Annotated in this window: 46 protein-coding genes and 1 pseudogene (1 of these 47 running past the window's edge); 19 read left to right on the forward strand and 28 right to left on the reverse strand. The window is 52.8% G+C overall.

The features are described from left to right. From ACN0VL_RS06130 to ACN0VL_RS06220, 19 genes are all read right to left on the reverse strand, one after another. On the reverse strand, positions 1-715 hold a 715-nt coding region (locus ACN0VL_RS06130; RefSeq protein ID WP_417615698.1), incomplete at its 3' end, for an ISAs1 family transposase. A gap of 629 nt (positions 716-1,344) precedes the next feature. Continuing rightward, positions 1,345-2,997: a glucose-6-phosphate isomerase gene (gene pgi, locus ACN0VL_RS06135; protein WP_417615545.1), complete on the reverse strand. Its 1,653-nt coding sequence runs from the start codon at positions 2,995-2,997 to the stop codon at positions 1,345-1,347. A 105-nt stretch (positions 2,998-3,102) separates the two neighbouring features. Further along, the gene (galE, locus tag ACN0VL_RS06140) at positions 3,103-4,119 is read right to left on the reverse strand and encodes a UDP-glucose 4-epimerase GalE (protein ID WP_417615547.1); all 1,017 of its coding nucleotides are present in this window, start codon (positions 4,117-4,119) and stop codon (positions 3,103-3,105) included. Between the two features lie 422 nt (positions 4,120-4,541). Next, positions 4,542-4,898 (reverse strand): hypothetical protein, encoded by a 357-nt coding sequence (locus ACN0VL_RS06145; RefSeq protein WP_417615549.1) that lies wholly within the window; start codon positions 4,896-4,898, stop codon positions 4,542-4,544. A gap of 118 nt (positions 4,899-5,016) precedes the next feature. Then, complete coding sequence (locus ACN0VL_RS06150; protein ID WP_417615551.1) at positions 5,017-6,399, reverse strand: undecaprenyl-phosphate glucose phosphotransferase; 1,383 nt, start codon at positions 6,397-6,399, stop codon at positions 5,017-5,019. A gap of 70 nt (positions 6,400-6,469) precedes the next feature. Then, positions 6,470-7,210 (reverse strand): WecB/TagA/CpsF family glycosyltransferase, encoded by a 741-nt coding sequence (locus tag ACN0VL_RS06155; RefSeq protein ID WP_417615553.1) that lies wholly within the window; start codon positions 7,208-7,210, stop codon positions 6,470-6,472. Next, a complete protein-coding gene (locus ACN0VL_RS06160; protein ID WP_417615555.1) occupies positions 7,197-8,378 on the reverse strand; it encodes a hypothetical protein in 1,182 nt (393 codons plus the stop codon). Before ACN0VL_RS06160 ends, ACN0VL_RS06155 begins: the two co-directional genes overlap by 14 nt. A gap of 39 nt (positions 8,379-8,417) precedes the next feature. Continuing rightward, positions 8,418-10,595 carry a bi-domain-containing oxidoreductase gene (locus ACN0VL_RS06165; protein WP_417615557.1) on the reverse strand — a complete coding sequence of 726 codons (2,178 nt, stop codon included), beginning with the start codon at positions 10,593-10,595 and terminating at the stop codon, positions 8,418-8,420. Beyond that, positions 10,592-11,914 (reverse strand): hypothetical protein, encoded by a 1,323-nt coding sequence (locus ACN0VL_RS06170; RefSeq protein ID WP_417615558.1) that lies wholly within the window; start codon positions 11,912-11,914, stop codon positions 10,592-10,594. The genes ACN0VL_RS06165 and ACN0VL_RS06170 overlap by 4 nt, the downstream gene beginning before the upstream one ends. A 26-nt stretch (positions 11,915-11,940) precedes the next feature. After that, on the reverse strand, positions 11,941-13,065 hold the full coding sequence (locus ACN0VL_RS06175) for a glycosyltransferase family 4 protein (RefSeq protein ID WP_417615560.1): 1,125 nt from the start codon (positions 13,063-13,065) through the stop codon (positions 11,941-11,943). A gap of 11 nt (positions 13,066-13,076) precedes the next feature. Beyond that, positions 13,077-14,195, reverse strand: coding sequence for a hypothetical protein (locus ACN0VL_RS06180; RefSeq protein WP_417615562.1), 1,119 nt, complete (start codon positions 14,193-14,195; stop codon positions 13,077-13,079). Positions 14,196-14,259: 64 nt separating this feature from the next. Beyond that, positions 14,260-15,234 carry a glycosyltransferase family 2 protein gene (locus ACN0VL_RS06185; protein ID WP_417615563.1) on the reverse strand — a complete coding sequence of 325 codons (975 nt, stop codon included), beginning with the start codon at positions 15,232-15,234 and terminating at the stop codon, positions 14,260-14,262. Beyond that, positions 15,224-16,351: a polysaccharide pyruvyl transferase family protein gene (locus ACN0VL_RS06190; protein ID WP_417615565.1), complete on the reverse strand. Its 1,128-nt coding sequence runs from the start codon at positions 16,349-16,351 to the stop codon at positions 15,224-15,226. Before ACN0VL_RS06190 ends, ACN0VL_RS06185 begins: the two co-directional genes overlap by 11 nt. Positions 16,352-16,384: 33 nt before the next feature. Continuing rightward, the gene (locus ACN0VL_RS06195; RefSeq protein ID WP_417615567.1) at positions 16,385-17,923 is read right to left on the reverse strand and encodes an MATE family efflux transporter; all 1,539 of its coding nucleotides are present in this window, start codon (positions 17,921-17,923) and stop codon (positions 16,385-16,387) included. Further along, a complete protein-coding gene (gene wecC, locus ACN0VL_RS06200; RefSeq protein WP_417615569.1) occupies positions 17,920-19,200 on the reverse strand; it encodes a UDP-N-acetyl-D-mannosamine dehydrogenase in 1,281 nt (426 codons plus the stop codon). Before wecC ends, ACN0VL_RS06195 begins: the two co-directional genes overlap by 4 nt. A 57-nt stretch (positions 19,201-19,257) precedes the next feature. Beyond that, entirely contained in the window at positions 19,258-20,376 is a 1,119-nt protein-coding gene (gene wecB, locus ACN0VL_RS06205) for a non-hydrolyzing UDP-N-acetylglucosamine 2-epimerase (protein WP_417615570.1), read from the reverse strand. A 211-nt stretch (positions 20,377-20,587) separates the two neighbouring features. Next, a complete protein-coding gene (locus ACN0VL_RS06210) occupies positions 20,588-22,798 on the reverse strand; it encodes a polysaccharide biosynthesis tyrosine autokinase (RefSeq protein ID WP_417615572.1) in 2,211 nt (736 codons plus the stop codon). Positions 22,799-22,922: 124 nt separating this feature from the next. After that, entirely contained in the window at positions 22,923-23,357 is a 435-nt protein-coding gene (locus ACN0VL_RS06215) for a low molecular weight protein-tyrosine-phosphatase (RefSeq protein ID WP_417615574.1), read from the reverse strand. 242 nt (positions 23,358-23,599) lie between these two features. Further along, a complete protein-coding gene (locus ACN0VL_RS06220; protein WP_417615576.1) occupies positions 23,600-24,718 on the reverse strand; it encodes a polysaccharide export protein in 1,119 nt (372 codons plus the stop codon). Between the two features lie 703 nt (positions 24,719-25,421). On the opposite strand from ACN0VL_RS06220, the gene ACN0VL_RS06225 reads away from it, so the two are divergent. The 7 genes from ACN0VL_RS06225 to ung all read left to right on the forward strand — a co-directional run bounded on the left by ACN0VL_RS06225 (position 25,422) and on the right by ung (position 33,905). Continuing rightward, entirely contained in the window at positions 25,422-25,619 is a 198-nt protein-coding gene (locus tag ACN0VL_RS06225) for a hypothetical protein (protein ID WP_417615578.1), read from the forward strand. Positions 25,620-25,831: 212 nt separating this feature from the next. Beyond that, on the forward strand, positions 25,832-26,497 hold the full coding sequence (locus ACN0VL_RS06230; protein WP_417615579.1) for a YjbF family lipoprotein: 666 nt from the start codon (positions 25,832-25,834) through the stop codon (positions 26,495-26,497). Next, positions 26,494-27,243, forward strand: coding sequence for a capsule biosynthesis GfcC family protein (locus ACN0VL_RS06235; protein WP_417615581.1), 750 nt, complete (start codon positions 26,494-26,496; stop codon positions 27,241-27,243). The genes ACN0VL_RS06230 and ACN0VL_RS06235 overlap by 4 nt, the downstream gene beginning before the upstream one ends. After that, on the forward strand, positions 27,240-29,408 hold the full coding sequence (locus tag ACN0VL_RS06240) for a YjbH domain-containing protein (RefSeq protein ID WP_417615583.1): 2,169 nt from the start codon (positions 27,240-27,242) through the stop codon (positions 29,406-29,408). Before ACN0VL_RS06235 ends, ACN0VL_RS06240 begins: the two co-directional genes overlap by 4 nt. Positions 29,409-29,969: 561 nt before the next feature. Beyond that, a complete protein-coding gene (locus ACN0VL_RS06245) occupies positions 29,970-30,419 on the forward strand; it encodes an REP-associated tyrosine transposase (RefSeq protein ID WP_417615585.1) in 450 nt (149 codons plus the stop codon). Positions 30,420-31,998: 1,579 nt separating this feature from the next. Next, positions 31,999-32,859: an acyl-CoA thioesterase II gene (tesB, locus tag ACN0VL_RS06250; RefSeq protein WP_417615587.1), complete on the forward strand. Its 861-nt coding sequence runs from the start codon at positions 31,999-32,001 to the stop codon at positions 32,857-32,859. Positions 32,860-33,236: 377 nt separating this feature from the next. Then, the gene (ung, locus tag ACN0VL_RS06255; protein ID WP_417615589.1) at positions 33,237-33,905 is read left to right on the forward strand and encodes a uracil-DNA glycosylase; all 669 of its coding nucleotides are present in this window, start codon (positions 33,237-33,239) and stop codon (positions 33,903-33,905) included. A gap of 382 nt (positions 33,906-34,287) precedes the next feature. Here ung and thrC read toward each other — a convergent pair whose 3' ends face one another. The 4 genes from thrC to ACN0VL_RS06275 form a co-directional block, all read right to left on the reverse strand. Further along, the gene (thrC, locus tag ACN0VL_RS06260) at positions 34,288-35,568 is read right to left on the reverse strand and encodes a threonine synthase (protein ID WP_417615591.1); all 1,281 of its coding nucleotides are present in this window, start codon (positions 35,566-35,568) and stop codon (positions 34,288-34,290) included. Beyond that, on the reverse strand, positions 35,565-36,521 hold the full coding sequence (gene thrB / locus ACN0VL_RS06265) for a homoserine kinase (protein WP_417615592.1): 957 nt from the start codon (positions 36,519-36,521) through the stop codon (positions 35,565-35,567). Before thrB ends, thrC begins: the two co-directional genes overlap by 4 nt. Beyond that, positions 36,522-38,981 carry a bifunctional aspartate kinase/homoserine dehydrogenase I gene (gene thrA / locus ACN0VL_RS06270; RefSeq protein ID WP_417615594.1) on the reverse strand — a complete coding sequence of 820 codons (2,460 nt, stop codon included), beginning with the start codon at positions 38,979-38,981 and terminating at the stop codon, positions 36,522-36,524. 242 nt (positions 38,982-39,223) lie between these two features. Further along, entirely contained in the window at positions 39,224-39,922 is a 699-nt protein-coding gene (locus ACN0VL_RS06275) for a tRNA/rRNA methyltransferase (protein WP_417615596.1), read from the reverse strand. A gap of 564 nt (positions 39,923-40,486) precedes the next feature. On the opposite strand from ACN0VL_RS06275, the gene aceK reads away from it, so the two are divergent. Further along, positions 40,487-42,208, forward strand: a complete 1,722-nt coding sequence (gene aceK, locus ACN0VL_RS06280; protein ID WP_417615598.1) for a bifunctional isocitrate dehydrogenase kinase/phosphatase — start codon at positions 40,487-40,489, stop codon at positions 42,206-42,208. Between the two features lie 143 nt (positions 42,209-42,351). Here the strand turns inward: aceK and ACN0VL_RS06285 are convergent, their stop codons facing one another. After that, the gene (locus ACN0VL_RS06285; RefSeq protein WP_417615600.1) at positions 42,352-42,843 is read right to left on the reverse strand and encodes a putative 4-hydroxy-4-methyl-2-oxoglutarate aldolase; all 492 of its coding nucleotides are present in this window, start codon (positions 42,841-42,843) and stop codon (positions 42,352-42,354) included. A 571-nt stretch (positions 42,844-43,414) separates the two neighbouring features. Between ACN0VL_RS06285 and arcA the strand changes: the two genes are divergently transcribed. Continuing rightward, on the forward strand, positions 43,415-44,131 hold the full coding sequence (gene arcA / locus ACN0VL_RS06290) for a two-component system response regulator ArcA (protein ID WP_417615601.1): 717 nt from the start codon (positions 43,415-43,417) through the stop codon (positions 44,129-44,131). A 331-nt stretch (positions 44,132-44,462) separates the two neighbouring features. Here the strand turns inward: arcA and icd are convergent, their stop codons facing one another. Beyond that, positions 44,463-45,713, reverse strand: coding sequence for an NADP-dependent isocitrate dehydrogenase (gene icd / locus ACN0VL_RS06295; protein WP_417615603.1), 1,251 nt, complete (start codon positions 45,711-45,713; stop codon positions 44,463-44,465). 224 nt (positions 45,714-45,937) lie between these two features. Here icd and ACN0VL_RS06300 point away from each other — a divergent pair. From ACN0VL_RS06300 to mgtE, 3 genes and pseudogenes are all read left to right on the forward strand, one after another. Next, positions 45,938-46,540: pseudogene (locus ACN0VL_RS06300) on the forward strand (pseudouridine synthase); the annotation flags it as partial. Between the two features lie 2 nt (positions 46,541-46,542). Continuing rightward, the gene (locus ACN0VL_RS06305; RefSeq protein ID WP_417615605.1) at positions 46,543-46,998 is read left to right on the forward strand and encodes an NUDIX hydrolase; all 456 of its coding nucleotides are present in this window, start codon (positions 46,543-46,545) and stop codon (positions 46,996-46,998) included. Between the two features lie 394 nt (positions 46,999-47,392). Then, complete coding sequence (mgtE, locus tag ACN0VL_RS06310) at positions 47,393-48,733, forward strand: magnesium transporter (protein ID WP_417615607.1); 1,341 nt, start codon at positions 47,393-47,395, stop codon at positions 48,731-48,733. Between the two features lie 54 nt (positions 48,734-48,787). Here mgtE and ACN0VL_RS06315 read toward each other — a convergent pair whose 3' ends face one another. Further along, the gene (locus tag ACN0VL_RS06315; protein WP_417615609.1) at positions 48,788-49,252 is read right to left on the reverse strand and encodes a GNAT family N-acetyltransferase; all 465 of its coding nucleotides are present in this window, start codon (positions 49,250-49,252) and stop codon (positions 48,788-48,790) included. A gap of 292 nt (positions 49,253-49,544) precedes the next feature. Between ACN0VL_RS06315 and ACN0VL_RS06320 the strand changes: the two genes are divergently transcribed. The 7 genes from ACN0VL_RS06320 (at position 49,545) to ACN0VL_RS06350 (ending at position 56,950) form a co-directional block, all read left to right on the forward strand. Then, positions 49,545-50,948 carry an NfeD family protein gene (locus ACN0VL_RS06320; protein WP_417615611.1) on the forward strand — a complete coding sequence of 468 codons (1,404 nt, stop codon included), beginning with the start codon at positions 49,545-49,547 and terminating at the stop codon, positions 50,946-50,948. Further along, on the forward strand, positions 50,945-51,745 hold the full coding sequence (locus ACN0VL_RS06325) for a slipin family protein (RefSeq protein WP_417615613.1): 801 nt from the start codon (positions 50,945-50,947) through the stop codon (positions 51,743-51,745). Before ACN0VL_RS06320 ends, ACN0VL_RS06325 begins: the two co-directional genes overlap by 4 nt. Before the next feature lie 20 nt (positions 51,746-51,765). Further along, positions 51,766-52,170, forward strand: a complete 405-nt coding sequence (locus ACN0VL_RS06330) for a group II truncated hemoglobin (RefSeq protein WP_417615615.1) — start codon at positions 51,766-51,768, stop codon at positions 52,168-52,170. A 92-nt stretch (positions 52,171-52,262) separates the two neighbouring features. After that, positions 52,263-53,369, forward strand: coding sequence for a tRNA 2-thiouridine(34) synthase MnmA (gene mnmA / locus ACN0VL_RS06335; RefSeq protein ID WP_417615617.1), 1,107 nt, complete (start codon positions 52,263-52,265; stop codon positions 53,367-53,369). Beyond that, complete coding sequence (hflD, locus tag ACN0VL_RS06340; RefSeq protein WP_417615619.1) at positions 53,366-53,989, forward strand: high frequency lysogenization protein HflD; 624 nt, start codon at positions 53,366-53,368, stop codon at positions 53,987-53,989. Before mnmA ends, hflD begins: the two co-directional genes overlap by 4 nt. A 55-nt stretch (positions 53,990-54,044) precedes the next feature. Next, a complete protein-coding gene (purB, locus tag ACN0VL_RS06345) occupies positions 54,045-55,412 on the forward strand; it encodes an adenylosuccinate lyase (RefSeq protein ID WP_417615621.1) in 1,368 nt (455 codons plus the stop codon). A gap of 395 nt (positions 55,413-55,807) precedes the next feature. Next, the gene (locus tag ACN0VL_RS06350) at positions 55,808-56,950 is read left to right on the forward strand and encodes a JmjC domain-containing protein (protein ID WP_417615623.1); all 1,143 of its coding nucleotides are present in this window, start codon (positions 55,808-55,810) and stop codon (positions 56,948-56,950) included. Positions 56,951-57,148: 198 nt separating this feature from the next. Here ACN0VL_RS06350 and ACN0VL_RS06355 read toward each other — a convergent pair whose 3' ends face one another. Together ACN0VL_RS06355 and pdxH are read right to left on the reverse strand one after the other, a co-directional pair. After that, on the reverse strand, positions 57,149-57,637 hold the full coding sequence (locus ACN0VL_RS06355; protein ID WP_417615625.1) for a GNAT family N-acetyltransferase: 489 nt from the start codon (positions 57,635-57,637) through the stop codon (positions 57,149-57,151). 8 nt (positions 57,638-57,645) lie between these two features. Then, positions 57,646-57,671, reverse strand: the final stretch of a protein-coding gene (gene pdxH / locus ACN0VL_RS06360) for a pyridoxamine 5'-phosphate oxidase (protein ID WP_417615627.1). The gene runs 610 nt beyond the window's last position; the window shows 26 of its 636 coding nt (coding positions 611-636); its start codon lies beyond the right edge, outside the window — the gene reads right to left on this strand; it ends in the stop codon at positions 57,646-57,648.

Consider the following 57,671-nt stretch of genomic DNA (forward strand, 5'->3'; position numbering starts at 1 on the left):
GACATAACCTGGTTTCCCGACGTCCATGCCCTTTCTCTTGCATGCTGTAGGTATCGCCTTCGTCGCTTTGTAGCATGTCCAGCCGGAAGTAATTATCGAATGCGGCCTCCAAGCTTGGCTGGTTGCTTTTAACTGACAGCAGGTAGTCTGCGCCTTTATCTATCACCTTTTTGGCAATTGCTCGCTGACAGCCCATGGCATCAATGGTGACCAGACAACCTCTGATGCTTAGCAGCTCCAACAACTCAGGGATAGCGGTGATCTCGTTGCTTTTCTCCGCCGTTTTCACCTGTCCCAACACCACCTGATTGGCGGCACTAAAGGCACTCACCATATGAATAGCACCTTGTCGGCGGCCCTTGTCGTAAGTGCCTCGTAAAGTTTTACCGTCGATGGCAATCACTTCACCATCAGTCGCTTCATAGCAGTCTCTCATCCAGGCTGAGAAGCTTTTTTGCAGCTGCTTACCCGAAATCATTCCCATCACACGCGCAATGGTATCGTGTACCGGTACTCCATTTTCAAAATCACCGTACTGGCGCAGCCAGTCGAGGTGATCGAACCCGAAATCTTCTATTTCTTCCCAACCTTCGGCGCCGCCAATGACGGCCACGATAGTCAGAAACAGGATATCGGAGAGCTTGTGCTCTACTTTCCACTGTTGGCGTGGGTCACTAATGATGGAGAGATGATCCAAGAGGCTGAGTCCGTTCATGGCGATAATCTGGCATTGAAAAGACAGTATATGATCACAGTCAGAATTGATCGTCAAAGCGATCCTTTAATCAAACGGTTTTTCTTTAAAAAAGACACAGCTTGAGGTACAAAGTGGCTGTTATTTTCAAAATCAAACCTCGCTGGAAGCCTTGCCACATAAGGGTTTTTCATGATCTTGCCCTGTCGCTGGAAGCCTTGCTACATAAGGGTTTTTCATGATCTTGCCCTGTAACAATAGCTTTTATCATGAGGATGTTTGCCGCGGACACGCTACCGCCCGTGGGGTTCCATTGGCCATTCCCCCAAGGCCGAAGCTTGATGTTCGCTTTAGCTAAAAATTGTTTGTCCGATCACAGGCAGTGTTTAGCTAAAGGTGCGTAAGTTTACGGGATTTAGGTAGGGGATGAAAGAGAGGAGGGACACCTGGCACTCGGAGTGTGTGTAGTGGGAAGTGTTCGACCGCTTTAAAGTCGTGCCGCCGGCATTTCTACAAAATACATCAACATCCAACGTGTTTCTGTAGCCCGCCCGTCTCTTTGGTAAAGAGGACTTCGGCGGCCAGCGTAGCTGGAGCAATTTCACACCGCGCGAACAAGTATGCGCCAACAAAAACACACTGCCCTTTGTTTATCTGGCCGCTTTGCTCCAGGCTTTTATCTGCCCAATCAAGCCATTGGTTGCGCTGTCGTGTGCCGTGCTTTCTGCTGAGTCGGCCAGGTCGTCTATCAAACGGGCGGCGAGCTTTTTGCCCAGCTCCACACCCCATTGGTCGAAGCTGTTAATGTTCCACAACACGCCTTGTACAAAGGTTTTGTGTTCATACATGGCAATCAGTGCACCCAGGTTATACGGCGTTAGCTCGTCACACAAGATGGTGGTACTGGGCCGGTTACCGTCCATTACCTTATAGGGTGCCAGTTTGGCGACTTCTGCATCCGTTAACCCGGCCGCGGACAGCTCACTGGCTACCTGATCATAATCTTTACCAAACGCCATGGCTTCGGCCTGGGCCAGCATATTCCCCAGCAACTTGCGATGATGCTCGGGGTAGTCATAACAAGAGCGGGCGAAGCCGATAAACTCTGCCGGTACGACCTGGCTGCCCTGGTGCAACAACTGAAAAAACGCATGCTGGCCGTTGGTGCCCACCTCGCCCCACACTATGGGGCCGGTGTTGTGCGCAATTTTCTCACCCTGGTTATTGACCCCTTTACCGTTCGACTCCATGTTCAACTGCTGCAAATAAGCAGGAAAACGCTTCAAGTCATGGCAATAGGGGAACACCCCTTCGCTGTTCAGCCCCAGCACATTAATGTTCCAGATGCTGAGCAAGGCCATGAGCACCGGAATGTTCTGCTCAAAGGGGGTGTCACGCAGGTGTTCGTCCATGGCATGGGCACCGGCCAATAACTGCTCAAACCGCTCATAGCCTAGCGTTAACGCAATAGGCAAACCAATGGCCGACCACAGCGAAAAGCGCCCGCCTACCCAGTCCCAAAACTCGAACATTTGCTCGGCACCAATGCCAAAGGCTTGCACCGCCCTGGCATTGGTCGACACCGCCACAAAATGCTTATCGATCTGAGAGGCATCACCGCACGCGGCCGCAAACCACTCGCGTGCTGCCCGCGCATTAGTCATGGTTTCGTCGGTAGAAAAGCTTTTAGACGACACAATAAACAAGGTGCGCGCCGCATCCACTTGTTGCAACACCTGGGCCAGCTGGGCACCATCCATGTTCGACACAAAATGCGCACGAATACCCTGGTCCTGATAACAGGCCAGCGCCTCGGTGACCACAGCGGGGCCCAGATCCGATCCACCAATGCCAATGTTAACCACATCGGTAATGCTCTGCCCGTTAAAGCCCAACCAGTCACCAGAGTGCACCCGCTGGCAAAACGCCTTGATGCGCGCTAATTCGCAATGCACCACAGGCACCATGTTTTCACCCTGCAACTCCACGCAACCATCCGCCGGCATGCGCAACGCCGTATGCAGCGCCGCCCGCCCTTCGGTGTGGTTAAACAGATTATCGCCAAACAGTGCCTTAATGGCTCCGCCCAGTTTCATGTCTTTTGCCAGCACACACAGCTGCGCTTTAACCTCAACCGACCAATGCTGGCGAGAAAAGTCCACTTGCATATGCTCGCCAAAGGGCACACAAAACGCCGAAAAACGCTGCGGCTCCTGCGCAAATCGCTGACTCAAACTCAGCGCCTGCTCTTGTGCCTTACGCTCTTGCAGCGCCCAAAACGTCGGTTGTTCTAACAAATTCATCCGCAATGCTCTTTGTTTTTATTAAGTAAGTGAAGGGTGAGGAGGAACACCAAATGAGGCTCTTACCTGTTTCACTTCACCCTTTACAATAAGGCTCTCGGCGACTTATTCCCCAAACCCGCTCGGATTTTCCGACTGCCAGCGCCAGGCGTCTACCATCATCTGCTCTAACCCTCGCTCAGCTTGCCAACCTAATTCGATTAACGCCTTAGCCGGATCAGCCCAGCACTCGGCAATATCGCCGGGGCGCCGCGGTGCAATGTTAAACGGCACCGCCTGGCCACTCGCCAGCTCAAATGCCTTAACCATCTGCAGCACCGAATATCCCTGCCCGGTGCCCAGGTTATAAATGCTTACCCCGTTGTGCTCGGCAATACGGGTGAGTGCTTTTAAATGGCCGACGGCCAGGTCCACGACGTGAATATAATCCCGTACGCCGGTGCCATCTATGGTGGCGTAGTCGTCACCAAATACCGATAACGCCTTTAAGCGCCCTACTGCCACTTGCGAGATGTAAGGCAACAAGTTATTGGGTATGCCGTTAGGGTCTTCCCCGATCAAGCCCGACTCATGGGCACCCACCGGATTAAAGTAACGCAACAAGGCGATAGACCAACGCTCATCCGACTTGGCCAAATCTTGCAGTACTTGCTCAACCATCAGCTTGGAAGTGCCATAAGGGTTCGTGGTGCCCCCCACGGTAAAGTCTTCGGTAATCGGCATTTGTTGTGGCTCGCCATACACAGTGGCCGACGAGCTGAATACCAGCTTGAACACGCCCGCCTTTTGCATGGCATTTACCAGCACCAGTGTACCGTTTACGTTGTTATCGTAATAACGCAGCGGCTGCGCCACGCTCTCACCCACCGCCTTCAAGCCCGCAAAGTGCACCACGGCATCAATGCTGTGCTCGCTGAATAACTTATCCAACAAAGCGGCGTCGCGAATATCGCCTTCAATAAACTCAGGCTGCTTGCCGGTGATCTTCGCCACACGACGCAGCGACTCAGCCGAGGCATTACACAAGTTATCCAGCACCAACACCTGCTGGCCACTGTTCAACAGCTCGACCAGCGTATGAGAGCCAATATAGCCAGCACCGCCGGTTACCAAAATAGTCATACCTATCCCGTTTTTTATTATTTAATAACGAATGAAGACTAAACAAAAATCCCGACGCTCACCTGTAGCCCGCCCATTTATTTGGCGGCCAGCGTAGCTGGAGCAACAAACAACACAGCACCAAATCGCGCGAACAAGTATGCGCCTACAAACACACCCTCATCAACATTCAACGTGCTTTTTGTAGCCCGCCCGTCTCTTTAGTAAAGAGGACTTCGGCGGCCAGCGTAGCTGGTGTAATATCACACCGCGCGAACAAGTATGCGCCTACACAACACACTATCATCAACATTCAACGTGCTTTTTGTAGCCCGCCCATTTATTTGGCGGCCAGCGTAGCTGGTGTAATATCACACCGCGCGAACAAGTATGCGCCTACAAACCACACCATCATCAACATTCAACGTGCTTTTACAAAATACTTATTCGGCCCATCTTCCGCGCTTAACCAAGACCCAACAAGTCAGTGCCAGCAGCACGCCGCAGACATTGGCCAGGGCATCAAACCCGCTGAAAGTACGATGAGGCTGAAGATAATGCTGCAAATACTCCAGCAAGGGGGCCGAAGCCAGCAAGGCGCCCCATACCCATGCACAGCGTTGCTGCCGCACAAAGGCAAAACGAGCGCTAACGCTTAGGCAGAAAAACGCCACCAGATGCAGGTATTTATCCGAATTGCCAAACAGGTCGGGTGGCGGCGTTGGCCGAAACAGACCATAAAACAGCGCCGCCATCAACGTAAAAAAAATCACCAGCCTAAGCCGATACAGCAACGCCATTAACCTACTCCGAATTTTTGGGAAAACCATTGCCACCCTAACGAACATCAGGCTCTTGTTTGCACTGGCTTGACGCCTGAAGCTTGGCGCTTGGCGCCTGAAGCCTGGCGCTCAGCCCTCAATAAGCATTCTTGTTGATAAAGCCCTTGAACACGGTGGCCACAATAATGCGCAGATCCAGCCACAGGCTCCAGTTGTTGATGTACCAGAGATCGTGCTTTACCCGCATGTCCATTTTGTCCAGAGTGTCGGTTTCGCCTCTAAAGCCGTTTACCTGGGCCCAGCCGGTAATGCCCGGCTTAACCTTGTGGCGCTTCATGTAAGACTCCACCAGCTCTTTATAATGCTCGTTGTGTGCCAAGGCATGGGGCCGTGGGCCCACGATGGACATACGCCCCTGCAGCACGTTAAAAAACTGGGGCAGTTCGTCCAGCGAGGTACGCCGTAAAAAGGCGCCGATGGGGGTAATACGCGAGTCGCCCTTGGTGGCCTGGGTAACCTGACCACTGTGCTCCTGGTGCACCTTCATCGAGCGAAACTTGTACACCTTGAAGTGCTTACCATTGTCTCCGGTGCGATACTGCTTGAACAATACCGGCCCCGGCGAGGTAAGCTTAATGGCAATGGCAATCGCCAGACAAACGGGCGAAATAAGCAGGCAGATAAGCGCCCCTACTACTATGTCCTCCAGCCTTTTCACCAGCCAGGCCATGCCGCTCATGGGCGTCACGCTCAAGTCGATGGAAAAGTGCCCCGCCACCTCGCCTACCCTGTGGTTAAGCAGCTGCATATCCGTAAAATTGGGAATAAAACGTACTTCCACCGTGTGATGGCGCAATGCATGGTAGATGGCGCGAATAGACTCACCCATTTCCAGCGGCATACACAGCCACACCTCTTCCGCACCCGACTCGCTGACTCGTCGTGCAATATCGACCAATTCCTGCTCATCCGGTGCCACCTTAAACCGTGCCACTCCGGCCAGTACATGGCCCTCTTCCGGGGTATTGCGCATGCCCTTGCCGACCGACAGCACTTTTTTACCCGGCCCCACCAAAAATACCTTTTTGGTGGCCAGCCCCTTGAGGCGGGAATGACGCAACACCTGCTGCACCATAATGCGTACACCGCCGGCCATTACAAACGACAGCAACAGCGCCATGCCCACCCACAGCCGGGAGTAACGATCCGCCACGTGAAAAAAATAAATAATGGAAGTCACCAGTACCATTACTAGTAACCACACCAGCAGCAATCGAAACAGCAAGGTAGACATACGTTTGATACGCCAGCGCCGATAACCGCCAAAGGCGCTGTTGAGCACCACCACCAGCAAGGCCATTAGGGCGATGGCCAGCACAGAACGCTCCGGTAATTGCATATCGCCAAAGCGCCACCAGTGGGCCAGCAGGCTGCCCGCCACCACCGCCAGCATATCCAACAGCGGCACCAATAATTGGGCAGGGTAACGTTCGGTTAGGCCGTTTATAGTTCGAGGCATAATGTGTTCTCAGGCGAGTGAAAAGCGAAGATTAAAAAACATGGATTGAAAAGCATGATGAGAAACAGGATCAGCCAAAAAACTGCTTACATTTTTCTGTTAACAGTAACTGAGCAAACTTGGAGTTGGTTACCAGATAGCGCTTCCACATGCGACGCGGCTCCTGAATAACCCGATACAGCCACTCCAGCCCGTACTTTTGCATCCACAGCGGGGCGCGCGTTACCTTGCCGGCCACTACATCGAAGGTACCGCCCACGCCCATCACAAAATCCACCCCCAACTGATCACGCCAGCGATTGATGAAATTTTCTTTGCGAGGCGACGTAATGGCTACAAACAGCAGGCGCGCACCCGAAGCCTTGATCTGCTCTACCACCGCCTGCTCATCATCCCAAAAATAACCATGGTGATAGCCGGCAATAGTCAGGCCCGGGTACTGATGGGTTACCTTGTCAGCCACCGTCTGCACCACGTCATCTTTGGCACCCAGCAGAAAAACAGGAAAAGACTCAACCGCACTCATGGCCAGCAGCTCGTGGAACAAGTCCACACCGGCCACCCGCTCGGGCACATCATGACCCATGATGCGAGCGCCCAGCACCACGCCCATGCCATCGATATTGATGATGTCACAGCTTTCCACGGATTCACGCAGCTGGGCGTCTTTGCGCATGTTCACCAGCTTGGCCACATTCACCACCACATGCTGGGTGAAGCACCGCTCACGAATACCGTCACGTATCGCCGCCACAGTCTGCGCCATGCTGGCCACATCCATGGGGCAACCCAGTACATTAATTCTTTTCATTTTGCTTCTCTGCTCGGTGGCGGTTGTAAAAGGCCAGCGCGAAATAGGCCCAGGCCTGAGTCCAGCGGGTATAGTTAATACGGTTGGTCAACCATCGACTTTTTTGGTACACAAACTGGGTTTTCGCCGGCAAATAAAGCTGCTCGAGTGCGCGAGTAATCACTTTTTCGCACAAGGCTTCATCCGTCTCACTTCCCCCGACCTTAAGCAGGGTAAACACCGCCTGGGCGACGCTGTGCATGTCTATGGGGTACACATTGTTGTTGTAGTACTTGGCGGTACCATCTTCGGTGAAGAAATGATCCAGATAATAGCGATAACCCCGATCGATGGCTGCATCAAACTCGGTAACACTCAGGGCATCGCGCAACAGGCAAAGCGCCTCCAGGTTATAACCGGTATGAAAGCCATCGATAAACTGATGGTGATGTCGGGCTCCATAGACCCAGGAACCGTCCTCCCCCTGCTCGCTCACCGATTGGCGTGCCACGTCCAATGCCTGTTGGTACATGGCGGCATCATTCAGCCTGGCGCCGGCAAAGCCCACCCAGGCCGCCCCCCACAGGCTGGCGTTATGCACAAAGGCGGTTTCGCCCGGAATGTAGCCATAAAAACGTCGACCGTCTGCCTCTGTATACAGGGTATTCACAATAAAACGGGCGGCGTCCAGGGCCACATCCATAAAGCCCTGTTCACCCAACGCCTCGCCCAGCGCATACAGGGCGCGAGCCACATAGCAGGTGGTAATGATATTGGGCTTGCCGGCAGGCACGTAAAAGGCCCGGGCCTGCCAGTCGAAATGGTAGCCCCAACAGCTGTGCTGCCATTGCTCGCGTGGGCTCTGCTGGGTTAACAGCCAGTCACCCAGCTCTTTGGCTTCGCTCAGATATTGCTGCTCACCGGTGCGACGGTAGTCTTCCAGCAGGCCCAGAATAAATAAGCCTACTCCCTTGGGATTACGCTTCTTGGGCACCAGCAGCAGTGGCCGCAGGTTGATAGGTGAACGCTTGCCCAGCTGCAACCAGGCCAGACGCACCCACTCGTTATGTTTAAGCGGGGTAGCCTGCAATAGTGTGCTGTTCAAACTGTCGAAGGGGTCGTAACCGGCGAACTGCTCGCCACGAATGGCATCTAGCAGCTGCGAATTAAGATTGGTCAGCGTGTTCATAGCAACAGGGGCTAACTAGCCCCCTTGTTTTCCTTCTGGTTACTCTGCGGTAAAAACAGCGGTATCAACCGTTAACGGTATCCCCAAAGAAAGCGACTCAACCGCCATCACCGTGGCCAGACTGGTGCTCATCAGACATGAATAGTCCACACAGGCCTTGCCAGCCTTAAGGCCCTCAAGCCAGGCGCTGATCATCGGCTTTTGGCCCTTGTCCTGCACGGTTGCCTTCAAACGCTTGGTTTCTGCATCACCACTGTAAAGAGTAACGTCCTTGAAGTCGTTTATTTGTGCCGAGCGACCACCACCAAACACTTCTACATATTCCTTCGCCATCACCTTGGCACCATCGGCGGTGTAGGTAATATTGGCCACGCTGCCGTTTTCGAAGGTGAGCGACAGGCACAGGTTGTCGTTAAGCAGGGCGGATTTTTCCGCCTTGGCCGAGCCCACGGCGTAGACGGTTTTTACGTTGCTGCTGACCAGAGCAGAAGCCAGATCGATAAAATGACAGCCTTCACCAATCATGCGGCCGCCACCTACCTGAGGGTCTTGAATCCAGTGATCGGCAGGAATCGCACCGGCATTGATGCGGATATTTACCACCAAGGGGCTTTTTACACCGGAAAAATGCTCCACCACCTGTTGGGTAGCAGGAGCAAACCGGCGATTAAAGCCTACCATCACCTGAGCCTGGCCGCAGTCGCCGTAAGCGCGATGAATCTCGGCCAGCTCTTCTACCGACATGGCTAACGGCTTTTCTACATACACATGCTTGCCGGCCTTTAGCGCATCGCGCACCGCTACGCCATGGGTGTCGTGCCGGGTGGTGACGACAATCGCATCGGTATCGCCCTGCAGCAATTCGGCATAGCTACCGGCGCAAAAGCCAAAGCCAAACTGTTTGGCCACGCCCTGGGCCGAGCGACCACTGGCGGTGACCAGACCGGAAAAAGTCACCTGACCGCTAGCCTGAAGTGGCGGCAGCAAGCTGGCGGTGGCGTAGTTGCCGGCGCCATAAAAAGAAAGCCTGATCTTGTCTGTCGCCACCGCCGCCGGAGTAACCGCAATGCGGGCAGCCATGTCGGCTGGCTGGCTGGGCGGGTTGTATTGCAGCACTATGCCAAGATAGGGGTCGGTTTTGTTGCCTTCTATCAACTGATAGGCAACAGCGGCATCATCTACCGGGTAGCGATGAGTGATCAGGCTTTTTACATCTACCTTGCCCTGAGAAATCAGTTCAAGAAAGGTGGACATGTTGCGCTGTTCGGTAAAGCGCACATAACCCAGCGGATAGTCGTTGCCGTTTTCTTCATAGAAGGGATCATAACGTCCGGGGCCGTAAGAGCGGGAGATCACCACGCTGATCTCTTTCTTGAAAAAATCTTCGCGGGGAATGTCCATGCGCACCGCCCCCACTACCACGACCCGGCCCTTTTCGCGGGTAACTTCACCACACATTTCAATAATGGCATTGCTGCTGGAGCCGGCACACACCAGCACGCCATCCACCCCGTGACCGGCTGTTTTGGCGTGGCAGAGCCCGGCTACATCACCGCCCGGCGGTACAGTAATGGCACCAAAGCCTTCGGCGCGTTTAACCAGGGCAGCATCCAGATCGGTACCAATTACCGTACAGCCATTGGCACGCAATAGTTGCACGGCAATCTGGCCCAGCAGGCCAAGCCCCACCACCAGAAAGGTTTCACCCAACTTTGGCTCGGCCAAACGCACGCCCTGCAGAGCAATAGAGCCGACGGTAGTAAAGGCCGCTTCTTCGTCTGACACATTGTCCGGCACCTTCACCACCAGATTTTTGGGCACCGCCACAAAATCCGCGTGATTGGCATAATCGGCGCCACCACAGGCCACTCGGTCGCCCGGCTGAAGACCTTCTACCAAGCCACCGGCAGCCACCACGGTACCAGCACAGCTATAGCCAAGCGGTGAAGGTGAGTTAAGGCGGGAATTAACCGTTTGAAAGGTCTTTGCCAACCCTTCGGTACGTACCTTGTTGATCACCTGTTTAACCAGATCCGGGCGGGCCTTGGCTTTTTGCAGTAGACTCTTCTTGCCCATGTCGATCTTGGTTTTTTCGGTGCCGGCACTGATCACAGACGTGCTGTTACGTACCAGAACGAACTTGTCGTTTAGCGAAGGTATCGGTACATCATTTATTTCGACTACACCAGTCCGGAGAGTTTGGGTGACTTGTTTCATTTATTTAGATCCCATTCGAGTTTTTTTTCAGAAATATTTTCGACAAGCATGGTAGAAAACTCATAGGTAACTCTGGTAACCACCTCCAGGTCCTCCAGCGGATACTGCTCACTAATTGAACCAGCGAGAATATCTTTTTGAAATTGCTGGTACATCCTTCTGTGGCCCTTATCGCGTATCAGCTTGTGGGTCTTGAGTCGGCCTTTATTTGGTGTATCAACAATCAGATGGATCATGTCGTCCAGTCGGTAGGTAACGTTAGCCTGCTTTACTTCTACGGTTTCCTGCACTCCACGCAAATCGTTACCCTTATCGGTGAGTGTTATTACTGCAACAGATCCATTCTGATAAGTAATCAACAATACACTATCGTCCTGCGATAAAGTCGAGCTAGCCAATTGGAGTTTAATTGGCTTGTCTTGCACAAAATATTGGCAAAGATCAATCCAGTGGCAGGCATTCCCCGTAATCCGGGTACCCTGATTAGGCCAGTGATACCAATGCGTGTCAGAAATACGCACCTCATTGACAGAAATTGTTATCATCATCGGCTGCTCAAAAGTCAAATTTGACTTAATCATTCGCACCATAGGTGCGTAGCGTCGGTTAAACCCAATCTGAATATTGGCACCAGCATAATACAACTCTCGGTAAAGCTGGATATCTTGGTAGTCTACTAGAGGCGGCTTTTCGACAAGAATGAAACCACCAGAGTTTTTCTTAAAAAGTGTATGTGCCTGTCGGACATGATCCGAGTGATAAGATGCAATGACAGCAATAGGCTTATCATCCTTTGCCCAATACTCACTCAAAACCGAAAAATCATGGCCTGAGAATTCAAAGCTTTTATCAAAAGATTTAATAATTTCAGGGCTATAGTCTACAAAAAACCTTGGTTTAAAAACTTTTTGCAAGTACCGAGTATAGGTCTGAACGTAATTACCATAGCCTACGCAGTAAAGTGAGTTTTTGGCCTGTAGGTAATCGACTTTCATGTCATCTTTTTTAGAGCAAGCCAAGGAATCATAAGAAAATGGGTTCTTCCATGTTTCTTGTGGCACATCAGACCAATAGAAGGTGCTACCACCGTCATAGGAAATGGCATTAGTATTAGAAATCCTAGCAGAAACTACCTTTGTATCTTTGATACTTTGCTTGTCCAAACGGGAAAATACCTTGCGGAACGTCTGAAACAGGCCCTCGTGAAGGGCAAAAAACAAAAGCTTCCGAAGATCATTCTTTTGAGTTGGCCGATCAGGAGCGACTTCAACACACTGCGGTACCGGAGTAATGTCTTGCTTCGGGACGAGATAAATCATTAATCATACCTTTTTTAAGACGCAGTCTAAACGGATCCAGATCGCCGCTGCTCATTTTTCTGAATAACTCTTTCAAGCGAACAAACAAGATTCCTCTCAAAAACCTCTGGCGTATATTTAGCCTGATACTCCTCCCTCCCTGCCGCACCATACTTAACGCACTTTTCAGGATTTTTGATAAAATCCAACATTACATCAGCCAACCTGTTAGGAGTACACTCATCAAGAACAACACCCGTAACTCCGTCATCAACGATATCTGTGATAGCCCCCATATTTGTAGAGATTACAGTGAGGCTAGAAGACATAGCTTCAAGAATTGTCAGTGGAAAACAGTCATTTTTTGTAGGAAGAACAAAAACATCAGATTTAAACAGTTCGTGATATTTATCAGAACCATATCTAGGTCCTAAATATGTTAAATTATCATAATGGCTTTTCGATAAAAGCTCTTCTACTTCTTTCATGTACTCTTGACTTTCTGTCTTTCCTATAATTTTAACTTCAAATCTTTTTTGAAAACTAGCAGGTATGAGCGAAGCTGCTCTGATAAGAGTATCTACGCCTTTTATTCGCATGATATTTGATAAGTAAATAAAGGTTACAGAATGGTCATTCTTTTTTACGCTAACTTCTGGTGGTGAAGGTACGCTATTAGGGACAGCAATTAACTCTCTTGTAAAGTCACGCACTGGATCAACATCATAAAAAAGCGATTTAGAGAGGTGAATAACATCTACCCTTTTAAAAACCAAGCTATATAGGGTTTTCTTAAAAATAGACTTATTGGCTTCTTCAGCTATACCTTTACCGTGCATATGAAAAACCAGGTTTGCACCGAGTAGCTTGAGAAAAATAGCCAGCAGTCCATCCTTGTAAAAAGCTGCACCGTGAGGGCTGAGTGTAAGATAAACAAGACTGGGTTTTATTTTTAAATATCTTTTTATAGCAATAAAATAAATTTTTGTAGTAACGAGTACCTTTCTAAAAGTGATTTGACCCAGATCGTCCATTTCGGAAGCAGGTGATATATCCACATACTCGGCATCAAAGCAAGCATTTATAAATTCATTCTCCGATATTGTTTTATTAACAACGGAAGCACCGTGAACCGGCGGCGGAAACTGCATTAAAAATAGAATTTTTTTCATCGCGACCTGAATCAAAATTTATTAGCTACCTTACCAGTGACATGAAAATATTTATTTTTTCGTAGAACTTCTGATAGATAAAAATAAACATACATGACAATGAAATAGGTGCTAATATTATCCGTAAAAAAAATAATATTGACGTACATGAACAAAAAAATACTTTTATCACGTGGTTTGTATGCAAGAACAAAAAACAAAGCAAAAGCGATAAAACCCAGCTCATAATATATTTTTAATATGTCACTATGAATATTTACTTTACCATCATCAACAAAAATTGACGCTGCAGCAATAGTATAAGATTCACCAGCACCATGACCAAATAAAAAATCAACCAAACTTATTGTAGAAGAGAAAACCGGCTCATACAAAACTGTCCTTCCCATTGTTAGATAAGCACTATTAACATTGAAAAGCTCTATGGATAAGTCATGAAATGCCTCAGTTGTAATATAATATGCAACCAGTAAAAATAAAAAATTAATCAGCAAACCAGCCAGCCTTGCTTTCTTTAAAATCCAAATTGGGAATATATAATATATTATGAATATTACCAAGATAGCTATTATTGAAATTCGTTTCAGAACCAACACCGCCATCACTAAAGAAAAAACAAAATACTTTTTTTCTTTTATTAAAAAGAAAAAAACACTAAACAGACCAAAAACAAAAGAAAAAGAGTCATTCTCTAAAGTCGACGTTGAATCCAATATGGAGTATTCAAAACCATGATCTAAAACTTCCGGAATTGACATTCCAACAAAAAAAACAACTAATATATTAAAAAAAAATTTTGGTGATATATTTGGTGCGCATCCAAGAAGAAAAGGCGAAAGCGCAGTTAAATAAAAATAAAAATCATGAACACCATTTATATTACCCAATGGGCTCATCAATAATGTCACAACTGACAGAAAAAGGAACGGCCTAGTTGATTCGTCTGTTACAATACGTCCTTTATCTGCCAAAAATACAAAAATACAAATAATAGGGATACCATATTTCGCATACCGCATCCCATCAACAAATGGGTCTATTAGTGATATGAGCAACAAAGCCAAAATACTAACTGAAACAACCCCTTTAGTGCTTGCTTTTTTTTTGTGCAGCCTTACTGCTGAATGCATAGTTTAGTCCTTAAAAAAACAAACTCTACGAATGGCCAGTTACAAATTTTTTTGATTATATCAGTCAAAGCTTAACCCTACCCAAACTCGAAACATAACAAATTATTCTAATGATGTCTGCGCATCCTCCGCGCATTTTGAAGGATTCGTATACATTCTTTAGATAGTTATTAGAATAATTATAACTTTTCACATTACGCTTAATAAGGGCACCATCAGAAAGTAATTTTCCAATTACTTTCTTACCAGCTTCTTCAGCAGTTTTATTTGATCCCCCATAATAGTAGAGTATCCTATAAATATAGGACACCACCAAGCAAACCTGCTTTGATTTGAATATTACATCACCATCACTATTTTTATTTGTGATGGAATCAAATTCTCTAAAATATATATAAAGTGGATGTGCTATTGATACTGACGCGTTTGAAAGTAAAGAAACCGTATAAAAAAGCAATGCATCTTCTGCATATACCAACCTATCATTTACATCAGCTTTTATTGCATCGTAGGCTTTATGTAGAGTAGCTTTTAAAAAAGCTTTACCTGGTGTGCCATACCCTAGTTTTTTTTTCTCTAAGAACAGTTTCTTTAGAAGTTCCTCATTATTAAAGGTGCGCCTTGGCAGATCAACCTTCCTTTTATTATTCACTGGCACTTCTTTGACACCATACAAAACAATATCTACAGGTGTTGTATAAACCTCACAGCTAATTAATTCCAGTGCTTTTTGATCAAGTGCATCGTCTGGATCCAAAAAAACAATATAATCACCTCTTGCCTCTTCTACGCCATGGCGTCTTGCATGATATGTCCCCAAGTTTTTTGGATTTCTAACAATTTTGATACGTGAGTCAAGTTCAGCCCATTGATCAGCCTTTTTTATGGAGTCATCGGTTCCACAGTCGTCTACTACGATAACTTCAAAGTTTGTATAGGTTTGCTTGACGCATGATTCTAAACACCTGTCGATGTGTTTTGCCACATTGTAAGTAGGTAAAATTATTGAGAAAAAAATGGATTTAGTTTCATTTATCATTAGATTGTTTCTCAATAAAAAAATGTGAGAACGTCTTTACTTCCACAAGGCCATGACTATTTTTTATACCACTTAAGGGATTTGATTCCTGTCTACGCAGTATTTCAGTACCTTCCAATGCATTTAAGTTATTAGTCATATTTAACAATGAAGTAAACCTAGCAGCCCCACGGGCTATATTATTGGAGATTGTGAACGGCTTTTCGAATAATGTGGAGAATACCATTCCATGAAACGAATCTGTAAGTACATAGCCTGCATTAGCAAATCCAGCCAACCAATCTCTAATATCTTCCATCACAAAGCCATCTACATTGCAGTGATCCGCACCTACCGTAAATTTTGCCTGGCAAGAGTAAACAGCTTCATCCAGTTTTTCGCTAGCTCTATTGGCTAACGCCAATTTTTCAGGCGTCTTATCAAGGAAGTAGGTATACACGCCCTGTGGCTTATACTTTAAGCGTGCCGTCCCGATCAGCTGTAGGTAGTCTTCTTTATCAAGCAGCAGCGTCGGATCCAGCACATGTGTCGCTTCAACCCCCAAGTGCTTTCTGCAAAGCTCTACCCCTGAGTCTTCTCGTACACTGATGGCATCAAATTTCTTGGCAAGTTCGGCGCAGCGTTTGGTTTGTTCTTCGGTATACTCCCATTCATCCACACCAAAAGATGCCGCATACGCTATACGTTTAATTTTCTTATCTTCAAGAAAATCCAAAAAAAAGTTTTCAATGCAAGGAGAATACTTTGGTCGCCAGACTTGGTCACTGCCAACAATCACGGCATCGTAGTTTTCACGATCGAAGTGTTCTCTGAGCTGTTGTGTGCTGTAAAGCGGCTCAGACATGGTGATGTGCTGCTCTATAAAGCTACGGGTATTTTGCAGTATGTAAGGCAGGTGTTTCTCAAAATTAATGGGGGCTTTGCGCTTGCCTATGGCTTTCATACCGGCGCGGTAAGCAAGGCGCGTGGCCTTATAGGCTAGGGGGGGCTGATCGGGCTGGCGGTCAATTGTAACAACTTCGTGCCCCATTCGTTTGAGCACCTGCTGCAATGCCCAGGCTTGCATGATGCCGCCGTAATTTTTACCCAGAGGCTGGGTCATAATAGCAATTTTCATGATTAATACTGCCTTACATTTTCATGCTGGGATTTAACTTCCAGCAAAGTTAAAAACCTTTCTAAATGACTGGGCTGCCAAATTGGATAAGTATCTTTTTTCCCTAGCATCTAGCCCTACCAGATAGAGCACAGCCACCGTACTAATGACGCTGATAGTTAATCCGAGGGTAAGCACTATGCCGTTGGTATCCTGAAAAGCCATAAAGTGATTAATTAATCCAGCAATCGAGGCAACAATGATCACACGGCTTATAACCAGCTTCAGATAACTGGCAACAGCCATGTTAGTCAGGCGCCGTAGGATAACCAGCCGTGCAGCCAAGGCTGCTACCTCCAACATGGTGCTGATCCAAAGCACTAATGTTGGTTGCTTCCATATTGTCAGTGCCAAGTAGGATAGTGGCACATTGAATAGAAGCAGCCCACCGACTACGGATTGGTATAAGCGAATTTTCCCTGTGGCCTGGGCAGAGGTCATCAATGGCCGGGACAGTGATTCGATCAAAGATGCGATGATTGTCAACTGCAAGAATACAGCTGCATACTCTGGTGGCTCAACCAGCCATATATCTAGCAGTTGTTCGGTGTAAAGCAGCACCGGCATGGCCAGTGTGAGTAGTAGAAAGAAGTTGTACTTCGATGCCTTCTGCACCAGCTCCTGCATTTGCTGGTGTTGCCCGGCTGCGTATTGCTTGACAATTTGCGGATTGATAGCGGCTTGTACGTTCGCAACAAACTGATACAAGGCACCATTGGCCTGAGCTGCGATACTGCGACCGGCGTTAACTGTGGGACCGAAGAAGATATTGAGCAGTACATTATTACCATGTTGCGAAAGTGCCGCTGCCAAATTTCCCCAGGTATTCCATGCGGTGAAGCCCAACATGCTGCGAAAGTGCTCGCCATTCCAATTCCACTGCAACCGCACTGCCGGAAAGATCGTCCGGTTGATTATCAGGTAGCCGCTGAAAGTAATCAGTGCCACGGCCAGTAGCAGAGCGACATACATGCTGAGTTTATCGTAGGCGAGGTATGGCAGCAGCAATACCGCCACCAGTTTGAGCATGACATCGGCCATGCTCATCAGAGCAAACAGGCCCATGCGTTCATTGGCCATCAGCATGGCGGTCAGGGGGACTGTCATCACGCTAACAGTAAAAGCGGCTACCGACAGATGATAGGCCATGAGTGCGGCATCCAGTCGGTCGTGCGGGATACTCAACTGGGTGCTGACAAACCAGTAGCCCACCGTTTCGGCCACCAGCGCGATGCATGCCGCCATGAGTACGTGAATATGCAGGCTGGTATTAAACAGGCTGCACAGATTACTGCCATCGTTCTGTCCCAGGTCAAAAGCAAAATAACGCTGGGTGGCGGTAGTCATGGCACCCAGCATAAAGCCCAGCAGGGTGACAAAGCCGGCCACCACATGGTAAGTACCAAAGTCCTCAACACCCAGTACATCCAGCACCACGCGGGAGGTGTATAGCCCCACAACCATGGCCAGCAGCATGCGCAAATAGAGCATGCCGGTGTTGCGCAGAATGCGTTTGTGGTTCTTTTGCATCATACGGGCTGCTTGGATATCACACCACGAGTATCAACCACTTTTTGCCTAGGGTTGAATATATACTGATTCGATTTGAACTCTTTATGGTCAACCAACAATACTTTTATATCTGCTTCAGCTTCCGCAGTTTCCTGGCTTACCAGATAGAGGCTTCCTTTCAGCTTTTCAGGCAACGCTTTTATGTTCGGCTCTACAGCAACAACAATACCGGGATGTTCTGCCGCAATTTTCTGAGTAATCGCCAACGCCGGACTTTCCCGTAAATCATCAATGTCGGCCTTGAAGGCTAGTCCTAGGCAGGCAATAGTCACATCCTTGGCAGTTTTTTCCGGATTGGCTTGCAGGAAATCGGCTACTGCCAACTTGACCCTGTCAATCACCCACTGAGGCTTGCTATCGTTCACTTCTCGTGCGGTGCGGATAAGCCTGGCCTGTTCCGGTGCCTGACTAACGATAAACCAGGGGTCTACCGCGATGCAGTGGCCGCCAACCCCAGGGCCGGGCTGAAGGATGTTAACCCGTGGGTGGCGGTTGGCCAGCTTGATCAGCTCCCATACATTGATATCCAGCTTGTCGCAGATAATGGAAAGCTCGTTGGCAAAGGCGATGTTTACATCGCGGAAGCTGTTTTCAGTCAGCTTGGCCATTTCGGCGGTACGGGCGTTGGTGACAACGCACTCGCCTTGTACAAAGGTTTTGTACAAGGTTACCGCTGCTTCGGAACACTTGGCCGACATACCGCCAATGACCCGGTCGTTTTCTACCAGCTCGCGCATTACATGGCCGGGCAATACCCGCTCCGGACAGTGGGCGATACGGATGTCGGCATCATTGCCATGGGTTTGCGGAAAGGTCAGATCCGGGCGGGCTTCGTTCAGCCAGGCGGCCATCTGTTCGGTCGCGCCCACCGGCGAAGTGGACTCCAGGATCACCAGGTTGCCGGATTTGAGTACTGGGGCAATGGCTTTGCTGGCGGCTTCTATATAGCCGAGATCCGGCTGGTGATTATCGCCCTTGAAGGGAGTGGGCACAGCCACCAAAAAGGCATCGGCAGGCTCAGGGGTAGTAGTGGCACGTAAGTAACCTTCCGTTACCGCCGCGCGCACCACCATATCCAGTTCCGGCTCTACTATGTGGATTTCGCCTTGGTTGATAGTGTCTACTGCATGCTGGTTTACGTCTACCCCTATCACTTTTTTCTTGCGGGCGGCAAAGGCGGCGGCGGTGGGCAGGCCTATGTAGCCCAGACCAATAACGGAAATGGTGTGGTATTGCATTTAAAAACCTTGAGGAAATGGGAAGTAGGGAATAGGGAATAGGGAATAGGGAATAGCCTATTTGGCCAATGTTTCCAGGATACGGAAGCAAGCCTCACCGTCGCCATAGGGGTTATGCGCCTGGCTCATGGCAGCATAGGCGTTGGTATCGGTAACCAGTGCAGCAACCTCCTGGATAATTTTGGTTATATCTGTGCCTACCAGTTTTACCGTGCCGGCGGCTACGGCTTCTGGCCGCTCTGTGGTATCGCGCATCACCAGCACCGGCTTGCCCAGTGAAGGGGCTTCTTCCTGAATGCCGCCGGAATCGGTAAGAATAAGGTGGGCGCGGGTCATCAGGTACACAAAGGGCAGATAATCCTGAGGCTCGATCAAAAAGATGTTATCCACGCCCTTGAGCAGGCGGTTTACCGGCTCCTGCACATTGGGGTTAAGGTGCACGGGGTAAAGCACCTGCACATCCGGGTGCGCCTCGGCAATATTTTTAAGTGCCTGACAAATACGCTCGAAACCGCCACCAAAGCTTTCTCGCCTATGCCCAGTAACCAGCACCAGCTTTTTGCTGCTATCCAGAAAGGGATAGGCTGCCGCCAGTGATTGTTCTAGATGCTGACTCATGGCTATTTTATTGCGAACCCAGAACAGCGCATCGATCACAGTGTTGCCGGTTACGGAAATATCGGCAACGTTCACGCCTTCTCTCAACAGGTTCTGTTGAGAAGTCTCGGTAGGCGCCAAGTGATAACGGGTAACCGCACTGGTGAGCTTGCGGTTGGCTTCTTCCGGCCAGGGAGAATAGATATTGCCGGTGCGCAGACCTGCTTCCACATGCCCGACCGGGATTTGCTGGTAATAGGCCGCCAGTGCGGTGGCGAAGGTAGTGGCGGTATCGCCGTGTACCAGTACCGCATCCGGTTGGAATTCTTCCAGCACCGGTTTCATGCCCAGCAAAATACTGGTGGTCACATCGTTCAGGCTCTGACCTGGCTTCATGATGTTGAGATCGTAGTCCGGAGTGATTTCAAACAGCTCCAATACCTGATCCAGCATCTCGCGATGCTGGGCAGTCACACAAACTTTGGCTTCAAAACGGTTATCAGCGGCCAAGGCGTGAACCAGGGGGGCCATTTTAATGGCTTCCGGCCGGGTGCCGAATACGGTGAGGACTTTTTTCATTGTTATTTACCCCGAAATTTAATCAGAAAGCGAACCGCAGGTCGAAAGAATTCAAACTGCACTGGATCCCCGTCCCCACCTACGCGAGGATGACGTTCCTTCGCGGAAACGACAATAGGTGCCCAAAAACAACAGCAGAGCGGTCGAATACTCCTTCCACAAAAAGTGGCCCCTACGAAAGAACGTTGGAATCGTCCAGCTAAAGCTTTATTTAAGACTTGTATTCGTAGTTGTAGTAGCCGTAGTTACCATAACCGTAGGCTGATGCTTTACGTTCTACCCCGTTGAAGACGATGCCTTTAACAACAATGCCATTTTGTTGGTAGCGACGTTGGGCCACTTCTACTTCTTTTAGCGGGTTTTTAGCAAAGCGACTGACCATGAGCGTAGTGCCGGCCTGGGCGCTGATGATCACCGGGTCGGTTACCGCTAAGATTGGCGGTGTATCAACAATCACCAGATCATATTGCTTGCCTGCCTCTGCCACCAGTTTGCTGAAGTTGTCATGCATCAACAGCTCGGAGGGGTTCGGCGGCACTTGGCCACGGGGCATAAAGTGCAGGTTGTTTACTTCTGTGCTGTGTACGGCTTGCGATAATGCTAAACGCCCCGTTAATAGCTCGGACAACCCCTGCTCGTTCTTTGTATTAAAAATATTATGCAGATAGCCTTTACGCATGTCGGCATCGATTAACAGTACTTTTTGCCCGGACTGGGCACAAATGGCTGCCAGGTTAGAACTGATGAAAGACTTACCTACCTCCGGGCTAGGGCCGCCAATGGCAATGACATTGTTGCTAGCCTCCAGCATGGCAAAATGCAGGCTGGTGCGCAACGCACGAAGTGATTCTATGGCTAAATCGGTCGGGTTGTAAGTGGCTAATAACAGGCCACCTTGTGCTGCTGTTTGTTTGCGTTTGTTAAAGCCCAGTACTTTCTTTTGATGCTCTGCACTTAACGGCACGCTGGCATATACACTCATGCCTGCTTGTTCAAAGTCTTCCGGGTTTTCTACCCCGCGATTAAGCATGCCGCGCACCAGCACCAGGCCCACACTCAGCATGCCACCCAACAGGGTAGCGATGGCCACAATCAATTGCTTTTTGGGTGCTACCGCCTTGGGCTCTGCTACTGCATCATCAATAATGCGTACATTGCCCACGGTGCCGGCTTTGACTATGTTCAGCTCTTGCACCTTGTTAAGCAGCTGAATGTAAATCTCCTGGCTTACCTGCATATCGCGGGTCAGGCGCAGTACTTCTTGCTGCGTAGCCGGCAAGTTTTCCACCTGGTCGGCCAGCTGTTTTTTGTCTTTGAGCAGTGCCTGCTTTTTCTCCAGCAGGGCCTGGTAGCTGGGGTGGGCACGAGTATACAATCGGCTGATTTCCGACTCTTTGAATGACAGCTCGTTGAGTTGCTTTTCCAGCTCCACTATCTGGGTGAGTACGCTCTGGGTTTCCAGCCCCAGATCCACCGATTTATGTTGCTGGCGATACTGGTTCAGTCGCTCTTCGGCCTGATCCAGTTTCGCTTTAAGCTCTGGCTGTTGCTCGGTCAAAAAGATGAGACTTTTTTCTGCCTCGGCGGACATGCGCTGAATATTCTGCAACAAATACTGGCGTGCCACCGCATTAAGAGTAGCGGCAATGTCGGCCTGGTCGGTGCCGGTCAGGCTAAGGGACAGGATGCCGCTGGCCTTGCCTTTTTCGCTTACACTTAAATATTCCCCCAGGTCGGTAATGGCCTGCAGGCGACTAGCTCGCATCACCGTAAATTCGGTCCCCGGACGGGCAACCAAATCAGTCAGCAGCAGGCTGATGCCGTTTTGTTCGGCAAGCTTGCCAGCCCGGCCACGCAGCAGCTCTGTGCCGTTATCATCCATCAGAACAAAGCCCTGCTCTGTGGCACGCAGGGTAAGTGGCTCATCCAGAAAATAGTCCGGCACCGTCAGCTGGCTCACTTTTATTTGTTCACCACCCCAGGCGTAACTGTCAAACAGGCTGGTCTCGGCCGGTTGTTCGCCCTGGTAACGACTTACCATAAAGCGGCCGAACAACGGAAAGTAGTTGGGTTCCACAATTATGTCACGCTTGCGCTCGTCGATAGCGGCCCCCAACACCATTCGGGAACGGATAAGCTCTATCTCTGCCGTGGCGTTGCTCTCTTGCGAGAACAGGTCGGTCATTTCACCCAGGGCGGGCATACCTGTGGATTTTTCTTCTACCTGTAGCAGAGCGTTAGCCTTGTACACAGGAGTGGCCAGCAGTGCATAGGCGATGCCAATGGCCATGGCTACGGCGGTTATGCCTATGATCAGCCATTTGCCGTCCAGCAGCTGGCCAAACAGGCGGCCCAAGTCTATTTCGTCATCTTGCGACGCCGACTGGTGAGGCGAGGTGTTAATAGTAGCTTGCTGTGTCATTACTATTTCTCTTGTTTAATTAAAGGTAAAGAGTGAAGAGTGAAGAGTGAAGAGTGAAGCAAACCTGCAGACACGGTTTATTACATGTAGTCCCCTTCCCCCATAACACTCCCCCCTTAACAATTTATTTAGCTAGCTTTTTCGCCCAGAGGTTGCAGTTGTTTGCTATTAGCTTATAAACGTGTTCGAAGGCTTCTTCGCTTTTTTTGTAAGGGTCGGGAATTTCCTGGTTATTGTTCCACTGCCCTAGTAAAAAGGTTTTGCCTCGGGCTTCGGGGGCCAGGCGGGTGATGCCTTCTTTATGGTTGTTTTCCATTACCAGGATCACATCTGCTTCGCGGCACAGCTGTTTGGTAAGCTGGCGGGCGCTGTGGGTAGGGCAAGCCAGACCGTGCTGCTCGGCTACTTTTTTGGCCGTGGCATCTATATCGTGATCTACCAGGGCACCAAGGCCGGCGGAATGCACGATTTTGTTGGGTAAGGCTTGTTTAAGCAGAAACTCGGCGGTGGGGCTGCGGCAAATATTGCCTACACAGACCACTAGAATATTATCAAACATTTTTAACTCTCAGATAAGTAAAGATTTTTCGCAACGGAATCCACGGACCACACGGAAATATAGAGATAAGATCTGAATAAACCTTTCTAATAGTTAAGACCTTACTAAAGTATACCTTGGTCACTTTTCGACCTTATCCCATCTTAATTTTTCCGTGTTCTTCCGTGGGTTCCGTTGCGAAGAGGTTTGAATGTTTGGTTTTGAATTAACTCAACATTAAACACTCACCACTGTTGCCCCGTTTATTCGCCGAGGCGTGAGCCGGTGTTTAGGCCAGACAATGTGGGTAACAGTTGACCAATAACGCGGTTCCAGCGGGATACCGGGGCGGCGGTTACATAGACAATGTCGCGTTCTTGCAAACGGAAGCTGTCGGCCAGCACCAGGGCGGCGGCATTTTTGGCATTAAGCTGATAAACATCGGCGATGCGGCCGCTTTCTTGAGGGGCGCGGCGGAACACAAATATGCCGGTCGCGTTTGCGGTAACCTGGCTGATGCCTTCGGCATCGGCCAGGGCTTCTGCCAGGGTTTTACCATTGCGGCCCATGGGCAGGGTTTGCTGTTTGCCTACTTCGCCCAGCACAAATACTTTGCTATCGTCGTTACGGTTAATGTTAATAACGTCGTTGGGCTGCAGCAGCATGTTCTGGCTTACGTCACCGTCTTTATACAGGTCGCGCAGCGAGAAGCGATAAGTTTGCTCGCCACGATTAAGCACCACGGTTTGCCAGTCGGCATGCTCGGTTACGCCGCCGGCCTTGCTCACGGCATCGACTAAAGTAAGCGGAATATTGGTAATCGGCAGAGTGCCGGGGTTTTCTACTTCGCCGGTCACGTATACCCACTTGGAGCGAAATGCGGCTATGGTCACGTCTACTTGCGGGCTTTCTACGTAACGGGCCAGACGCTTGCTGATAAGGTCGCGAACTTCACTGACTTTTAAGCCGGCTACCTGAATGTTGCCTATGTAGGGATAAAACATGGTGCCGTCGGTATGCACCCAGTTGCCGGCTTCTTCCGAGCTGCGGTATTGCCCGGCAGGGGTGGTCAGCTCGGGGTGATCCCACACGGTTACGCTTAACACATCGCCGGGGCCCACTAAATAATCGTACTCTGCTATTTGATCGCGAAGTGTTTTATCGGAGGCCGGCACGACGGGTTTGGCGACCGGCATAGCGGCCACAGAGCCTGCGGTAATGGGGTAAATGTCGATCAGCTCGCTTAAATCGTCACTCTGGTCGTGATATTGGTCCACCACAGTGCCGTACGAGTTAGAAAAGTGAGAGCCGGGGATCACGGTACAGGCACTGAGCAAAGCGCCGGTTAATACTAATGCTGGAACTGAATAGACATATTTCATTAAGTTAGATCTGCTAATAATTAATTAAGAAAAATTGACAGTAACTGTACTTGGTGGGGTATGTGGGCACTGTTGCGCAGCCAGCCAGATATAACCAACAACCGCAATGTATTAGGGTGTAATAATAAGCTGCATCAGCAGGACCACAGGCAACTAATCAAAAAACGACCTCATGCTGAATGCGATCTCTAACACAAAAAAAACACGCTACCGCCACAAGGTTACAGCCCCTTGATGCTGATACATTCTATTTACACTACTGATTTGTAAGCATTTTATTAAAAACAGCAGCGGTTTTCCTGTCGCACGGAAGCCTTAGCGCAAAGTGCATTGCAATATGCGAACGCTTGGCAAGCTAAAAATTTTGCGCAGTTTAGCACAAATTAATGTGCTGTGTAGCCTCAAAAAAGCGGGGGGTTGGTCAATACGCATAAATTAGCAACTTACGATATGGATAAAATAGCAGCTCCAATTATTTTTTTGATGAGCCAAGCACTTTTTTAAATGGTAATTTGTTCGCCAGTAGGTAAAAATTGAATGCTCTGTTGCTACAGCGCTGCTTATAAGCATTTTATACAGTATGCTGTACCGTTCGATGTACGGTTTATGATCAGGAGATTAAATATGAAGAAGACGACTATTGCTTTATTAATGGGCGCGGCGTTGGCCTTGCCTGTGCAGGCTCAAACCGAATCTGGCGCCGGTGCTGCCGCCGGTAGTGGTGCAGGTGCTGGTGGCGCTGCAACCGGTGCGGGTGCAACCGGTGCGGGTGCAACCGGTGCGGGTGCAGCCGGCGCTGCTGGTGCAGGCGCAGGTGCAGCCGGCGCTGCTGGTGCAGGCGCAGGTGCAGCCGGTGGTATTGCCGCTGGCACCGCCGTTAGTCTGGGTACCGCTGCGGTAGCCGCCGCCGCAACCGTGGCCGTGGCCGCAGGTATTGCCGTTGCTGCATCTGGTAGTAGCAACAGCGCTGGTGCCGTTACACCTGGCACTACTGGTACTACTGGTACTACTGGTACTACTGGCACCAACTAAGCTTAAGCTGCACATTTTGTTGTGTGTTGCTGATTATTTACCAAGGGGCTCAGGCCCCTTTTTATGTATTGTTGAACTCACATGATAAAAAAACCTTGTTCATGCCTATTGCTGGCAAGCCTGCTGGCACTTTCTGGCTGCAGCCAAAAGGTACACGACATTGGCGACTCGCTACGGGTGGCCGCTCTCGGCTATAACGATGTGCCCCTAACCCGGCAGCAGGTAGCCGCCCTGCCCTATGCCGCCATTCAACTAAAATGGGGCCATGGCCCTCGGGTGCTTTCTGCATTGGCCTTGGCAGAGGGCGAACAACTTAAATGGGTCACGCAAGATAAAAAAATGCTGGTTACCCAACATGGCCGCTTAATCAAGACCCTGGGCTTTGAACAGGATCTGGTTTACACCGGCAACTTGTCGGCAGACCCCTTGCCCCGCTTATTGACCTTGATGCAGCAACGCCAGGATTTGCGCTGGGCCAGTGAGCAAGACTGGCAACCGGGTTATATCAGCGGCTATACCTCTGTCTCGCGCTTTGAATATAACGGCGAAGAGTCACAAAACATTCTGGGTACGCCCGTTAGGTTGGTAAAATTCACCGAGCATGTGCGTTATTCCAAATTTAACCGCCAGCTACAGAATACTTTTTGGCTGTCGCCCGATAGCGGAAAAGTCATTAAAAGCCGCCAGTTTATTGGCCCGGGGCAACCCGAGGTAGAAATCACCTTTATTAAGCCTTATCAACCATGAAGCCATTATTTTTTGTGTTTTTCGCTTTGATCTCTGCTGCTGTTTCTACCCAGCTTCAAGCCAATACGGTGGTAGAGGTTTCACCCAACGCAGAGCTAAACCAACAATATTCCCAACCGGTACGCTGGCAGCAGGTGCTGGCCGCCTTGCATGAGGCAGGGGTGGATCCGCGCTGGTCGGTACTCACCAGCCAGGCCAAAGATGAGTTGGCAGAGCTAACCACATTACACCGCCAGGTAACAGACCAGCTTGAGCGCCTGGGGCAATACTGGGCACGCAAAGGCAACCATGGTGGCCTGCGCAGTACTTACGAGCTGCTGGCCCAGTTGCGCGCCCTACCCCTTGCTGCCTATCAGCCAGTCAGTATGGACTATGACTTGGTGCGACTGCAGCCAACGCACAACCCCTTGCTGGATGGCGAATACCGGTTAGCCTTGCGGGGCCGGCCCGATATTGTGTGGGCTCAGGGGTTGGTACGCCTGCCCGGTAAACGCCCCTTTGTGGGGGGCGCCTTCGCTTACGACTACGGTAAACGGCTAAGCACCCTGCCAGAAGCAGACTCGGACAATATATGGGTGATACAGCCAGACGGCGTTATTGTGAGCAGCGGCGTAGACCCCTTTGCACCGGAGTTTGTCGGTGTTGCCCCGGGGGCCACCCTGTATGTGGGCTTCAAGCATTTGCCTGCCGGTTTTGACGAGCTTAACCAGCAGATTATGACTCTTTTTGCGAACAAAAAACCATGAACCAGCCTTTTCACTTTTTTCATTTTCATTCTCTGCCCCTTAACTGTGCCGCTCTGGCCGCCGCCGTTGCCTTGATATTGCACGCCCCCGCCCGGGCCGATGAGCTGACGCCCTTTGTGCCCATGCCGTCTCAGTCCGACTTTGGTGGCACCGGCCTGATGCAAATGCCTTCTGCCCGCATGAACAAAGAGGGCGAGTTTAGCATCAACTATTTTGATACCGACCAGTACCGCCGTTACTCCTTGTCTTTGCAGCTATTTCCCTGGCTGGAAGCCACGGTGCGCTATGTGGATGTGCGCACCGTACTGTACAGCAACAGACCCGAATTTAGTGGTGACCAAACACTAAAAGATAAGGGCATAGATGCCAAGTTTCGGCTGCTGAAAGAACGCCAGTGGTTACCAGAGCTGAGTGCTGGCGTGCGCGATTTTGGCGGTACCGGGCTGTTTGCCTCCGAATTTGTCGCGGCCAGCAAGCGCCTTGGCCCGTTGGACTTTACCCTGGGCATGGGGTGGGGTTACCTGGGTGCCCGGGGCAACATCAGCAACCCCTTTTGCGAAGTGGCCGACAAATATTGCAGCCGGCCCGAAGAAAACCACGATAAAGTTGGCTCTTTTGAAATACAGCGCATGTTCAAGGGGCCGGCTGCATTGTTTGGTGGGGTCGAGTATCAAACCCCCTGGCAACCGCTGCGGTTAAAGCTGGAATACGACAGCAACGATTATGTGGATGATGCCACCCTGGGTAAATTTGAAGAAGCAGGCACCTTAGAGGTAGATGCGCCCATTAACGTCGGTGCGGTGTATCGGGTGTTCGACTGGCTGGATGTGCACGCGGGGCTGGAGCGAGGCAACACCATGAACCTGGGTGTGACCATGCGCACCAACTTCAATGAACTCAAGCCCAGCTGGAACGACCTGCCCCATCCTGAGTATCAGCCAGACAATCAGCCGGACATTCTGTCGGAATATGGGCAAGCGGACTGGGGCCGGTTGCAGGGTGACCTGGCCAGAAACGCCGGTTATGGCAACGCGGCTATCGTGCGCCAGGACAATACGCTGATCGTAACAGCCGAGCAGAGTAAATACCGCGACAGAGCCGAAGCCCACGCCCGTGCCGGTATGCTGTTTGCCAACCAGGTGCCGGCCGATGTAGAGCAGGTGCGGCTGGTAGAAACCAAGAAAAATCTGCCGCTTACCGAGCAGCAATTTGACATGGCTGCCCTGCGCCTGGCCGCAGATAACTCCTACATTGGCGCCAGCTTCAACGATGCCATGACCCGGGCCGAGCCAGGCGATTATGCCGATGCCACCGACGTGGCTGCAGTAGACAGCCGTTACCGTTTTGGCATATCACCGGTGCTGCAACAGTCGTTTGGTGGCCCCGAGTCGTTTTATATCTATCAAATTGGTTTGCTGGGTGATTTGGAAGTTAACCTTGCCGACCATTGGCTGGCCTCTACCGCCGCCTATATCAACCTGGCTGACAACTACGACAAAATAGATGAAAACTACCGGGGCAGGGTACAGGTACTACCACCGGTACGTACTCTGGTAAGAAAATACATAAAAGACAGCCCGGTACGGATGCAAAACCTGCAACTCACCTGGATGGACCGGCTGGCTCCCAACTGGTACGCCCAGGCCTATGGCGGCTATTTAGAGCTGATGTATGCCGGTGCCGGCGGTGAGGTGCTATACCGCCCTGCCGAGACTAACTGGGCGCTGGGTGCCAACCTTAACTGGGTAAAACAGCGGGATTTCGATTCTCAGTTTGGCATGCTGGACTATGCGGTAACCACCGGCCACCTGGGGGCTTATTACGAGCTGCCCTGGCTGGACGACACCCTGTTGCAACTGCAAACGGGCCAGTACCTTGCCGGCGACAAGGGCATGACCTTTGAACTTTCCCACAAGTTCGACAGCGGCGTAGTGGCCGGCGCTTTTGCCACCCTTACCAATGTGTCGTCCGAGGATTATGGCGAAGGCAGCTTCACCAAAGGCTTCTATATATCTATTCCGTTCGACTTGCTGACGGTACGCCCCAGCACCACCAGTTCGACCATCAGCTGGATACCGCTCACCCGCGACGGCGGCCAAATGCTGGGCCGACGCTACGGGCTATACGGGCTAACCGATGCTAGAGCACCGTTTTTTGGGCTTTAATAACATAAGCGCCAGGCGCCCAGCCCCCGGCGCCAGTCTCTAAGCACCAAAGATAACCAAACCCCGAGCCGACAAGCTCGGGGTTTTTGTTGTAGCCCGCCCACTTGTTCGGCGGCCAGCGTAGCTGGAACAACCAACACCACCAAACCGCGCGAATAAATATGCGCCTACAAAAAAATACGTCGTTTGTAGCCCGCCCACTTGTTAGGCGGCCAGCGCAGCTGGTACAACAAACCACACCAAACCGCGCGAATAAATATGCGCCTACAAAAAACACACGCCGTTTGTAGCTCGCCCATTTATTTGGCGGCCAGCGTAGCTGGTGCAGCAAACAGCACCACATCGCGCGAACAAGTATGCCCCTACAAAAAAATACGTCCTTTGTAGCCCGCCCACTTGTTCGGCGGCCAGCGTAGCTGGAACAACCAACAACACTAAATCGCACGAATAAATATGCGCCTACAAACCACGTATCACCGCGCGAACTCGTGTGCGCCTACAAATACATGCCACGCACCGCTAGACTCATAAACATTCATCACTACATTTCAAGGATGAATCATGACCTACCACGACGCATTGGCTGGCAGAAAATCCCTACCCTTTCAAATTTATCACATCACCATTTGTACCCATCAGCGCGCACCGCTATTCAGGTCTTGGCAAGCAGGACGGATTGTTGTTCAGGAGCTTAAATATTTGCAGGACAATCAATACGCTGATTCATTGGCATGGGTAGTGATGCCAGATCATCTCCACTGGCTAATGCAGCTGCGCGAAACGGCTTCTTTGCCGGGTGTACTAAAGCGTTTTAAGGGCCGTTCAACTTCTGCAGTCAATGGGCACCCGCAAAGAACAGGCCCTCTTTGGCAAAAAGGCTTTAACGAACATGCATTACGGAAAGAAGAAGATATCAAGCAGATAGCTCGCTACATAGTCGCTAATCCTCTTCGGGCTAATTTGGTGTCCAAAGTCGGGGATTACCCGCTATGGGATGCAATGTGGTTATAGCGCCTTTTGTAGCCCGCCCCGTCTCTTTGGTAAAGAGGACTTCGGCGGACCAGCGCAGCTGGTATAGCAAATAGCACCCCATCGCGCGAACAAGTATGCGCCTACAAAAACACACGCCGTTTGTAGATCACCCATTTATTTGGCGGCCAGCGTAGCTGGTATAGCAAACAGCCCCCAACCGCGCGAACAAGTATGCGCCTACAAAAAACACACGTCGTTTGTAGTCCGCCCATTTATTTGGCGGCCAGCGTAGCTGGTGCAGCAAACAGCACCACATCGCGCGAACAAGTATGCGCCTACAAAAAACACACGCCGTTTGTAGTCCGCCCCGTCTCTTTGGTAAAGAGGACTTCGGCGGTCAGCGCAGCTGGTATAGCAAACAGCCCCCATCGCGCGAATAAATATGCGCCTACAGAATACATCATCAACATCTGGCGTGGCTCTTTTTCAAGCTTTCAGCTTTGCCCCCTGTAAGAGATCTCTCAAGAATGTGGGGGACAAGGCGGTTTATGCTGCAGCCCTGAGCTCAAGCGTGTTCGCAACCATATGAATAACAAGACTTTATTGATTTAGAATATAATTTAACCAGACCAAGAGTTTGTTTTCAGGGTAACTTTGCCCGTTAAAGCTCGTATCATTACTACCAACAGCAAGGCAGCTGGCACGCAGGAAGCGTACAGGCAGGTAAGCTATCAGGAGCATCGGCAAGGAGCCGTTACAAGGACGAACAGGAAGCCTGAGAAGGTAACGTTGGTAAGGAAAGCCAGCAGCCGGGATGGCAACAGGACACGGCCAGGGCGGCCAAGAGGAACACCGCAGGATGCGAGCAGGGACACCTCCGGGAAGGAGAGCATGGTAGCAGGAGCAACCATTCAGGAAGAGTCAGTAACCCAAGGGAACGGGAAGAAGCAGGAGAGTAAAGTCAGGGACTGCAGGGAGCAACCAGGTTTACGGAACAAGCCAACGACACTTTAAAGGGCAACCACAGGTTGCCCTTTTTCTTTGGGCTGCGCGAACAAGTATGCGCCTACAAAAACACACGCCGTTTGTAGTCCGCCCACTTGTTTGGCGGACCAGCGCAGCTGGTGCAGCAAACAGCATCCCATCGCGCGAATAAATATGCGCCTACAAACACACACGTTGTTTGTAGCCCGCCCATTTATTTGGCGGACCCTGTGCAACAGGGTAAACATTAAGCACCAAACCGCGCGAACAAGTATGCGCCTACAAAACCACACGTCGTTTGTAGCCCGCCCATTTATTTGGCGGACCCTGTGCAACAGGGTAAACATTAAGCACCAAACCGCGCGAACAAGTATGCGCCTACAAACACACACGACGTTTGTAGTCCGCCCCGTCTCTTTGGTAAAGAGGACTTCGGCGGACCCTGTGCAACAGGGTAAACATTAAGCACCAAACCGCGCGAGCAAGTATGCGCCTACAAAACTCGTATCACCGAGAAAACATGTATGCGCCTACAACAGCATCGGCTTTGCGAGTCAAGGGGCGCTTGTTCGCTTTCCGATCTCCGCTTTCTTTGATAGCTTGTAAGACCAGTTGTATAAACAGGTAGAAATTGATGAGTCAGGCATTGGATGAATTATTGACCCTGCTGGCACTAGAGCCGTTAGACAAAGGCTTGTATCGGGGCCAGAGTATGGACTTAGGCTTTGGCGCCGTGTTTGGTGGCCAGGTAATGGGGCAGGCGTTGGCCGCCGCCAAATACACTCTGGAGCCAGAACGGCCGGTGCATTCATTCCATTCTTACTTCTTGCGCCCGGGCGATGTCAACAAGCCTATCATTTACGACGTAGAAACCATTCGCGATGGCAAAACTACTTCTACGCGTCGAGTACAAGCCTTGCAGCACGGCAAGCCGATTTTTTATATGACGGCGTCTTTTCAAGAGCCGGTGGCCGGTTTTGAACATCAGGCGCCCATGCCGAACGTTGCAGGTCCTACTGGGCTCACGCCCGAAAGTGAACGCATAAAGGCACTGGCGCAGTATTTACCGCCGTCGGTAAAAGACAGATGGCTGTCCGACAAGCCCATAGAAATGCGTCAGGTTAACTATGTTAACCCCATGCAGCCCGAAAAAGCCGAGCCGGTACGCCACATCTGGCTTAAAGCCAATGGTATCCTGCCCAACGATCCGCGCATTCATAAATACCTGCTGGCCTACGCCTCGGACTTTAATTTTTTGCCTACTTCGCTCATGCCCCACGGCCATTCATTTTGGGAGCCTCAGTTACAAGTGGCGACCATAGATCATTCCATGTGGTTTCATCAAGACTTCCGGTTTGACGACTGGATCCTCTTCGCCATGGAAAGCCCCCGCGCCATAGCTGGCCGAGGCCTGGTACAAGGCCGCTTCTACACCCAGGACGGCACCCTGGTCGCCACCGCCATGCAAGAAGGCATCATCCGTCAAAGACAGTGAAGGGTGAAGCGTAAAGCTGGAAGTTAAAACCAAAACCAAAACCAAAACCAAAACCAAAACCAAAACCAAAACCAAAACCAAAACCATTTTTGCAACGGAAGAACACGGAATCCACAGAAAAATCAAGATAAGATCGAAAAATGACCAAGTCATAAACTTTGTAAGGGCTTAACCATTAAATTGGTTTATTCAGATCTTATCTCTACTTTTCCGTGGGTTCAGTGGATTCCGTGGCAAATAATCTTAAAATATTAACTCAACATTCAACATTCAACATTCAACATTCAACATTCAACACTCAACACTCAACACTCAACACTCAACACTCAACACTCAACATTCAACATTCAACACTCAACATTCAACACTGGAATAAAATGACGTTAACCTGGAAGCAACTGATAGAACAAGAAAAGCAGCAGCCTTACCTTCAGCAAACCCTGGACTTTGTTGAACAAGAGCGCGCTGCGGGCAAGGTGATTTATCCCCCCGCGCAAGATGTGTTTAACGCCTTTGAATACACCCCGCTCAACCGGGTAAAAGTGGTCATACTGGGGCAAGATCCTTATCACGGGCCCAATCAGGCTCACGGCTTGTGCTTTTCGGTACAGACAGGCGTAAAGGTACCGCCCTCGTTGCGTAACATGTACAAAGAGCTGGCAAGCGACATAGCAGGCTTTGTTACGCCAGATCACGGTTGTTTAACCGGATGGGCCGAGCAAGGCGTATTGATGATCAATACCGTACTCACGGTAGAAGCCGGCAAGGCGCATTCCCACGCTAAACTGGGATGGGAAACCTTTACCGATAAAGTGATTCAAACCGTGAACGAGCACTGCCATGGTGTGGTGTTTTTATTGTGGGGCAGCCATGCACAGAAAAAAGGCGCGGCCATAGACTCCAATCGCCACCACATACTTACCTCCGCTCATCCCAGCCCCTTATCCGCCTATCGCGGTTTCTTCGGCTGCCAGCATTTCTCACAAACCAACCAGTTGTTAGAACAACAGGGTAAAGCACCCATCGATTGGACGCGCGTAATATAGCGCCGAGCGAAATAAAGGCCGATTTGGTGATGTGTTTGTAGGCGCATATTAATTCGCACAATGGGTGATGGTGTGTCTTGTAGGCGCATACTTGTTCGCGCGATTGGGTGTTGTTGGTTATACCAGCTGCGCTGGTCCGCCAAACAAGTGGGCGGGCTACAAAGGACACGCAGGATGTTGATGATGGTGTGTCTTGTAGGCGCATACTTGTTCGCGCGATTGGGTGTTGTCTGCCTACCCTGTTGCACAGGGTCCGCCGAACAAGTGGGCGGGCTACAAAGGACGCGCAGGATGTTGATAATGGTGGGGGTACATACCAAAACACCGAGCTGTGGCTCGGTGTTTTGGTTTTGCTGGGCGCCGGGCGCTTGGTGCTGGGCGCTTATTTACCCATCATTTTCGCTTTTAGTGCGGCGAAGTCGGCGGGGATGGTGCCGTTGAGGGGTTCCATGGCCATGTGCTTGGCCAGTGGGCCGGGCAGTGGTAGGTCCTGCCCCAGGATTTCGTCTACGTTTTCTTTGAACTTGGCCGGGTGGGCGGTGCACAGGAAGATGCCTACTTCGTCTTTGCCGCGTTCTTTGTTGAGCAGGTCCCACCCTATTGCGCCGTGGGGCTCGCACAGGTAGCCCTGGGCAAACAAGCGTTGCAGTGCGTCTTTGGTTTGCTCGTCGTCCAGTGCACCGGAGGCGATGTCGGCCAGGTTCCAGCCTTTAACGCGGCACAGCTCTTCTACCCGTGGCCAGTTGTTGGGGCGGCTGACGTCCATGGCGTTGGAAATGGTCGCTACCGTGTTTTTCGGATCCCAGGTGCCGCTTTCCAGGTAACGGGGCACGGTGTCGTTGGCGTTGGTGGCGGCCATGAAGCGTTTCACCGGCAGGCCCAGTGCCTTGGCAATCAGGCCGGCGGTCAGGTTGCCGAAGTTGCCCGATGGCACGGCAATCACCGCCTTGTGGCGCTGTTCGGCCGGCAGTTGGGCGACGGCTTCAAAGTAATAGCACACCTGGGCTACCAAACGGCTGATGTTGATGGAGTTGGCCGAGTTAAGGCCCACCGCCGCTTTCAGCTCTTCGTCATCGAAGGCCTGTTTGACCAGTGCCTGGCAATCGTCAAAGTCGCCTTGTACCGCATAGGTGCTGATGTTGCCGCCCAGGGTGGTAAACAATTTTTCTTGCAGCGGGCTGATTTTGCCCTCGGGGTACAGAATCACCACTTCTATGTTGGGCAGGCCGTAAAAGGCGTGGGCCACGGCGGCACCGGTGTCACCCGAGGTAGCGGTCAGTATGGTGATCTTCTTGCCATCGGCGCTCAAGGTTGCCAGGCACTGGGCCATGAAGCGGCCGCCAAAGTCTTTAAACGCCAGGGTAGGACCGTGGAACAGCTCGAGCGCATAGGTGTGCTCGTCCACCTTGACCAGCGGTGCGGGAAAGGTAAAGGCGTGCTCGACCATGGCGGTTAGGGTGGCTTCGGGAATTTCATCACCAATCAGGTGCTGTAATACCGCCACCGAGCGTGGCACCAATGGCAGCTCGAGTAGCGCCTCTATGTTGGCCATGGGGGTCAGATTTTCCGGGAAGAACAAGCCCTGACCACGGCCCAGCCCCTGCTTGACGGCACCGGCAAAATCGATGGTTTCCGCATTGTCCTTAATGTTATACAGCTTCATAGTTCAGTTCCTGTTACTCGAGCACCTTGGGTATCGATTTTGCAAATATGGCAAAAGCCATCCTGATTTTGAATAAAGTGTTCTGCCAGCCAGTCTTTAAGCTTTTCGGCCTGGGTTACGTCTTTCAGCACACAAAATACGGTGGGGCCACTGCCGGAGATGCCGGTGGCCAGTGCGCCCATGGCGGCGGCCTGCTCTCGCACCTCGTTAAAGCCCGGGATCAACTGCGCGCGATAGGGTTCGGCAATCACGTCTTTCAGCATGGCGGCGGCCAGCGGCTCTTGGCCGGTGTGGCAGGCATGCACGAACCCACCCAGGCGACGGCCGTAGGTCAGGCAGTCTTGCCGGCGGTATTGCGCCGGCAAAATGCTGCGCGCCGCCGAGGTGGACACATTAATGCCCGGGTAGCACAGCACCCAGTACCAGTCGTCGAAGCTGGGCAAGGTCTGGCTGACCACGCCCGCTTCGTCCAGCACCAGTTGCATGCCCCCAAAATGGCAGGGGGCTACGTTGTCGTAATGCAAGGAGCCGGAGATTTGCCCTTCCAACTCGCCCATCAGCAGCATCAACTCGTGCTCGCTGAGGGCGTTATCGTAAAAGGCGTTCAGCGCCACAAAGGCCGCCACTATGCTGGTGGCGCTGGAGCCCAGGCCCGAGCCCACCGGCATGTTTTTTTCCAGCGTCATCACCAGCGGCCTGGGGCTGATGTCTTTTTGCGCCAGGGCCTTCTGGTAGGCCAGATAGCAGTCGTAAACAATGTTCTGTTTAAAGTCGTCTGGCAGCTTGTGGGCAAAGGCACCGACTGTGGTGAGGTTAAACTCGCCCGAGGTGTCGGCGACCAGCACCCGGTCACCCAGCATGGTGCCGTCTACCGGGGCCACGGCGGCCCCTAACACATCGAAGCCGACGCTCACGTTGGCGGTAGAGGCGGGGGCAAACGCTACTACACTCATTTAAATCTCCTGCTTCCAGTTATGGGTGCGCAATAGGTCGGCGAACACACCGGCGGCCGTTACATCGGCACCGGCACCGTAACCCCGCAGCACCAGCGGAATAGGCTGATAGTACTGGGTGTAGAAGGCCAGTGCGTTTTCGCCGTCTTTCACCTTGAACAGCGGATCATCGCCGTCTACGGCTTTAATGGCAACCTTGCAGTGTCCATTTTCGATCTCACCCACATAACGCAGTACTTTACCTTCGGCGGCGGCCTGGGATACCCGGGTTTCAAAATAGCCGTTGGCTTCCGGCAGGCGGGCCATAAAGGTGTCGATGTCGCCGCTGTCGTCAAACTCCGGTGGCAGTGCCTGCTCGACTTCGATGTCGTCCAGGTCCAGCTGCATGCCGGCTTCCCGCGCCAGGATCAGCAGCTTGCGTGCCACGTCCATGCCGCTCAGATCGTCACGCGGATCCGGCTCGGTAAAGCCGCTTTCCCGGGCGACGCGGGTGGCATCGGCAAAGCTCATGCCTTCGTCCAGCTTGCCGAAGATGTACGACATGGAGCCGGACAAGATACCGCCAAAGGCCTTGAGCTGATCACCGGCACGCAGCAGGTTCTGCAGGTTTTCGATAACCGGCAGGCCCGCCCCTACCGTGGTTTCATACAAAAACTTGCGGTGGGTGCGCTGGGCGGCACGGCGCAGCTGGCGATAATAATCCAGGCTGGCGGTGTTGGCTTTTTTGTTGGGCGTAACCACGTGGAAACCGGCGGCCAAAAAGTCGGCGTATTGTTCGGCCACACCGTCGCTTGAGGTACAGTCCACCAGCACAGGGTTGATCAGGTGGCTGTCTTCTACCATGCGCTGCAGGCGAGGCAGGTTGAAGGTGTCGGTGGCCTGCGCCAGCTTGTCTTGCCACTCGGCCAGGTTGATACCGTCGCGGTTCAGGGTCATTTGGCGGGAGTTGGCGATGCCGACCACGCGAATACCAATGTCCTGGGTATCCAGCACCGGTTGCTGGCGACGAATTTGCTCCAACAGCGCCGCGCCCACGCCACCACAGCCCACCAGGAATACATCGATAAAACGACGGCTGGAGAAGAAGTTCTGGTGACAGGCCTTGATCGCCTCTGTGGTTTTGGTTTTGTGGATCACCGCGGAAATAGAGCGCTCGCTCGAGCCTTGGGCAATGGCCACTATGTTGATGGAGGCTTCGGCCAGGGCATTGAAGAAGCGGGCCGACACCCCTTTCACGGTGCGCATGCGATCGCCCACCAAAGAGATAATGGCCAGATCTTCTATGATATCCAGCGGCTCCAGCAGGTTGTTTTTGAATTCCAGCGCAAATTCGTTCTTGATGGCCTGCTGGGCTTTCTGCTGGTCAAAGTTGTGAATACAGAAACTGACGCTGTATTCCGACGAGCTCTGGGTGATCAGCACTATGCTGACGCCGGCGCGGGACACGCAAGAGAACAGGCGCCCTGCCATGCCGACCATGCCTTTCATGCCCGGGCCCGAGATATTGATCATGGTCATGCCGGTCAGATCGGAAATGCCCTTTACCTGCTGGTCGTCGTCACTGCATTCGGGACCGATGAGCGAGCCTTCGCCCTGGGGGTTGCCGGTGTTTTTGATCAGGCACGGAATATGAAACTGGGCGATGGGCGCTATGGTTTTGGGATGCATGACCTTGGCGCCAAAGTAAGACAGCTCCATGGCTTCTTTATAAGACAGTTGCTTGAGCAACTTGGCATCGGGCACCAGGCGCGGGTCGCAGTTGTACACGCCGTCTACGTCGGTCCAGATTTCGCAGCACTCGGCACCCACACAGGCGGCCAGCACGGCGGCGGAATAATCGGAGCCATTACGGCCCAGAATAACGGTTTCGCCCTGTTCGTTGCCGGCGGTAAAGCCGGGCATCAGGTAAATGCAATCGCTGCGCAGGCCCGCTTCGGCAAAACGCTGACGCGAGACTTCGATGTTGACCGTGGCTTCCAGGTAACTGCCCTCGCCCAGCAACATGGCTTGCGGGGTGATCACTTCTACCTGCTCGCCCCGGGCTTTCAGCAGTTCGGCCATGGTGGCGATAGACAGGGCTTCGCCGCGGCTTAATATGTGCGCCTGGGTGTTGTCCGGGCATTGCTGCAACAGGCTCACGCCCTGTAATAAACGCGCCAGCTGGCTGAGTTCGCGCTCTACCCGCGCCTTCAGGCCCTGGTCGTCTAGCTGGGGGAATTGGGGTTTCAGGCCATCGATAATGCCATGAAAAACCTGTTCGATTTCTTGCAGTACCGGGGCAGGATCCAGGCCACGAATGGTCTGCTCGACAACCGCCACCAAATGATTGGTGACCTTGGCGGGGGCTGACAGCACCAGCGCCACCTGAGACTGCTGCTGATTATTGACCACTATGTCGGCGACGTTGGTAAATCGCTCGCTGTTGGCCAAAGAGGTGCCGCCAAATTTCAAGACACGCATTCATAACTCCCTGTACTAGACGAAAAAAATAAAACAAAAAAGTTAAAACAAAAAAGCCCGCATCGGTTAGAGACGCGGGCTTTAGAATTCTAATCGGTGTGTTGTTAGCGCATCAGCCCGCCCCAGTGCCACCCATGGTGGTGCCGGTAATAATAATGGTGGTGATGCGGCTTGCACTCGGCAACATGATGAACAACCTCTAACAACGAATGGCATAGCAATAACCCGGGCACGCATGCTTGTCAACCGCCGCCCTTGTCCGACAAGGCGCGTTCCAGATCTTTATAAAGCAGATGCAGCAGGTTGAGATCCCGCTGTTCCAGCATAGGCAATCGGTCGGATACCCATTCAGCCAGTTTTTCCTGCTGCGAAACACCGACCTTATCAAACAATTGCTCTGTTTTCTGTTGCAGCAGCCTTAATTGAGCATTTTCGGTTTGAACGCTGGTTTTTTCTACGGTTTCGTCATCCAGGCCCTGGCTGAATTCGTAGGCATAAAGCATGATGGCCTGGCCCAGATTCAGTGAGGGATAACTCACTTTAAGCGGTAAGTAGCTGATAATATCGGCCAGGGCGAGGTCGTCGTTACTTAAGCCGGACTCTTCACAGCCAAATAACAGCGCGACTTTTTGAGTGCTTTTATTGTTGACCTGGGCGATGGCCTGCTTGGGAGTCAGGTAGTACCGGTAGCGCCCCCGCTGCCGCGCCGTGGTGGCAATCACCAGGTCCATGTCGGCCAGGGCGGGGGCGAGTTCGTCGAAATATTCTGCCTGATCCAGTATTTCCTGGGCGCCATGCGCAACCCAATGGGCCTTGTCCTGCTCGTGCACCCGGCTGTTAACCAAGCGCATGTGACCAAAGCCCATGGTTTTCATCGCCCGCGCCGCAGCCCCCACGTTTTCCGCCCGAGCCGGCGATTTAAGTACAAAATACAGCTGCATAGCCCATCTCACAAACACCCAACAAAACGGCGCATATTCTCCCACAAATCCCCCGGGGGAACGACAACCAAATACCAAAACCTGTTCTTGCCACGGAAAAGACCCTGTGAAGGGTGAAGCGTGAGGGGCCCTGTAGCCCGGCGCTTCAGCTGCCGGTCCTGCGTTAGCAGGAGGTTTTTTTTAAATCCCGCTGAGACGGGACTGCCAGCTAAAGCGGCAGACTACAGAAAACACCGCACTTTGTAGTCCGGCGCTTTAGCTGCCGGTTCTGCGTTAGCAGGAGGGTTTTAACATCTGTAGGCGCATATTTATTCGCGCGGTTTTTGTAGTAGCTGCTTTAGCTGCTAAATCCTGCGCAGCAGGATCTGATGTTCTGGTTAGAAAGAATACGGCGATACAGGAGATATCGGTGCCAGGATGTCGCTGCGCGACATTGCGCAGCTAAAGCAGCGCCTACAATAACCAACCCTTCACACAATAATGCGACCACCAACAGCGACTCGCCTGGTTAATTACGCTAACGTTTCAAGGTGGATGGGGTGTTACGCTTTAGGGAGAAGGCTGATGGACAGCTACGGCATGGATGTGGCTCGGGTGATCATGGAGCGGTTTGATGATCTGTATCTCCATTTTCTTGATGTGACCGGAGGGGCTCAGGCGCGGTTTGAGCAACAGGATTGGTTGGCGGTGCAACAGGCGGCCAGTCAGCGTATTCGTTTGTATGATCAACACGTTAAAAAGACGCTGCATACCATTCGCGATCGCAGAGGAGGCGCGCCTTTTAGTGCACTGGAATTAAAGGCCATCAAGCAGGCCTTTAACGACCTTTTGATCAAGCACCCCAACCCCGAAATTGCCGAATCCTTTTACAACTCGATTTATCGTCGCTCGTTTCATCACCAGAATATTCAAGACAACAACTTGTATGTGCACGGTTTTATTCAACGGGCGCCATCCGCGGACAAAACCGTTTACTGGCAGCAGTACCACACCCGCCTCGATAACCTGGCCGATACGCTCAAGCAGGCGCTGGCTGGATTACGACTAACGGTGCCGTTCAGCGATCTGACCCGGGACCTGGCGTATGTGCGCCGCTACATGCAGGACTTTGCCCCGACCGAGCTTGCCCAAGAAAGCTTCAGGCTCAGTGTGATCAGCTCGCTGTTTTTTCGCAACAAGGGTGCTTACCTGGTCGCTAAAATCGAATACGGCAAGCTGACGCTGCCCTTTATTCTGCCCATATTGCATGATGATCAGGGTGGCCTTTATCTTGATACCCTGATTTTGTCTTATGACGACGCGTCCATTTTGTTCAGCTTTGCCCGCGCCTATTTCATGGTGTGGTGCCCCGAGCCCGCCCTGCTGGTGCAGTTTTTACGCCCCCTGCTGCCCAACAAGGCAGATTATGAAATTTACAGCGCCATTGGTTGCCAAAAACATGGCAAGAGCGAGTTCTATCGGCGTTTTTTACAACAGCTGCATCAATCGCGAGAACAGTTTGTGACCGCCCCCGGCATCAAGGGAATGGTGATGTGCGTATTCACCCTGCCCTCTTTCGACGTGGTCTTCAAGGTCATTAAAGACAAGTTTACCCCGCCCAAAATCATCAGCCACGAGCAGGTGCGAGCCAAGTACCGGCTGGTGAAGCAGCACGATCGGGTGGGCCGCATGGCCGACACCATGGAGTTTACCAACTTCGAGTTGCCACTCCATCGCATCAGCCCCGAACTGCTGGCCGAATTGCAGCAGGTTGCGGCGTCTCAGCTCACCATCACCAACGACACCCTGATCATCCATCACCTTTATACCGAGCGACGCATGACGCCGCTTAATATCTATCTGGATCAGGCGTCGGAACAGCAGCTCACCGATGTGCTGGACGAATATGCCAACTCCATCAAACAGCTGGCCACGGCCAACATTTTCCCTGGCGATATGCTGTTTAAAAACTTTGGGGTGACGCGACACAACAGGGTGATTTTTTATGATTATGATGAAATCAGTTACATGACCGAATGTCATTTTCGGGACATTCCCAAGGCCCGTTATCCCGAAGACGAGATGAGTGCCGAGCCCTGGTATTCTGTGGCGCCCAACGATATTTTTCCGGAAGAGTTTGCTACCTTTTTACTGAGCAGCCCGCGTATTCGCCATGCCTTCAACCCACAACACAACAACCTGTTCACCGCCTCTTATTGGCGAGAGTTGCAGCAAAACATCACCGACGGCCAGTTTGGCGATGTGTTCCCCTATCGCCGCAAACGCCGCTTTCAATATCTTTATTAGCGACATAGCTCCATCGTCGCTTGTAGCCCGCCCACTTGTTCGGCGGCCAGCGTAGCTGGATGTTCAATCATCAGACATCCAAAACCGCGCGAACAAGTATGCGCCTACAGAAAACACCGCCTCCCTGTAGCTCGGCGCTTCCGTTAAAAGGAGTGGTGGCTCAGGGGCTCTCGGGCAATCAGGATGCCGTTGATATCGGCATACAGATAATCGCCGGGCTCAATGGTAACGCCGGCAAAGGTGACCGGAACATCCACCTCGCCCAGCCCGTGCTTTTCGGTTTTCATCGGGCAGACTGCCAGGGCCTTGACGCCCAGGCCCATCTCGCCAATTGCCGCCGCATCGCGGATAGCACCATTAATGACGACGCCGGCCCAGCCATTTTCGATGGCCAGTTTCACCAGCTGATCGCCCATCAGCGCCCGGCGCAGCGAGCCCTCGCCATCAACCACCAGTACCTTGCCGGTGCCCGGGGTGGCGACCATCTCTCGCACTCGCGAGTTGTCTTCCTTGCAACGAACCGTCACCACCTGACCCCAAAAGGTGTGCGCAGCACCATAATCGGTGAACAAAGGCGCGAGTATTTCGACCTTGTCGCCATGTTCGTCACATAAATCGGGTAATAAATCCAACACTGTAACCTCCTGTAATGGTCAAAAACAGCTTCTATCAACCGTCACTCAGCTTACCGAGTCTGCGGCAAGCAAAACCTGTAATGATCCACACTACTCTTAAAGCGTCCTTAACTCTAATTATGGCAAATATGCGCCTACAGAAAAGCGCGCCGCTTGCTGTCCGCTCATTTATAGCTTACAACTGGCGTTTTTAAGATTTTTATGCACAATTGGTTATAACTGAGGCTTGAAATGCTGGTACCTCCTCGATTTTGAGCCAGGGAGCCCCTAAAACTATTTAACATTATCAAGTGAATACTATTGTTATGCTCCTGTTAACTGTTAAAATACCGCAACTTTAGGTAATGGATTTCTGTTTGTCCCGACTGTACAAATTTTGGGCACAAAGCAGTAGCTGCATGGGATGCAAATAAAAACGGCTCAAAAAAAGCAGTCTAACCGGGCCGATACAGACTCCCCTTTGCGGGAGCCAATACGGCAGATTAAAGCGGTAGAGTAACAACAAATACCTTCCCCGCTCCGGCAACTGTTGATACTAAATTCTATTTACATCTAACAAACAGGTAGGCACATGCAGACTCCACACATTCTTATTGTTGAAGACGAGCTAGTCACTCGCAACACCCTGAAAGGCATTTTTGAGGCCGAAGGCTACTCGGTACTGGAAGCCACAGATGGCGATGAAATGTACAAGGCGCTGTCCAACAACAAAATCAACCTGGTGATCATGGACATCAACCTGCCGGGCAAAAATGGCTTGTTGCTGGCCCGTGAGCTGCGTGAACAGCACAATCTGGCACTGATGTTTCTGACCGGTCGTGATAACGAAGTGGATAAGATTCTGGGCCTGGAAATTGGCGCGGACGACTACATCACCAAGCCGTTCAACCCGCGGGAACTGACCATTCGTGCTCGCAACCTGCTTAGCCGCACCATGCAGACTCCGGATGCGCAAGAGGAAGAAAAGCAGGTAGACGCCTATCGCTTTAATGGCTGGACCCTGGATATCAACAGCCGCGCCCTGATCAGCCCCAATAACGAAATGTTCAAATTGCCGCGCAGCGAGTTTCGGGCCATGATTCACTTTTGTGAAAACCCGGGCCAGATCCAGAGCCGTGCCGATTTGCTGCAGAAGATGACCGGCCGCGAGCTCAAGCCCCATGACCGCACCGTAGACGTGACCATTCGTCGTATTCGCAAGCATTTTGAGTCGGTTCCCGGCACGCCGGAAATCATCGCCACCATCCATGGCGAAGGCTACCGCTTCTGCGGCGATCTGGAAGGCTAACCCGCCCCAGCTCCCGATTAGCTAAAAAGGCCCCACAGTCAGATGACCGTGGGGCCTTTTGCGTAAAGGCGCCCCAAAACTGTTTTTACCACGGAAAGCCCCTGTGAGGGGTGAGGGGCCCTGTAGCCCGGCGCTTTAGCTGCCGGCCCTGCGTTAGCAGGGTGGTTTTAAAATCCCGCGGAGGCGGGACTGCCAGCTGAAGCGGCAGACTACAAAACCGAGATCCTGACGTCCGTCAGGATGACGGCAAAAACATCACTCCTGCGAGTTCGGGTTGGCTCTTTCGCTTCACCCTTCACCCTTCCCCCTCACGATTCCCCCGGCATTAAGGCTACATCTGTTCGACGATGTCGTTGGCAAATCCGGAGCAGCTGCGCAGGGTGGCTCCGCTCATTTGGCGCTCGAAGTCGTAGGTTACCGTCTTGTTGGCTATGGCGGCCTCCATGCCTTTTACAATCAAGTCTGCTGCCTCAAACCACCCCAGGTGGCGCAGCATCATTTCCGCAGACAGGATCAGTGAACCGGGGTTAACTTTATCCTGGCCGGCATATTTGGGTGCCGTGCCGTGGGTGGCTTCAAACAACGCCACGCTGTCGCCAATGTTGGCTCCCGGCGCTATGCCAATGCCGCCAACCTGAGCGGCCAGGGCATCGGAAATGTAATCTCCGTTCAGGTTCATGCAGGCAATCACGTCGTATTCGGCGGGGCGCAGTAATATCTGCTGCAAAAAGGCATCGGCGATCACGTCTTTGACGATGATCTCCTTGCCGGTGTTGGGGTTGGTGAAGGCACACCAGGGGCCGCCGTCTATCAAGCGGGCACCAAACTCGTTTTGGGCCAGGGCGTAACCCCAGTCTTTAAAAGCACCCTCGGTGAACTTCATGATATTGCCCTTGTGCACCAGGGTCAGTGAGTCTCTGTCGTTATCAATGGCGTATTGCAGCGCGGCGCGTACCAGTCGCTCGGTGCCGGCTTTGGAGGTTGGCTTGATGCCAATGCCGCAATGTTCCGGGAAGCGAATATTCTGTACGCCCATCTCGCTCTGTAAAAACTCGATGACCCTGGTGGCCTCCGGACTGTCGGCCTGCCACTCTATGCCCGCGTAAATGTCTTCGCTGTTTTCCCGAAAAATCACCATATCGGTCAGCTCGGGCTGTTTGACCGGGCTGGGCGTGCCCTGGTAATAACGCACCGGGCGCAAACACACATACAAGTCCAGCTGCTGACGCAGTGCCACGTTAAGCGAGCGAATACCGCCCCCCACCGGCGTGGTCAGCGGCCCCTTGATGGCCACATGGTACTCGCGAATAAACGCCAGGGTTTCTTCCGGCAGCCAGCTGTTTTCACCATACAGACGGGTGGCTTTTTCGCCGGTGTAAATTTCCATCCAGTTAATGCTGCGCTGGTTATCGTAGGCCTTGGCCACCGCCGCATTCACCACTGTCTGCATGGCCGGCGTGACGTCCACGCCAATGCCGTCCCCTTCAATAAAGGGAATGATAGGATCGTTGGATACCTTGAGCTTTCCGCTCACGTCCTGTGTAATTTTTTGTCCTTTGGCGGGCACGGTTACCTTTGACATGGTCGACGGTTCCTTATCTGAATTGTGAGGGGGAAAGAGTGAAGGGGCGACATAAACAGCAAACCGGCTACGCTCTTAATGAGTTATGCCGCATGACTAATAGCAGCATAGGCCATAAAATCGGCAATAGATATTGCCGGGAACACGGTGAGGGCCTGAGTGACATTAGGCGCCAGCCACTATTTTTGCTATTGTAAACCCTCTGTTTAATAAGCCTTTTTGCCATGAAAGCCAAAAAACCATCCACTCGCTTCAAGCCAAGGTCCAGAACCATCGCCAAGGCGCCCAGCTCCGGCCCGGCAGTGACGCTGTTGTTTAACAAACCCTATATGGTGTTGTGCCAGTTTACCGATGGCGACGGCCGTCAAACGCTGGCGGACTTTGTGAATCAGCCCGGGGTCTATGCCGCCGGCCGCCTGGACCGCGACAGCGAAGGCTTGCTGGTGCTGACCAATGATGGCGCCCTTAATGCCCGCCTGACCCAGCCCGGCCGTAAAACCGCCAAAACCTACTGGGCACAGGTAGAAGGCGTGCCCACCGAATCCGATTTGGCCCAGCTGCGTCAAGGCGTGACCTTGAAAGACGGCCCCACCCTGCCCGCCCAGGTACGCATTATGCCGGCGCCAGATGTCTGGCCCCGCACACCGCCCATTCGTGAGCGCCAGCAGATCCCCACCAGCTGGCTGGAAATCAAGGTAATCGAAGGACGCAACCGACAGGTACGGCGCATGACGGCCCATATTGGCTTTCCGACCCTGCGCCTGATCCGCTACGCGGTGGGCGACTGGACGCTGGATAATCTGCCCTCGGGGCAGTGGAGAAAAATAGAATGAGTCATCATCCGTTTGCCGTCACGCTGGCCATTATTGTACGCGCCGGTGACCGCTTTTTAATGGTAGAAGAATGGCAGCAAGGCCAGATCCGGTTTAATCAACCGGCAGGCCACCTTGAACCTGGGGAATCCTTGCTGGCCGGTGCCCAGCGCGAGCTGCTGGAAGAAACCGGGCTGGCCATTCCTCTCGAGCAGGCGGTAGCCATTTATCAATTTGAAGCCCCGGATAACGGCACCCATTTTGTGCGTTTTACCTTTTGTGCAGAGGTGCCAGCGCCGCTGGCGACCCGGCCGCAAGATCCTGATGACGACATCATTCGCTGTCACTGGCTGACGCTGGAAGAAATTGAAGCCCTGGGCAGCCAACTGCGCAGCCCGATGATTTTAGCCTCGTTTCGCGATTACCTCGCCGGCCAGCGCTTTCCGCTCAGTGCCCTTAAGCAGCAGAGTTAAGGGTGAAGGATCGCGCTCTTGTTTTGTAGACACTGCTTTAGCTGCGCAATGTCGCGCAGCGACAACCTGGCACCGATATCTCATGTATCGCCGTATTCTTTCTAACTTGTGCATCAGATCCTGCTACGCAGGATTTAGCAGCTAAAGCAGCTACTACAAAAACGCGCGAATAAATAGGCGCCTACAAAACCGGGCCTTTTGTGCGCTTCGCCCTTCACCCTCCCCCTTCACAACTTACCCGCCGTTACCCAACTTGCTAATAAAAATTCAATCACCTAGCATCTGCGGCCGTGCCAAAGCTGGTGTCTGATACTCGACACTGGCCGGCGCATCATCTGATGACAGATCCGACCGTTCGTTTTGTTATTTTTTGAGTATCGCGCGGAGCAACCCCATGAGCCACCACGAGCTTGCGTTGATATTGAGCAACGCCATAGAACAGCAGCAATTCAACACCGCACTGATTCAGGTCAAGGGCCTGCGCCCTGTGGATCTTGCCGATATCATGTCACATATAGAGCCTGCCCTGGCCTGGCGGCTTCTGGAACGGCTGCCGCACAGGGCCACTGTATATGCTTATCTGGATGCCGATATACAAGTACAACTGGCACGGGAGTTTCCGCGGGCCAACCTGGCCAGACTGGTGAGTGAAATGCCGTCGGATGAGCGGGCCGACTTGTATAAATGCCTGGATCAGGAACAAAGAGATGCCTTGCTGCCCGCGTTGGCACAGGCAAAGCGGGAAGATATTCGCAAGCTCGCCGCCTACGAGGAAGGCACCGCCGGAGCCCTGATGTCTTCGGATTATGCCACCCTGGAAGCCAGCATGAACGTGAGCGAAGCACTGGCCGCCCTGCGGGCAGAGGCACCGGACGCCGAGACCATTTATCACGCCTACGTGATTGATGCAGAGCGTAAATTACTGGGGGTGGTGTCGCTGCGCGCGCTTATTCTGGCGCTCCCGGAGCAACAGATGCACAGCCTGATGGTGAGCCCGCCCATTCATTGCAGGGTAACCGATGATCAGGAAGACGTGGCCAAGGCGATTGCCCGCTACGACTTGATTGCCATACCCATTATCAATGAAAACAACGTATTGGTGGGCATTGTCACCCACGATGACGCCATGGATGTCGCCAGCGATGAAGCCACCGATGACTTTCACAAATCCGGTGGTGTGAGCACCATGGTGGGTAACCTGAAAGACGTGAGCATAGGCCTGCTGTATCGCAAACGGGTATTCTGGCTGGTATTGCTGGTGTTTGGCAACCTGTTCTCCGGCGCCGGCATAGCCCACTTTGAAGAGCTGATTGCCGCCAACATAGTGCTGGTGTTCTTCCTGCCCTTGCTGGTCGACAGCGGCGGTAACGCCGGTTCCCAGTCGGCCACCCTGATGGTGCGCGCCCTGGCCACCGGCGAGGTGGTCATGCGCGACTGGTTCAGCCTGCTCGGGCGCGAAGCCCTGGTGGCCTTGTGCCTGGGGGGCACCATGGCCGTGGCCATTTCGGCCGTTGGCTATATGCGCGGCGATGAAGTGGTGGCGCTGGTACTGGCCATGAGCATGATGTGCGTGGTGCTGATTGGCTGTGTCATTGGCATGAGCCTGCCCTTTGTACTGAACCGGCTGGGCTTTGACCCCGCCAGCGCCAGCGCCCCCCTGATCACCTCGGTGTGCGATGCCTCCGGCGTGCTCATTTACCTGTTTATCGCCTCGCGATTTCTGGCCCTGGGATGAGTCGCTCCACAACGCGCGAATAAATATGCGCCTACAAAAAAACACGCCGTTTATTTAACCTGCGCGCAGCAGAACATGGCGTGGTTCATTCGGGCCAAAGTAATCCGGCTCTGTGGTTTCATGGTTAAAACCCAGGGCCTGATACAGACCGGCGGCGTGATTGTCGGGATGTACCGTTAATCGTATCTGCCGGCAGCCGTCTGCGGTAAGCCTGTCGATTAACTGCTGCAGCAGCTTTTTGCCTATGCCGGCCCCGCGTGCCGGCTCGGCCACCGCCAGCGACAACACCCAGCCCTGCTGCCTGGCCTCGCCTGTGCCGCCCAGTATGTAGCCCACCACCTGGCTGCCTGGCTCATCTTCACCCCCTGCTTCCTGCTCGGCAACCAGCAGGTAATTGGGCCATAACTCCAATAGCTGCCGAAACAGAAAGTCCGGATAGCAATGGCCACCAAAAGCCGTTTGCTCCAGCTGAAAAACCTGCGCCATATCGGCTTTCGTCGCCGCCCTTATCTTCATCATGCCCCTTGTTCCATCCGCCGATTGAAGCGCCAAATGGTAAGGCAAAGGCCGGCGCTTATAAAGCGGGAGCAATATGATAGTGCCCGGCTAAACAGCGAGGGGGAAAGGGTGAAGCGTAAGGGGGTGCTCGCTTCACTCTTTACGCTTCACCCTTCACAGAGTTTTTTCCGTGGATTCCGTGGCAAAACAGGTTTGTGTTTTGGGTTATTTCACCTAACCAAGCAGCTTAAAAAACAACCAATCCACACCAAGTACGCTAGGCTTAAATCAGGGTTTGGCTGGAGCAAAGCGGATGAAGTGGCGCGGGATAGTATTGCTGTTACTCTTGCTGGGGCTGCCGGCACTGGCGCAAGAGCGTTACTGGCAGCTGGATATCAGCGGCCCCATAGGCTCGGGCACCTCCGACTTTATTGTGAGCGAAATGCAACAGGCACAAGCCGAGCAACCCGCCTTTATCCTGCTGATGCTGGATACCCCCGGCGGCCTGTACAGCGCCACCCGCGATATTATCAGTGCCATGCTGGCGTCAAACATACCCGTGGTGACCTATGTTGCCCCGGGTGGTGCGCGAGCCGCCTCGGCCGGTACCTACATCATGTATGCCAGCCATGTGGCGGCCATGGCGCCCGGTACGCACCTGGGTGCCGCCACACCGGTACAAATAGGCGGCTCGACGCTGCCGGGGGCAGACAAGTCCGATGACACAGACACCCCCAAAAAGCCGGATGCGCCCACCGATGATACCGCCACCGATGATGCCCCCACCGGGGACTCGCCCGCCAGGAAAGGCTCCGCCATGGAGCGCAAGACGTTAAACGATGCGGTGGCCTATATTCGTTCGCTGGCCCAGTTACGGGGGCGCAACGCCGAATGGGCCGAGCTGGCGGTGCGGGACGCCGCCACGCTCACCGCCAGCGAAGCGCTGGAACAAAAGGTGATTGAGCTGCTGGCCAGTGATGTATCGGCTTTGCTGCTGGCGCTGGATGGTCGGGAAATACAGCTGGGTGATGCCCGCTATGTGTTTGCCAGCTCCCAGTTGACCGGCGAGTTACGCCAGCCCGACTGGCGCCAGCGCTTCATCATGATCATCAGCAACCCCAACATTACCTACCTGCTGATGCTGGTGGGTATGTATGGCTTGTTGCTGGAGTTTTACAGCCCGGGTTTTGGCGTGTCGGGCGTGATTGGCGCCATTTGTCTGCTGCTGGCCATGCTGGGCATGCAAATGCTGCCCTTTAGTACCATAGGGCTGGCCCTGCTCGGATTGGGGCTGGCGTTAATGATTGCCGAAGGCCTGGCTCCCAGTTTTGGCATTCTGGGGGGGGGTGGGCTGGTGGCCTTTGTTATCGGCTCCGTGCTGCTGTTCGATACCCCGGATCAGGCGTTTCGTATTGCCTGGCCCGTTATCGGTGCTTTTACCCTGGTCTCACTCGGCCTCATCGTGGTGGTGGTGAGGCTGATCGTTAAACAACGCCACAATCAGCCGGTGTCCGGCTCTCAGGCCATGATTGGCCTCGAGGGCTTTGCGCTGACCGACATCGCCCCTACCGGCAGTGTGATGGTACAGGGCGAGCGCTGGCTGGCCTGTAGCCAGGTGCCCATTGCCGCCCGGCAAGCCGTCGTGGTGCTGGCAGTAGACAACCTCACCCTGAGTGTTGCCCCCCTTAGCGCCTCACCAAAGGAGACCCGCTCATGATCATCGACTTTATTTATTTTCAGCTGTTGATCGTCGTATTACTGGTGATGCTGTTTACCAGTGCGTTTCGTATCTTGAGAGAATATCAGCGCGGCGTGATTTTTTTGCTGGGGCGCTTTTACAAGATCAAGGGGCCCGGGCTGATTCTGGTGATCCCCTTCGTGCAGCAGATGGTGCGGGTCGATCTGCGTATTATCACCATGGATGTGCCCTCCCAGGATATTATTTCCCGGGATAACGTCACGGTTAAGGTCAATGCGGTGTTGTACTTTCGGGTCCTGGATCCGCAAAAGGCCATTATCAATATCGAAAACTACCTGGAGGCCACCAGCCAGCTGGCGCAAACCACCATGCGGTCTGTGCTGGGCCAGCACGAACTGGACGAGATTTTGTCGGCACGGGATACGCTGAATGCGGATTTACAGCGCATTCTGGATCAGAGTACCGACGGTTGGGGGATCAAGGTGACCGCCGTTGAAATCAAACACGTGGATTTGGACGAGTCGATGATCCGTGCCATTGCGCGCCAGGCCGAGGCGGAACGTTCCCGTCGTGCCAAGGTCATTCACGCCACCGGTGAGCTGGAGGCTTCCAAGCAGTTGCTGGAAGCGGCGCGCATGCTGGGCCAGCAACCGGAAGCCATCCAGTTGCGTTATCTGCAAACCCTGACCGAAATCACCAACGACAACAGCAAGATCATCGTGTTTCCGCTGCCGCTGGAATTGGGTAAGATGCTGCAACCCATGTCTCATACCACAACACCCACGGCCAGCTCGTCACCAGACGAAATGACCTGAACCCAACAGAGAAAGTGACCATGCAAATATTGCCCGATTTTGGCCAGGGCGACAGCTCCTATAATGCAGCCGGCGGCCAGGAGGGGTTGCGCCAACTGGCCCGGGATTTTTACCACGCCATGAACACCCGTGCCGATGCCGCCGTGATCCGCGCCATGCATCCGGCAGATCTTGATGAGAGCATCGACAAGCTGGCCCGTTTTCTATCCGGCTGGCTGGGCGGCCCGTCTTTGTACCGCGAAAAGTACGGCCCCATCAGCATACCCCGTGCCCACGGTCATCTGGCCATAGGTACCGCTGAACGCGACGCCTGGCTGGCCTGCATGGCCCAGGCCCTGGAACAGCAGGACTATACGCCCGAGTTTAAAAGCTACCTGCTAAAGGCGTTGAGTGTGCCCGCCGAGCGCTGTCGCACCCGGGATTAAACACAACGCCAATGATTTGCCGCTATAGCCTCCCGCTGGCGGCGTTTGTCTGGTAAAATACCAGCCGTTTTGCAATCAGGTGACGGCGAGTAATGAGCGATAACAGTCAGTTAAAAGTGATTGTCGGCATGTCCGGCGGTGTGGATTCTTCGGTTTCTGCCTATCTGCTGCAACAGCAGGGCTATCAGGTGGAAGGCCTGTTCATGAAAAACTGGGAAGAAGACGACACCGACGAGTATTGTTCCGCTGCCGAAGACTTGCGTGACGCCCAGGCGGTGTGCGACAAGTTGGGCATTGAGCTGCATACCATTAACTTTGCCGCCGAATACTGGGACAATGTGTTTGAGCATTTTCTGGCCGAATACAAGGCCGGCCGCACGCCCAACCCCGATATTCTGTGCAATAAAGAAATCAAGTTTAAGGCCTTTCTGGAGTTTGCCGCCGAAGATCTGGGCGCCGACTATATTGCCACCGGCCACTATGTGCGCCGCAGCTTCGAAGAGCAGCCAAAAATGTTGCGCGGCCTGGATGGCAACAAGGACCAAAGCTATTTTCTCTATACCCTAAGCTCGCAGCAGGTGGCAAAAAGCCTGTTTCCCGTGGGCGAGCTGGAAAAGCCCGAAGTACGCCGCCTTGCCGAGCAGCTCGAGCTGGTGACCGCGAAAAAGAAAGACTCTACCGGCATCTGCTTTATTGGCGAGCGCAAGTTTACCGACTTTCTGGCCCAGTACCTGCCGGCACAACCCGGCAAGATTGAAAGTGTGGACGGCATGGTCATTGGCGATCATCAGGGGCTGATGTACCACACCCTGGGCCAGCGTAAAGGCCTGGGTATTGGCGGCTTGAAAAACACCAGCGACGATCCCTGGTACGTAGTCGACAAGGATATGGAGCGCAACGTGTTAATCGTCGCCCAGGGCGATCACCCCCGGCTTTATTCCAATGGCCTGATTGCCCGTCAGTTACACTGGGTCAACCGCACGCCCCTTACCGAGGCGGTGCGTTGCACCGTTAAAACCCGCTATCGCCAAACCGATGTGCCCTGCTTGATAGAGCCGCTGGATGACGACACCATTAAAGTCACCTTCGATACGCCTCAGGCGGCAGTCACCCCGGGCCAGTCGGCCGTGTTTTATGATGGCGAAGTGTGCCTGGGCGGCGGCATTATCGAAAACCGTTTTAGTCAGGAGCCACTTTGAGCCACAATCTTGAAAACCAGACTCTGGCATTTGCCGGCATTTGTCAGGCGGCAAGCCTGGTGCAGCAAGTCGCTCGCCAGGGCACCATAGAAGACAAGGACACCTTGACGGCCACCTTGAACAGTATTCTGGTGACCGATGCCGAGCAGTCGGCCGATATTTACGGCGGCCATGCCCAGTTGGCCCTGGGCTACCAGACCATAGTCGATCAGCTGAGCAACGACAGCGCGCGTAAAAATGCCGAGCTGACCCGCTATCTGGTGGGCATAGTGACGCTGGAAGGCAAGCTGGCCAAGCGCCGCGACCTGATGGCCATGCTGGGTGAGCGCATCAATCAGGTCAAGCGCCAGCGCCATCATTTCGAGTTGCTCGACGAGCAGGTACTGGCCAACCTGGCCAGCATTTACAGCGACATCGTCAGCCCCATAGGGCCGCGCATTCAGGTGGCGGGCAACCCCACCTACCTGCAGCAAGCGCCGGTGCAGCACCAGATCCGTGCCTTGCTGCTGGCCGGCATTCGCAGCGCCGTATTATGGCGCCAGCTTGGCGGCAAGCGCCGACACATTCTGTTTTCCCGCAAGCGACTGGTAGCCCAGGCCCAGTCAGCCCTGCGCGGATAACCAGGTTTAGCGTTATTTCACAAAAATTACCCCCAACGTTCAGGAGTTGTTGTTCATGGAATTGTCAGCATTAACGGCTATTTCTCCGGTTGATGGCCGTTATGGCTCAAAAACCCAAGAGTTACGCGCTATTTTTTCCGAGTTCGGTTTATTGCGCTTTCGTGTCGAAGTGGAAGTCCGCTGGCTGCAGGCCCTGGCCGCTCATGCAGACATTGCCGAAGTTCCGGCCCTGTCTGATGAAGCCAATGCCCTGCTGGATGGCATAGTCGCCAACTTTAACGAAGCCGACGGCCAGCGTATCAAAGATATCGAGCGTACCACCAACCACGACGTGAAAGCGGTGGAATACTTCCTGAAAGAAAAAGTAGAAGTGTTGCCCGAGCTGGCCGCCGTGAGCGAATTCATTCACTTTGCCTGCACCAGTGAAGACATTAACAACAACGCCCATGCCCTGATGTTAAGCGCCGGTCGCGACCAGGTCGTCGTGCCATACTGCCAGCAGCTGATCGACGAAGTAAAACGTCTGGCCGCCCAGTATCGCGACGTGCCCATGCTGAGCCGTACCCATGGTCAGCCAGCATCACCCACTACCCTGGGTAAAGAAATGGCCAACGTGGCCTACCGCCTCGAGCGCCAGCTGATACAGATTAAATCCATCGAAATGCTGGCTAAAATCAACGGCGCCGTGGGTAACTACAACGCCCACCTGTCGGCCTACCCCGAAGTAGACTGGCAAGTCTTTGCCGAGCGTTTTGTTACCAGCCTTGGCCTGGACTTCAACCCCTACACCACCCAGATTGAACCGCACGACTACATCGCCGAGCTGTTCGATGCCATCGCCCGCTTCAACACCATAGTGCTGGACTTTGACCGTGACATCTGGGGTTATATCTCCATTGGTTACTTCAAGCAGAAAACCGTGGCCGGCGAAATTGGTTCCAGCACCATGCCGCACAAGGTCAACCCAATCGACTTCGAAAACTCCGAAGGCAACCTGGGCCTGGCCAACGCCATTTTCAATCACCTGTCTGCCAAACTGCCGATTTCTCGCTGGCAGCGTGACCTGACCGACAGCACGGTGCTGCGCAACCTGGGCGTTGCCGTAGGCTATTCGCTGATTGCCTACCAGGCGACCCTGAAGGGCATCAGCAAGCTGGAAGCCAACCCGGAAGCCCTGGCTGCCGATCTGGATCAGAACTGGGAAGTACTGGCCGAGCCGGTACAAACGGTGATGCGCCGTTACGGCATTGAAAAGCCTTACGAGAAGCTGAAAGAGCTGACCCGTGGCAAGCGCGTCAACGCCGAAGGCATGCGTACCTTCATCGACGGCCTGGACCTGCCAGAAGCCGCGAAGGACGAGCTGAAGCAGCTGACCCCGGCCAACTACATAGGCCACGCCATCAAGCTGACCGACGAGCTGTAAACAGCGGAAAGCCGATAAAAACCGAGCCAAGTGGCTCGGTTTTTTTATGGGGCCGTCGGTAAACGATGGCCCCCTGTAGAAGCCTGCTTTAGCTGGCTGGTTTTGCGCAGCAAAACTGAAACAATGACACATCAGGATATCGCTGCGCGATATTGCACTCTCGCCCTTTGTAGCCCGCCCATTTATTAGGCGACCCCTGTGCAACAGGGTAAACATAGAGCACTAAACCGCGCGAACAAGTATGCGCCTACAGAACACACCGGCTCTGCGGGTTCGGGCTTCCTCGCTTCACCCCTCCCCCCTCACCCTTCACTCTCTGGAATCTATCATTATCTGCGGTGGCTAGGCATAATAGTCGCTCTTATCACCCATTATTTCCATCATGACAGGTGCCCATGCATAGCGCTTTTACACTCAATATCGACGACTTTCTGGCTCATTACTGGCAAAAGAAGCCGGTGCTGATCAAGGGGGGCTTTCCTCAGTTTGAAGATCCCCTTAGTCCGGACGAGCTGGCAGGGCTGGCCTTGGAACCCCACACGGAAGCGCGCCGCGTATGGCGAGCCGATGATCGCTGGCACGCAGAAACCGGCCCCTTCGAGAGCTATGACCACCTGGGTGAAACCGACTGGACGCTACTGGTGCAGGCCGTTAACCAGTGGCACCCCGGGGTGCAGGATATTGCCGAGGCATTCCGCTTTATTCCGGGCTGGCGCTTCGACGATGTCATGGTGAGCTTTTCGGCTCCCGGTGGTGGCGTGGGTCCGCATATCGATCAGTACGGGGTGTTTATCATTCAGGGCCAGGGCACTCGCCGCTGGCGGGTAGGGCTGGCTCAGGACTTGCAGCAGTTTGCCGCCCACGGTGCCTTGCGCCACTGCGAAGACTTTGTGGCCGAGATAGATGAAGTGCTCACCCCGGGAGACGTGCTCTACATTCCGCCGGGCTGTCCCCACGAAGGCTACGCCGAAACGCCGTCACTGAACTATTCCGTTGGCTTTCGCGCCCCCGATGCCCGGGACTTGATCTCCGGCTTTGCCGACCACATGCTGGCTCACGAGTCGGACAGCCGTCGTTTCGACGACGCCAACATGCCTGCCAGCACGGCTCATGGCCGCATCGACCATGAGGTGATGTCACAGGTCAAAAGCCTGATGACAGAATTACTGGACGACCCGGTGCGCATGGCGGACTGGTTTGGACAAATGGTCTCGGAAGCCAAGCACGACCTGGATCTGGAGCCAGTAGAGCCTTTATACAGCCTGGAAGAGCTGGTGCTGCGCATGGACCATGGCGATCACCTGTATCGTCTGGCCGGCGTACGCAGCTTTTATATGGAAGGCAGTGAACAGGTGTTTTATGTGGACGGTGAACGCTATCAACTGGCCGAGCCCGACGCCGATGCCATTGCCCTGGTCTGCGATCAGGCACGCATCTGCGGCCCGGAAGTCGCCTGCCTGAAACACCCCCAGGCGCTACTGGAAGTACTGCTGCCACTGGTCAACCAGGGGTACTGGTATTTTGAGGAAGAAGAATAAAAAGCGGAAAAAATAGTGAAGCGTGAAGAGTAAAGGATGAAGCGAACAAGCTACCGAACCTGCATGGCCGGTGGCTTGTTTTACAAGGCGCTGCTTTAGCTGCGCAATGTCGCGCAGCGACACCCTGTAATTTGGTCGTTTCAGTTTTGCTGCGCAAAACCAGCCAGCTAAAGCAGGCTTCTACAGGGAAGCCTTTGGTTACCCGAAGGCCGGGTGGTAGGTGACCAGGCCGGTGGGTACGGGTTGTTTGAGTGCCAGCGCCATAAAGGCATCCCCGGCGTTGGGGTAGGTGCACTCCAGGCCCTGCGCGTTGGCGGGTTTGAAGCCAAAGCGTGTGTAAAACGCCGGCTCACCCAACACCACCACCCCGGCCCAATCCAGTTCGTTGGCGCTGTCGAGCACGGCCCGGATCATGGCGGTGGCCACGCCCTGACACTGACAGTCGGGCCAGACACTAACCGGGGCCAGCCCCAGCCAGCCGATGTCTTCGCCATTAATGAGCACCGGGCTCAAGGCCAGGTGACCAATAATGGCGCCTTCGTATTCGGCGACCTGGCTCAGGCTAATGGCGCCCTGCTCGCGCAAGGCCCACACCAGATCCGCTTCGTCTTCACGGCCAAACGCCGCGCACACCACTTCATCTATCTCGTCACCATCGCCGGGGCGTTCGGTTCTGCATATCAGCATAAATAACCTTAAGGTGCCAAACGGTCGATCGACC

The organism is Oceanisphaera sp. (assembly GCF_048268965.1).
Classification (GTDB): domain Bacteria; phylum Pseudomonadota; class Gammaproteobacteria; order Enterobacterales; family Aeromonadaceae; genus Oceanimonas.

What these genes read in the sequence shown, in the direction of transcription:
- pgi (WP_417615545.1), bottom strand. Translation starts at nt 2,997, where the DNA reads ATGAATTTGTTAGAACAACCGACGTTTTGGGCGCTGCAAGAGCGTAAG.
- galE (WP_417615547.1), bottom strand. Translation starts at nt 4,119, where the DNA reads ATGACTATTTTGGTAACCGGCGGTGCTGGCTATATTGGCTCTCATACG.
- ACN0VL_RS06145 (WP_417615549.1), bottom strand. Translation starts at nt 4,898, where the DNA reads ATGGCGTTGCTGTATCGGCTTAGGCTGGTGATTTTTTTTACGTTGATG.
- ACN0VL_RS06150 (WP_417615551.1), bottom strand. Translation starts at nt 6,399, where the DNA reads ATGCCTCGAACTATAAACGGCCTAACCGAACGTTACCCTGCCCAATTA.
- ACN0VL_RS06155 (WP_417615553.1), bottom strand. Translation starts at nt 7,210, where the DNA reads ATGAAAAGAATTAATGTACTGGGTTGCCCCATGGATGTGGCCAGCATG.
- ACN0VL_RS06160 (WP_417615555.1), bottom strand. Translation starts at nt 8,378, where the DNA reads ATGAACACGCTGACCAATCTTAATTCGCAGCTGCTAGATGCCATTCGT.
- ACN0VL_RS06165 (WP_417615557.1), bottom strand. Translation starts at nt 10,595, where the DNA reads ATGAAACAAGTCACCCAAACTCTCCGGACTGGTGTAGTCGAAATAAAT.
- ACN0VL_RS06170 (WP_417615558.1), bottom strand. Translation starts at nt 11,914, where the DNA reads ATGATTTATCTCGTCCCGAAGCAAGACATTACTCCGGTACCGCAGTGT.
- ACN0VL_RS06175 (WP_417615560.1), bottom strand. Translation starts at nt 13,065, where the DNA reads ATGAAAAAAATTCTATTTTTAATGCAGTTTCCGCCGCCGGTTCACGGT.
- ACN0VL_RS06180 (WP_417615562.1), bottom strand. Translation starts at nt 14,195, where the DNA reads ATGCATTCAGCAGTAAGGCTGCACAAAAAAAAAGCAAGCACTAAAGGG.
- ACN0VL_RS06185 (WP_417615563.1), bottom strand. Translation starts at nt 15,234, where the DNA reads ATGATAAATGAAACTAAATCCATTTTTTTCTCAATAATTTTACCTACT.
- ACN0VL_RS06190 (WP_417615565.1), bottom strand. Translation starts at nt 16,351, where the DNA reads ATGAAAATTGCTATTATGACCCAGCCTCTGGGTAAAAATTACGGCGGC.
- ACN0VL_RS06195 (WP_417615567.1), bottom strand. Translation starts at nt 17,923, where the DNA reads ATGATGCAAAAGAACCACAAACGCATTCTGCGCAACACCGGCATGCTC.
- wecC (WP_417615569.1), bottom strand. Translation starts at nt 19,200, where the DNA reads ATGCAATACCACACCATTTCCGTTATTGGTCTGGGCTACATAGGCCTG.
- wecB (WP_417615570.1), bottom strand. Translation starts at nt 20,376, where the DNA reads ATGAAAAAAGTCCTCACCGTATTCGGCACCCGGCCGGAAGCCATTAAA.
- ACN0VL_RS06210 (WP_417615572.1), bottom strand. Translation starts at nt 22,798, where the DNA reads ATGACACAGCAAGCTACTATTAACACCTCGCCTCACCAGTCGGCGTCG.
- ACN0VL_RS06215 (WP_417615574.1), bottom strand. Translation starts at nt 23,357, where the DNA reads ATGTTTGATAATATTCTAGTGGTCTGTGTAGGCAATATTTGCCGCAGC.
- ACN0VL_RS06220 (WP_417615576.1), bottom strand. Translation starts at nt 24,718, where the DNA reads ATGAAATATGTCTATTCAGTTCCAGCATTAGTATTAACCGGCGCTTTG.
- ACN0VL_RS06230 (WP_417615579.1), top strand. Translation starts at nt 25,832, where the DNA reads ATGATAAAAAAACCTTGTTCATGCCTATTGCTGGCAAGCCTGCTGGCA.
- ACN0VL_RS06235 (WP_417615581.1), top strand. Translation starts at nt 26,494, where the DNA reads ATGAAGCCATTATTTTTTGTGTTTTTCGCTTTGATCTCTGCTGCTGTT.
- ACN0VL_RS06240 (WP_417615583.1), top strand. Translation starts at nt 27,240, where the DNA reads ATGAACCAGCCTTTTCACTTTTTTCATTTTCATTCTCTGCCCCTTAAC.
- ACN0VL_RS06245 (WP_417615585.1), top strand. Translation starts at nt 29,970, where the DNA reads ATGACCTACCACGACGCATTGGCTGGCAGAAAATCCCTACCCTTTCAA.
- tesB (WP_417615587.1), top strand. Translation starts at nt 31,999, where the DNA reads ATGAGTCAGGCATTGGATGAATTATTGACCCTGCTGGCACTAGAGCCG.
- ung (WP_417615589.1), top strand. Translation starts at nt 33,237, where the DNA reads ATGACGTTAACCTGGAAGCAACTGATAGAACAAGAAAAGCAGCAGCCT.
- thrC (WP_417615591.1), bottom strand. Translation starts at nt 35,568, where the DNA reads ATGAAGCTGTATAACATTAAGGACAATGCGGAAACCATCGATTTTGCC.
- thrB (WP_417615592.1), bottom strand. Translation starts at nt 36,521, where the DNA reads ATGAGTGTAGTAGCGTTTGCCCCCGCCTCTACCGCCAACGTGAGCGTC.
- thrA (WP_417615594.1), bottom strand. Translation starts at nt 38,981, where the DNA reads ATGCGTGTCTTGAAATTTGGCGGCACCTCTTTGGCCAACAGCGAGCGA.
- ACN0VL_RS06275 (WP_417615596.1), bottom strand. Translation starts at nt 39,922, where the DNA reads ATGCAGCTGTATTTTGTACTTAAATCGCCGGCTCGGGCGGAAAACGTG.
- aceK (WP_417615598.1), top strand. Translation starts at nt 40,487, where the DNA reads ATGGACAGCTACGGCATGGATGTGGCTCGGGTGATCATGGAGCGGTTT.
- arcA (WP_417615601.1), top strand. Translation starts at nt 43,415, where the DNA reads ATGCAGACTCCACACATTCTTATTGTTGAAGACGAGCTAGTCACTCGC.
- icd (WP_417615603.1), bottom strand. Translation starts at nt 45,713, where the DNA reads ATGTCAAAGGTAACCGTGCCCGCCAAAGGACAAAAAATTACACAGGAC.
- ACN0VL_RS06305 (WP_417615605.1), top strand. Translation starts at nt 46,543, where the DNA reads ATGAGTCATCATCCGTTTGCCGTCACGCTGGCCATTATTGTACGCGCC.
- mgtE (WP_417615607.1), top strand. Translation starts at nt 47,393, where the DNA reads ATGAGCCACCACGAGCTTGCGTTGATATTGAGCAACGCCATAGAACAG.
- ACN0VL_RS06315 (WP_417615609.1), bottom strand. Translation starts at nt 49,252, where the DNA reads ATGATGAAGATAAGGGCGGCGACGAAAGCCGATATGGCGCAGGTTTTT.
- ACN0VL_RS06320 (WP_417615611.1), top strand. Translation starts at nt 49,545, where the DNA reads ATGAAGTGGCGCGGGATAGTATTGCTGTTACTCTTGCTGGGGCTGCCG.
- ACN0VL_RS06325 (WP_417615613.1), top strand. Translation starts at nt 50,945, where the DNA reads ATGATCATCGACTTTATTTATTTTCAGCTGTTGATCGTCGTATTACTG.
- ACN0VL_RS06330 (WP_417615615.1), top strand. Translation starts at nt 51,766, where the DNA reads ATGCAAATATTGCCCGATTTTGGCCAGGGCGACAGCTCCTATAATGCA.
- mnmA (WP_417615617.1), top strand. Translation starts at nt 52,263, where the DNA reads ATGAGCGATAACAGTCAGTTAAAAGTGATTGTCGGCATGTCCGGCGGT.
- purB (WP_417615621.1), top strand. Translation starts at nt 54,045, where the DNA reads ATGGAATTGTCAGCATTAACGGCTATTTCTCCGGTTGATGGCCGTTAT.
- ACN0VL_RS06350 (WP_417615623.1), top strand. Translation starts at nt 55,808, where the DNA reads ATGCATAGCGCTTTTACACTCAATATCGACGACTTTCTGGCTCATTAC.
- ACN0VL_RS06355 (WP_417615625.1), bottom strand. Translation starts at nt 57,637, where the DNA reads ATGCTGATATGCAGAACCGAACGCCCCGGCGATGGTGACGAGATAGAT.